43 protein-coding genes, 1 pseudogene and 1 riboswitch (2 of these 45 cut by a window edge) are annotated in these 57,671 nt (G+C 44.5%); of the genes and pseudogenes, 28 read left to right on the top strand and 16 right to left on the bottom strand.

Annotated elements, in window-relative coordinates:
* The 6 genes from BW947_RS07330 to BW947_RS07305 all read left to right on the top strand — a co-directional run.
* Nucleotides 1–158, top strand: partial view of a S9 family peptidase gene (locus BW947_RS07330; RefSeq protein ID WP_076498005.1) — the end only. Its footprint begins 2,323 nt before the window's first position; the window shows 158 of its 2,481 coding nt (coding positions 2,324–2,481); the start codon falls outside the window, past its left edge; the stop codon is at nt 156–158.
* Between the two features lie 204 nt (nt 159–362).
* Entirely contained in the window at nt 363–1,508 is a 1,146-nt protein-coding gene (locus BW947_RS07325) for an HDOD domain-containing protein (protein ID WP_076498003.1), read from the top strand.
* A 798-nt stretch (nt 1,509–2,306) separates the two neighbouring features.
* Nucleotides 2,307–3,524: an aspartate aminotransferase family protein gene (locus BW947_RS07320; RefSeq protein ID WP_076498001.1), complete on the top strand. Its 1,218-nt coding sequence runs from the start codon at nt 2,307–2,309 to the stop codon at nt 3,522–3,524.
* A 126-nt stretch (nt 3,525–3,650) separates the two neighbouring features.
* Entirely contained in the window at nt 3,651–4,670 is a 1,020-nt protein-coding gene (astA, locus tag BW947_RS07315; protein WP_076497999.1) for an arginine N-succinyltransferase, read from the top strand.
* Nucleotides 4,671–4,679: 9 nt separating this feature from the next.
* On the top strand, nt 4,680–6,140 hold the full coding sequence (gene astD / locus BW947_RS07310; RefSeq protein ID WP_076497997.1) for a succinylglutamate-semialdehyde dehydrogenase: 1,461 nt from the start codon (nt 4,680–4,682) through the stop codon (nt 6,138–6,140).
* Between the two features lie 194 nt (nt 6,141–6,334).
* Nucleotides 6,335–7,138 (top strand): DUF1338 domain-containing protein, encoded by an 804-nt coding sequence (locus BW947_RS07305; protein WP_076497995.1) that lies wholly within the window; start codon nt 6,335–6,337, stop codon nt 7,136–7,138.
* Nucleotides 7,139–7,238: 100 nt separating this feature from the next.
* Here the strand turns inward: BW947_RS07305 and BW947_RS07300 are convergent, their stop codons facing one another.
* From BW947_RS07300 to crp, 4 genes are all read right to left on the bottom strand, one after another.
* Nucleotides 7,239–8,567 carry an ATP-binding protein gene (locus tag BW947_RS07300; RefSeq protein WP_076497993.1) on the bottom strand — a complete coding sequence of 443 codons (1,329 nt, stop codon included), beginning with the start codon at nt 8,565–8,567 and terminating at the stop codon, nt 7,239–7,241.
* Entirely contained in the window at nt 8,564–9,238 is a 675-nt protein-coding gene (locus BW947_RS07295; RefSeq protein WP_076497991.1) for a response regulator transcription factor, read from the bottom strand. Before BW947_RS07295 ends, BW947_RS07300 begins: the two co-directional genes overlap by 4 nt.
* A complete protein-coding gene (locus BW947_RS07290) occupies nt 9,219–9,566 on the bottom strand; it encodes a PepSY domain-containing protein (protein ID WP_076497989.1) in 348 nt (115 codons plus the stop codon). The genes BW947_RS07295 and BW947_RS07290 overlap by 20 nt, the downstream gene beginning before the upstream one ends.
* An 82-nt stretch (nt 9,567–9,648) precedes the next feature.
* The gene (crp, locus tag BW947_RS07285; protein WP_076497987.1) at nt 9,649–10,284 is read right to left on the bottom strand and encodes a cAMP-activated global transcriptional regulator CRP; all 636 of its coding nucleotides are present in this window, start codon (nt 10,282–10,284) and stop codon (nt 9,649–9,651) included.
* Nucleotides 10,285–10,714: 430 nt separating this feature from the next.
* Here crp and BW947_RS07280 point away from each other — a divergent pair, with 430 nt between their 5' ends.
* On the top strand, nt 10,715–11,494 hold the full coding sequence (locus tag BW947_RS07280; protein WP_076497985.1) for a tetratricopeptide repeat protein: 780 nt from the start codon (nt 10,715–10,717) through the stop codon (nt 11,492–11,494).
* Nucleotides 11,495–11,631: 137 nt separating this feature from the next.
* On the opposite strand, the gene thpR is transcribed toward BW947_RS07280, so the two are convergent.
* Nucleotides 11,632–12,189, bottom strand: a complete 558-nt coding sequence (gene thpR / locus BW947_RS07275) for an RNA 2',3'-cyclic phosphodiesterase (protein ID WP_076497983.1) — start codon at nt 12,187–12,189, stop codon at nt 11,632–11,634.
* Between the two features lie 289 nt (nt 12,190–12,478).
* Between thpR and hrpB the strand changes: the two are divergent.
* From hrpB to BW947_RS07245, 6 genes and pseudogenes are all read left to right on the top strand, one after another.
* A pseudogene (gene hrpB, locus BW947_RS07270) lies at nt 12,479–15,049 on the top strand (ATP-dependent helicase HrpB).
* Between the two features lie 107 nt (nt 15,050–15,156).
* Entirely contained in the window at nt 15,157–17,463 is a 2,307-nt protein-coding gene (mrcB, locus tag BW947_RS07265) for a penicillin-binding protein 1B (RefSeq protein WP_107884168.1), read from the top strand.
* A gap of 169 nt (nt 17,464–17,632) precedes the next feature.
* Entirely contained in the window at nt 17,633–17,911 is a 279-nt protein-coding gene (locus BW947_RS07260; RefSeq protein ID WP_076497981.1) for a peptidylprolyl isomerase, read from the top strand.
* A 76-nt stretch (nt 17,912–17,987) separates the two neighbouring features.
* Nucleotides 17,988–18,383, top strand: coding sequence for a DUF2391 family protein (locus tag BW947_RS07255; RefSeq protein ID WP_076497980.1), 396 nt, complete (start codon nt 17,988–17,990; stop codon nt 18,381–18,383).
* A gap of 150 nt (nt 18,384–18,533) precedes the next feature.
* Nucleotides 18,534–18,764, top strand: coding sequence for a hypothetical protein (locus BW947_RS07250; protein ID WP_076497978.1), 231 nt, complete (start codon nt 18,534–18,536; stop codon nt 18,762–18,764).
* Nucleotides 18,765–18,973: 209 nt separating this feature from the next.
* The gene (locus BW947_RS07245; protein WP_076497976.1) at nt 18,974–19,675 is read left to right on the top strand and encodes a DUF3581 domain-containing protein; all 702 of its coding nucleotides are present in this window, start codon (nt 18,974–18,976) and stop codon (nt 19,673–19,675) included.
* A gap of 104 nt (nt 19,676–19,779) precedes the next feature.
* Here the strand turns inward: BW947_RS07245 and BW947_RS07240 are convergent, their stop codons facing one another.
* Genes BW947_RS07240 through dsrO form a run of 3 tightly spaced genes read right to left on the bottom strand, consistent with a single transcriptional unit; the run spans nt 19,780 to nt 24,811 of the window.
* Entirely contained in the window at nt 19,780–22,887 is a 3,108-nt protein-coding gene (locus BW947_RS07240) for a tetrathionate reductase subunit A (RefSeq protein ID WP_076497975.1), read from the bottom strand.
* A 51-nt stretch (nt 22,888–22,938) separates the two neighbouring features.
* On the bottom strand, nt 22,939–24,021 hold the full coding sequence (gene nrfD, locus BW947_RS07235) for an NrfD/PsrC family molybdoenzyme membrane anchor subunit (protein WP_076497973.1): 1,083 nt from the start codon (nt 24,019–24,021) through the stop codon (nt 22,939–22,941).
* Nucleotides 24,011–24,811, bottom strand: coding sequence for a sulfate reduction electron transfer complex DsrMKJOP subunit DsrO (gene dsrO / locus BW947_RS07230; RefSeq protein WP_076497971.1), 801 nt, complete (start codon nt 24,809–24,811; stop codon nt 24,011–24,013). The genes nrfD and dsrO overlap by 11 nt, the downstream gene beginning before the upstream one ends.
* A 374-nt stretch (nt 24,812–25,185) precedes the next feature.
* Here dsrO and BW947_RS07225 point away from each other — a divergent pair, with 374 nt between their 5' ends.
* The 8 genes from BW947_RS07225 (at nt 25,186) to BW947_RS07190 (ending at nt 38,285) form a co-directional block, all read left to right on the top strand.
* Nucleotides 25,186–27,237 carry a sensor histidine kinase gene (locus BW947_RS07225; RefSeq protein WP_083948154.1) on the top strand — a complete coding sequence of 684 codons (2,052 nt, stop codon included), beginning with the start codon at nt 25,186–25,188 and terminating at the stop codon, nt 27,235–27,237.
* A complete protein-coding gene (locus tag BW947_RS07220) occupies nt 27,237–27,848 on the top strand; it encodes a response regulator transcription factor (RefSeq protein ID WP_076497969.1) in 612 nt (203 codons plus the stop codon). Before BW947_RS07225 ends, BW947_RS07220 begins: the two co-directional genes overlap by 1 nt.
* 300 nt (nt 27,849–28,148) lie before the next feature.
* The gene (locus BW947_RS07215; RefSeq protein WP_076497967.1) at nt 28,149–31,823 is read left to right on the top strand and encodes an ATP-binding protein; all 3,675 of its coding nucleotides are present in this window, start codon (nt 28,149–28,151) and stop codon (nt 31,821–31,823) included.
* Between the two features lie 11 nt (nt 31,824–31,834).
* Nucleotides 31,835–32,488 carry a hypothetical protein gene (locus BW947_RS07210; RefSeq protein ID WP_076498052.1) on the top strand — a complete coding sequence of 218 codons (654 nt, stop codon included), beginning with the start codon at nt 31,835–31,837 and terminating at the stop codon, nt 32,486–32,488.
* Nucleotides 32,489–32,536: 48 nt separating this feature from the next.
* Nucleotides 32,537–33,757, top strand: a complete 1,221-nt coding sequence (locus BW947_RS07205; RefSeq protein WP_076497965.1) for a phosphoenolpyruvate carboxylase — start codon at nt 32,537–32,539, stop codon at nt 33,755–33,757.
* Nucleotides 33,745–34,617 (top strand): DUF7281 domain-containing protein, encoded by an 873-nt coding sequence (locus BW947_RS07200; RefSeq protein ID WP_076497963.1) that lies wholly within the window; start codon nt 33,745–33,747, stop codon nt 34,615–34,617. Before BW947_RS07205 ends, BW947_RS07200 begins: the two co-directional genes overlap by 13 nt.
* 401 nt (nt 34,618–35,018) lie before the next feature.
* On the top strand, nt 35,019–36,263 hold the full coding sequence (locus tag BW947_RS07195; protein WP_076497961.1) for a dicarboxylate/amino acid:cation symporter: 1,245 nt from the start codon (nt 35,019–35,021) through the stop codon (nt 36,261–36,263).
* A 315-nt stretch (nt 36,264–36,578) separates the two neighbouring features.
* Complete coding sequence (locus BW947_RS07190) at nt 36,579–38,285, top strand: methyl-accepting chemotaxis protein (RefSeq protein WP_076497959.1); 1,707 nt, start codon at nt 36,579–36,581, stop codon at nt 38,283–38,285.
* Nucleotides 38,286–38,620: 335 nt separating this feature from the next.
* Here BW947_RS07190 and BW947_RS07185 read toward each other — a convergent pair whose 3' ends face one another.
* On the bottom strand, nt 38,621–39,109 hold the full coding sequence (locus tag BW947_RS07185) for a TIGR00645 family protein (protein WP_011790746.1): 489 nt from the start codon (nt 39,107–39,109) through the stop codon (nt 38,621–38,623).
* A gap of 279 nt (nt 39,110–39,388) precedes the next feature.
* On the opposite strand from BW947_RS07185, the gene BW947_RS07180 reads away from it, so the two are divergent.
* A complete protein-coding gene (locus BW947_RS07180; protein WP_014609828.1) occupies nt 39,389–39,736 on the top strand; it encodes a BON domain-containing protein in 348 nt (115 codons plus the stop codon).
* A 749-nt stretch (nt 39,737–40,485) separates the two neighbouring features.
* On the opposite strand, the gene BW947_RS07175 is transcribed toward BW947_RS07180, so the two are convergent.
* The 3 genes from BW947_RS07175 to BW947_RS07165 form a co-directional block, all read right to left on the bottom strand.
* Entirely contained in the window at nt 40,486–43,122 is a 2,637-nt protein-coding gene (locus BW947_RS07175) for a S1 family peptidase (protein WP_076497957.1), read from the bottom strand.
* On the bottom strand, nt 43,115–43,420 hold the full coding sequence (locus BW947_RS07170) for a CU044_2847 family protein (protein ID WP_143562216.1): 306 nt from the start codon (nt 43,418–43,420) through the stop codon (nt 43,115–43,117). The genes BW947_RS07175 and BW947_RS07170 overlap by 8 nt, the downstream gene beginning before the upstream one ends.
* Before the next feature lie 561 nt (nt 43,421–43,981).
* The gene (locus tag BW947_RS07165) at nt 43,982–44,974 is read right to left on the bottom strand and encodes a class 1 fructose-bisphosphatase (protein WP_076497953.1); all 993 of its coding nucleotides are present in this window, start codon (nt 44,972–44,974) and stop codon (nt 43,982–43,984) included.
* 182 nt (nt 44,975–45,156) lie between these two features.
* Here BW947_RS07165 and BW947_RS07160 point away from each other — a divergent pair, with 182 nt between their 5' ends.
* Nucleotides 45,157–47,484: a S9 family peptidase gene (locus tag BW947_RS07160; protein ID WP_076497951.1), complete on the top strand. Its 2,328-nt coding sequence runs from the start codon at nt 45,157–45,159 to the stop codon at nt 47,482–47,484.
* Between the two features lie 103 nt (nt 47,485–47,587).
* Here BW947_RS07160 and arcA read toward each other — a convergent pair whose 3' ends face one another.
* Complete coding sequence (gene arcA / locus BW947_RS07155) at nt 47,588–48,304, bottom strand: two-component system response regulator ArcA (protein WP_076497949.1); 717 nt, start codon at nt 48,302–48,304, stop codon at nt 47,588–47,590.
* 590 nt (nt 48,305–48,894) lie between these two features.
* On the opposite strand from arcA, the gene BW947_RS07150 reads away from it, so the two are divergent.
* From BW947_RS07150 to BW947_RS07140, 3 genes are all read left to right on the top strand, one after another.
* Complete coding sequence (locus BW947_RS07150; RefSeq protein ID WP_076497947.1) at nt 48,895–49,332, top strand: DUF3293 domain-containing protein; 438 nt, start codon at nt 48,895–48,897, stop codon at nt 49,330–49,332.
* 103 nt (nt 49,333–49,435) lie between these two features.
* Nucleotides 49,436–49,610, top strand: a riboswitch (Lysine riboswitch).
* Between the two features lie 149 nt (nt 49,611–49,759).
* A complete protein-coding gene (gene lysC / locus BW947_RS07145; RefSeq protein ID WP_076497945.1) occupies nt 49,760–51,115 on the top strand; it encodes a lysine-sensitive aspartokinase 3 in 1,356 nt (451 codons plus the stop codon).
* A gap of 1 nt (nt 51,116) precedes the next feature.
* Complete coding sequence (locus tag BW947_RS07140) at nt 51,117–52,238, top strand: succinylglutamate desuccinylase/aspartoacylase family protein (protein ID WP_076497943.1); 1,122 nt, start codon at nt 51,117–51,119, stop codon at nt 52,236–52,238.
* Nucleotides 52,239–52,300: 62 nt separating this feature from the next.
* On the opposite strand, the gene BW947_RS07135 is transcribed toward BW947_RS07140, so the two are convergent.
* Entirely contained in the window at nt 52,301–53,266 is a 966-nt protein-coding gene (locus BW947_RS07135) for a zinc transporter ZntB (protein WP_076497941.1), read from the bottom strand.
* A 186-nt stretch (nt 53,267–53,452) separates the two neighbouring features.
* On the opposite strand from BW947_RS07135, the gene BW947_RS07130 reads away from it, so the two are divergent.
* Nucleotides 53,453–53,827 (top strand): YacL family protein, encoded by a 375-nt coding sequence (locus tag BW947_RS07130; RefSeq protein ID WP_076497939.1) that lies wholly within the window; start codon nt 53,453–53,455, stop codon nt 53,825–53,827.
* A gap of 101 nt (nt 53,828–53,928) precedes the next feature.
* Here BW947_RS07130 and BW947_RS07125 read toward each other — a convergent pair whose 3' ends face one another.
* Entirely contained in the window at nt 53,929–54,558 is a 630-nt protein-coding gene (locus BW947_RS07125; protein ID WP_076497937.1) for a response regulator, read from the bottom strand.
* Nucleotides 54,551–56,368, bottom strand: coding sequence for a nitrate/nitrite two-component system sensor histidine kinase NarQ (narQ, locus tag BW947_RS07120; RefSeq protein ID WP_143562215.1), 1,818 nt, complete (start codon nt 56,366–56,368; stop codon nt 54,551–54,553). Before narQ ends, BW947_RS07125 begins: the two co-directional genes overlap by 8 nt.
* A gap of 240 nt (nt 56,369–56,608) precedes the next feature.
* Between narQ and nrfA the strand changes: the two genes are divergently transcribed.
* Nucleotides 56,609–57,671: the 5' portion of an ammonia-forming nitrite reductase cytochrome c552 subunit gene (nrfA, locus tag BW947_RS07115; RefSeq protein ID WP_076497933.1), read on the top strand. The gene runs 341 nt beyond the window's last position; only the first 1,063 of its 1,404 coding nucleotides appear in the window; the start codon lies at nt 56,609–56,611; its stop codon lies off the right edge, out of view.

Below are 57,671 nucleotides of genomic sequence, written 5' to 3'. Positions count from 1 at the left end.
AAGATAGCGTGCGTATGGTGCAGCATCTTATTGAGTTAGAAAAGCCAACCTTTGAAATGGCTATTTATCCAGTAGAGCCCCACGGTTTTCGTCAGCCTTCTAGTTGGCTAGATGAATATCGCCGTATCTATAAGTTATTTGAGCAAGAGCTTAAATAATTCAGTAATTCTCTCTTTGAAGGCCTCTATGTGAGGCTTTTTTATTGGGCAACTGAGTAAGAAATATTCGATGTAATAATATGTTTGTGTTCTGCGACTTTGCATTATTGCTAAGATTAAGTGTATGTGCTGAAATTGAAATAGTTTCGAGCAGTTGATTGTATTGGCGTCACTCATGTTTTAGTTATAAAGGAAAGATTGATAGTGGCGATTTCGGTAGCGGGTGGTGTTAGGCCCGGAAAGATTATAGAGATAGAGCACAGACTCTACCAGCAATTGATCCTCGGCTCGCAAAAAGCAAGTCCGACTCTTTTGGATGACCTCGATCTAGAGTTAGAGGCCGATGCCCATAAATTGGATGTCGAACGCGAAGCTATTTTGGCGCGGTTAATGAAACAAATTCAAGCCAAAGAAGTGTTTGACGCGGTATCAAGCCAACTGCACGAAACGGTAAATAACGCGATTGAACATCAACTCGCGTCACCTGAATTAGTACTAGCTAAAGCAGATATCAATGAATCACAAATTCTATTGTTAGAATTACTGCTGGCGCCAAATCTCGATGCAACGCGTTTAAGGCCGCTGATTAATAATTTAAGCTGGCTATGCCGCGACTTGACCAACATGGTCAACAGTCCCTCTTTTCGCGCACGTCGCCCCCAGAGTTCTGATGTACGTGTTACTGATATCAAATTAGTGATGAATTTTATCGGTATTGAAAACCTGCGGACAATTATCCCTTATTTTTGCCTGCGTAATTGGCTGCCTAGTGCTAATGCCAAGTTGTTGTGGACTACCCGTAAATTATGGCGCTACAGCATAGTTAGTGGGATAGCGGCCAATGCATTAGCGCATCTGCATAATACTGATTCTGCATTGGTTTACAGCAGTGCTTTGCTTAATCAGTTAGGGACATCTGTTGTGCTAAGTTTAAGTGCTCGATTATTTGATCACACATGGGGTACTTGGATTCGGGAGGCTGGCATTAGCCGTGATAAGGAAGTACATGATGCTGTCATCGCCACAGAGTTTCCAGCTAAGGCCGTGTATGAGCAAGTGCTAACTCACGGACATAAACTTAATTGGCAGCTATTAGAGCTACTTAAGTTTGAAACAAGTCCGTTAACATTGTTACTTAAAGAGCTAGATCAAACATTAACCTATCGAGAATTGTCTCCTCAGGCGGCAATTGTCGCGCGGGCGAATTGCTATGCAAAGGTAGTTTTACTCGAAGAAATGCGCCAAATTGATCCACAAGAAAGGCGTTTAATGTTTGATTATTATGAGTTAACAGAACAAGAAGTGCTGCGTTTGAAAGCGCAAAATTATCGACGCTTAGATCTGCTGTAATGGGCTTTTTATGATGGGTTAGCTCACCGCAGTTTGCCTATGATAGAGTCAATATCGAATAGCTGGTATGCTCTATGATATGCCAGCAGTCGGTATTGTTTGTCTATAACGCGAGTGACAAATTTGCGTTAACCTCTCCTAATAATAACCTGTCAGAAGCCCAAACTTACCTTTCTGCTTGATACCTTGCCAAATCCTCTGAATGTGTATTGACGGTAAATTACGCCGTTTATGCAACATTTATAGCGGGTATTTGTCATTACTTTAACCTCATTTTGCTGAGCAGCTGTGAGTTTACGAAGAGCAGATACGAGATGTCAAAATAGCATGTTTCTAAGCCGACGTTTATCCAAGTAAGCCGCTCAAAAAGCAGGCCATTAGGGCGTTTACCCTCAAATGTGCGCTCTGCTTTTCCTCTGGATGGTGATTAGTCGAAGTCATTGAGATTAGAGTGAAAAATAGTCATTTTATGCTTTAATGGTCGATTCGTTAAAATGCTGTAATTATTCATATTCAGTGAATAACTAGCAAAACGAGGCGTAAATAACTTTTTTATGACTAATTATGCTTAGAGTCACGGTATTAAGTGCTTGTATAGTTCCTAAACCGCAATCTTTATGCATTTAGAACCCAAGTTAGGCGGAAGGTGTTTGTGAAAAACTGGTGTTTTGATCACATTTTCGCTAATAATAGTTATTAATAGACACAAGTTATCCCAGTATCACTAACTCTAGATAAAGATACTTATGGGACCCTGATGGCGCTAGTCGCTATTAAGTAAAGACAAAGGATGAAGAAATGAGCGTTGATATAAAGTTAGACCGTGCCCAGTTTGATGTCGTTATGGTACCAAATTATGCGCCAGCAGCAGTGATCCCCGTTCGTGGTGAAGGTAGCCGAGTGTGGGACCAAGAAGGTAACGAGTTTATCGATTTTGCTGGCGGTATCGCGGTCAATTGCTTAGGTCACTGCCATCCCGCTCTTGTCAATGCGCTAAAGACTCAAGGCGAAAAGTTATGGCATCTATCCAACGTGATGACTAACGAGCCAGCGTTAGAATTAGCGACTAAGTTAGTTAACAGTACTTTTGCTGAAAAAGTATATTTTGCTAACTCCGGCGCTGAAGCTAACGAAGCCGCATTAAAACTCGCTCGTCGTTACGCTTTAGAAAAACACGGTGCTGAGAAAGATGAAATTATCGCTTTTGATAAAGCCTTCCATGGTCGCACCTTTTTTACCGTTAGCGTGGGTGGTCAAGCCGCCTATTCAGATGGTTTCGGTCCTAAGCCGCAGAGCATTACTCACTTACCTTTTAACGATATTGCTGCATTAGAAGCCGCAGTGACGGATAGAACCTGTGCCATCATGCTTGAGCCGCTGCAAGGTGAGGGCGGTATTATTGATGCTGATCCAGCATTCTTGAAAGCGGTACGCGAGCTTGCTAATAAGCGCAACGCGCTAGTCATTTTTGATGAAGTACAAACTGGTGTGGGTCGTACAGGTGAACTGTACGCTTATATGGGTACTTGCATAGTGCCGGATATTTTAACTACAGCAAAAGCACTCGGTGGTGGTTTCCCTATCGCAGCGATGCTCACAACGGCTGAAATTGCTGAACATTTAAAAGTGGGTACTCATGGTTCTACTTACGGTGGTAACCCATTGGCTTGTGCTATCGGCAATGCAGTATTAGACGTGGTGAACACGGCAGAAGTGCTTAATGGCGTAAAACATCGTGAGCAGTTATTGCGTGATGGCCTCAATAAAATCAATGAAAAGTATCATGTTTTTTCAGAAGTTCGCGGTAAAGGTTTACTCCTAGGTGCAGTGCTTAGTGAACAATATCAAGGTCGTTCACGCGATTTCTTAGTGGCTTCTGTCGCTGAAGGCTTAATGAGCCTAATGGCAGGTGCTAACGTAGTACGTTTCGCTCCTTCTCTGGTAATCCCCGAGGCAGATATTGCTGAAGGTCTAGCTCGTTTTGAACGTGCTGTGGCGAGTATAGCTGCCGCCTAAATGACCAAAGGAGTGCTGAATTTATTCGCACTCCTTTTTTGTCAGGGAATACTTGCGTGCACCACTACCTATCTTTTAAAGAGGGGAAGATTGCTGCACGGCAAGCTAAAGTGAGGAGACACTAAGATGTTAATCATACGTCCTATTCAGGCTGGCGATTTTGAGGCTTTATATCAAATTGCTGAAGAGTCTGGTCATGGTTTTACGTCATTACCCGTGAATGCTGATTTACTCAGACACAAAATCACCCGAGCCGAGGCTTCATTCGTTAAATCGGTAGAAACTCCCTTTGATGAAGGGTATTTGATGGTGCTAGAAGATACCGACACGGGTGAAGTTGTGGGCACCTGCGCCATTGAGGCCGCGGTAGGTATGGAGGATGCGTTTTACCATTATCGTCTCGGTACCGAAGTGTATTATTCTGAACAAATTGATGTGCGTAACGAGGTCGAAACCCTCACACTTTGTCATGACTACACTGGCGCGGCTGAAATGTGCACGCTGTTTTTGCGTGAAGCGTACCGCAAGGGCAATAATGGTCGGATGTTATCCCGCAGCCGCTTTTTGTTTTTAGCTCAACATGCAAAACGTTTTGGCGAAACTGTGATTGCTGAAATGCGTGGCGTAAGTGATGAAGATGGTCATTCACCTTTTTACGGTTGGCTGCAAAAGCATTTTTTAGGCATTGATTTTATTCAGGCAGACTATCTTTCTGGATTAGGTAAAAAGGCGTTTATGGCCGAAATGATGCCACGAAATCCTGTTTATGTTTGTCTGTTACCTGAAGAAGCGCAAAAAGTGATTGGCGAAGTACATACCAATACACGTCCGGCCTTAAGCCTGCTGCAGGCTGAAGGCTTTAGGTGCCGCGGCTATGTGGATATTTTTGATGGTGGCCCAACGGTAGAGTGTCGTTTATCGGATATTCGCGGCGTACGCGAAAGCCGTTTATTGACCGTTGATATTGGTGACATGCTTGAGGCCGACAGCCAATTTATTATCTCAAATACTCAATTAGCTCATTACCGAGCGACGTCTGCCGCACTGGCAGTAGACGATAAATCCGAACACATCACCATTAGCCCTGAACTGGCGGCGGGTTTATTACTCGCTAAAGGCGATCAAATCCGTATTTTGGCAATGTAGGAATAACCAATGACACATTATATTCAAGGCCAGTGGCATACTGGTAACGGTCATGCAGTGACCTCAATCAACCCAGCCACTGCACAAACTATCTGGAAAGGTAAAACGGCCACCGCAGAGCAAGTTAATGCCGCTGTTGATGCAGCACGCAGCGCGCAGTTTGATTGGTTTATGTTAGGTTTCGATGCGCGTTTAACCATAGTCGAAGCGTATCGTAGCCAGCTCGAAGCGAATAAAGCAGAACTAGCAGAAACGATCGCTCAAGAAACCGGTAAGCCTCAATGGGAAACCGCGACCGAAGTTGGTGCGATGATAGGCAAGATTGCACTGTCGGCCGCAGCTTATAATAAACGAACTGGCACTGAAGCTAACGATACGCCAGCGGGACGCGCGGTAATCCGCCACAAACCCCACGGTGTAGTGGCAGTTTTCGGCCCTTATAACTTCCCTGGTCATTTACCGAACGGTCACATAGTTCCAGCCTTATTGGCGGGTAATACAGTGATTTTTAAACCGTCAGAATTAACGCCTAAAGTCGCCGAGTTGATGGTCAGCCTATGGGATAAAGCGGGTCTGCCTGCTGGCGTGCTCAACTTAGTCCAAGGCGAGGTTGATACGGGTAAAGCACTGGCTTCTCACCCGCAGATTGATGGCTTATTTTTTACGGGTAGTTCACGTACCGGTCATCTACTGCATCAGCAATATTCAGGTCACCCAGGCAAAATTTTAGCGCTTGAGATGGGTGGCAACAATCCTCTTATTATCAAAGATGTGCAGGATATTAAAGCTGCCGTGCACGATATTTTGCAATCGGCTTATATCTCATCGGGTCAACGTTGTACTTGTGCGCGCCGTTTATACGTAGAGCAAGGCGAACAGGGCGATGCCTTGATTGCCATGTTAATTAATGCGGTAAAACAAATTAAAGTTGGACCTTGGAACGCGCAGCCACAGCCTTTTATGGGTTCAATGATTTCTGAGGCGGCCGCTAAAGGTATGGTTGCAGCGCAGACGAATCTACTTAATTTGGGCGGTGTGTCGTTAGTCGAGTTAACCCATTTAGAAGCGGGGACGGGTTTAGTCTCTCCTGGTCTTATCGATGTGACAGCTATTGATGTCTTGCCTGATGAAGAATACTTTGGGCCGCTACTGCAATTGGTACGTTATAACGATTTCGATCAGGCTATCAAACTGGCCAACCAAACACGTTATGGTTTGTCTGCGGGTTTACTGGCCGATAGCCGTGAAGATTATGACTATTTTCTGGCGCGTATTCGTGCCGGTATTGTTAACTGGAACAAACAAATCACCGGTGCATCAGGCGCGGCGCCTTTTGGTGGCATAGGTGCATCGGGTAACCATAGAGCGAGTGCTTTCTATGCTGCTGATTACTGTGCTTATCCGGTCGCATCCGTCGAGGCTGATGCAGTAAGCTTGCCTGCAACCTTAAGCCCTGGTTTGAGCTTATAAGCGTTGAGTGAGTAAATATTTTGTATGGCAATAGAGGAAGAACTCAAGTTCTTCCTTTTTAATAATAAGCAGTAACGTAACTTGAACCTCTACAGTGGGTATGTGTGATTCTGCAACAGTGGCATTTAAGTCGTTACATAGAGTGTTTGCGGCAAAATAACAGCAATAACCGCAGCACAATAAAAGGAGTTTTTATGCATACCGATATTAACGCGTTATTTGCCGATTTATGGCAAGACTACATTAAAATGACTCCATCAGCGGCCAAAGTGCATGCGTTGCTAGGTCATGGTGAGCCTATCATCAACGATCATATCGCTCTGCGCACTTTTAATATCGACAAGGTGAATTTAGATGTGCTGGCTAAGCATTTCACTTCGTTAGGTTATGTCGCTTGCGGTGATTATAAGTTCGAGCAAAAAAAACTTATTGCTAAACATTTTGAGCACCCAAACTCGACTCAGCCTAAAGTTTTTATTTCTGAGCTGTTAGTTGAGGAATTTAGCCCTGCACTACAAGAAACCATTCAAGACTTAATCGCTCAAGTAAATGTAATCGCAACAACGGCTGATAATTTTATCTACTCAGGTCGTCACTGGTCTTTAGATGCTCAAACCTATGAGGATTTATTAGCCGAGAGTGAATATGCGGCTTGGGTGGCGGCATTTGGTTATCGTGCTAACCATTTCACAGTCTCTATCAATCATCTCGATGGTTTTGAAACCTTAGAGGCTGTGAATGATAAGTTAAAACAAGCGGGTTTTGTGCTCAATGGCTCAGGCGGTGAGATTAAAGGCTCTCCTGAAGTTTTATTAGAGCAGTCATCAACAATGGCCGACAAAATGGCGGTTGAATTTAACGATGCCACGGTTGAAATTCCCAGCTGTTTCTATGAGTTTGCCCTACGTTATCCAATGGCCAATGGCGAATTGTATACCGGTTTTGTGGCGGCTTCTGCCGATAAGATTTTTGAAAGTACCAATGTGAATAAAGCTTAGTTTAATTAAGAGGCCTATAGCTTTGGTAAAAAATGCCATCAATTTGATGGCATTTTTATATTCTAAACAAGGCTGGGCAAGCCAAATAGATTAAATGAAGTTAGTTGAAGCTCAGTTCAATTCTCAGCCCACCTAAACGGTCGCTGTGACTAAACTTAAGTTCAATTTCGTACTGCTCGGCAATCTCCTTCACTATCGACAATCCTAAACCGTGCCCCATTACTGACTCATCTAATCTAGTGCCGCGTTGGGTGAGCTTATTAAGTTCATCATCGGCAACCCCTGTGCCATCATCATCGATACAAAGGCACAGTCGTTCCTGCTGGCGCGATAGCTGAATACTGACTCGGTTCTGGGCCCACTTAAAGGCGTTATCGAGTAGATTACCAAGTAGCTCCATACCATCTTCTCTGTGGATGGGTAAACGCAAAATAGTCGCATCGAGGTCAAAATCGCATTCTATGTTCTTGTGGCGATGAACCTTGTTTAAGGTATTAACCAGACTCTGTAAATCCCTTGGGATCACCAATTGCGCAGCGGGAAGCATATCACCGGTGATCCGCGCTGCTGCAAGTTTACGCTCGACCATCTTATGGATAACATCAAGTTGTTGCTGCAAAGCAATGGCAGTTTCGGGATCTTTAAGACCAAGCGCTTCAACCTGTTGCTGCATCACGGCCAGCGGGGTTTTAAGGCCATGGCTTAAGTTGCCTAAGTTATTGCGGCTACGTTCAATTTGCTTGGCAGTGTACTCGAGTAACTCGTTGTAGGTCTTAGCCAGTGGCTGCACTTCAGGGGGAATATTATTCAGTTCTAGCGCGGTAATTTCGCCTTCTCTTAGCCGAGAAAGTGCGTGCTGAACATGGTTAACTGGCTTAAAAGATTGACGCAAAATAATAAAAATCCCCGCAATCATGGCAAATAACATAGCGAGGTTTATTCCAAGTTTAGTGCCATAAACCTCACTAAATACTCGCCTGCCAATACTTAAATCTTGGGCAACGGTCAATGTGGCGCTGACATTAGCACTGCTCGACGTTAAGCCCAGTGACAACAGCTGCATATCGTTATTTTTAGGGCCTTTAGCCTGCCAAACACGCGTTTGATTAGGGGCTAGCGGTTCAATATCTAACTGCATATCCCATAGAGATCGCGAGCGAATGACTTCATTGGGCAAGTTAAGTTGAAAATAACGGCCTGAATAGGCGGGTTTATAAAAACTGGAAAGTTGGCTCTGATCTATGCTGATATCCCCATCGTGGATATGGGTTGCCAGCATAATGTGTTCGAGATCTTCTTCTAAGCGATTGATAATAGAGTCATGGAAGGCTTGTCGTAGCATGGACTCAAATAATATGAGTCCTACGACCGTACCTAACACTAATAAGCCCGTTAACCATAAACTGAGCTTAGTACGGATTGAAATCATTCAACGATGCCGTGGAAGATATAACCTTGGCCGCGACGAGTTTCGATCGCGGTTTTGCCTAATTTTTTACGCAAATGAGTGACATACACCTCCACCACATTACTCTCTTTTTCATCGTCAAACTGATAGAGCTTATCGGTAAGCTGTGTCTTAGAGAGTAGTTTTTTAGGCGACATAAGGAAGATTTTTAACAGTCTGAATTCCATTGCGGTGAGTTCATACAACTGCTCAGCCACTTTTACTGTTTGCTCGGCTTCATCTAAGGTAACGCCGCCATAGCTTAACTGTTTACTGGAGGTATTTAAGCGGCCATGTGCACGGTGGATTAATGCTTGAATACGAGCCAATAATTCCTGTGTATGGAAGGGCTTGCCTAAGTAATCATCGGCACCGGCATTAAAGCCTTCTACTTTTTCATGCCATTGACTGCGGGCGGTTAGCATAATTACAGGCGTGCTAATCCCTTGAGCGCGCCAGCCTTCGAGTAATTCAAGGCCGTTGCCATCGGGTAAACCGATATCTAAAATAACGCAATCATATTGGGTTTCTTTGATCAGGTAATCGGCCTCCAGCGCCTTATCAGTAATATCAGTAACATAGCCTGCTATTTTGAGCTGTTTTGAGAGCTCACTGACCAACATAGGGTTATCTTCAACGAGTAACAGTTTCATGTGTTCGACATTCGCTCGGTAATGCTATTGAGTGATCAGCTTGACCATTGGTTGCATCAATACTGAGATTGACGATTTGGCCCCGCTGAACTTTGATTTGTAAATCATAGCGCCATTTGTGATCTTCTTGATAGAGATGAGCATCAATTAGTTCGCCTTGGCAAAATTGATTAACCACGGCGAGTGTACCGTTTAAGGACAGTATTTGCCCAGAGTTGACGAGTGCTTTAGCTTGATAGTGTTCTAACTCAATCGGTTCGGCATGCATTTTTTTTGAATGCGTAAGCATTAATAGACTGAAAAAAAACATTAAAAACAGCCGTTTCATTTGGGCTCTCCAATAAAAAGTGGCCTAGAATTAATCCTAGGCCACTGTAATAAGGTCGGCTTAAATCAAGCTGAAGACTAACTTAACGGGTACCGTATACGACGATTGTTTTACCGTGAGCTTGAATCAAATTCTGTTCTTCTAACATCTTCAAAATACGGCCGACAGTTTCCCGTGAACAGCCAACGATTTGACCAATCTCTTGACGAGTGATTTTGATCTGCATGCTATCAGGATGTGTCATCGCATCAGGTAGTTTTGCTAGATGTAATAGAGTTTGAGCAATACGGCCTGCTACGTCTAGGAATGCAAGATCGCCCACTTTTTGGCTAGTGCTTTGTAGGCGATAGGCCATTTGTGCAGATAGCTTCATGAGAATTTCAGGGTTAACTTGAATCAGCTGTCTGAATTTTTTGTAAGAAATTTCAGCGATTTCACAAGCTTGTTTAGCTCGAACCCAAGCAGTACGTTCCGCTTGTTCTTCAAACAAACCTAACTCGCCGATAAAATCACCTTGGTTCAGATAAGAGAGAATCATCTCTTTACCTTCTTCATCCTTAATCAATACAGCAACACCACCTTTTACGATGTAATAAAGCGTATCAGAGTCTTCACCAGCATGAATAAGAGTGCTCTTCGCTGGATATTTATGAATGTGACAGTGTGATAAAAACCATTCCAAAGTTGGATCAGGTTTTGGCTTACCAATCAGAGCCATGTTGATATTCCTCGATTGATTAAAACGAAAGTAAGATAATTCTAAATAAGCATATTACGTCAATTAGACACATAAAAACTTGATGGAAGTCTTAGTTTAGAAAAAGTGAATAAATGTAATTAAGCATATAAAATTATGACTTATTTTGCTGACTTAGTGATTTAAGTCAACTAAATCAGTTTGAAACTTGCGAGATTCACTTAACTCTGTCGAGTTAATCACATCTTCCCCGTGCTTTGAAGCCGTTTTATTATAGATAATGGATTAAAGACGCGCCTAAATTACATTTAATTTGTATTCGTTTTGTAAAAGCGAGCGCCCATAGTGCTCTTTTCAGCCTTTTCCTGAGTTCTGGCTAGATTTAGACTCGACTTATAAGGCTAATTCTGGCTAACTTTGAGGGCCGTCATTTTTAAGAGAGGTTAATTCAGTGAAATACAGATTATGGGTTTTAGGCGTAAGTTTAAGCCTAACATTAGGGCTAAGCTCTGCGGCGCAGGCGTTTTCTATCCCACAACCTGCCACTGAACTCGCCGCCAGTAAGTTTGTACATATTCAGATTACAGCGGAACAAGGTGATGCCGATGCACAGTTTTTACTGGGGCTAATGTACCTATCGGGACGTTTTGTGGTGCAAGAAGTACCCTCTGGCTTGCATTGGATATCACTTGCCGCTGAACAGCAGCATGAAAAAGCGCAACAAACGCTAGCTGATCTGTCATTTGAGGGGCAACTGGTGAAGCGCGATTTAGCCGTGGCTGAACATTGGTATAAAGCACTGGGCGAGCAAGGGAGCCGCTGGGCTCAGTTTCGTTTAGGCTTTATTTACGCCTCTGGTGGCGATGGTGTTGAGCGTAACTGTGGTAAAGCGGTCGAGCAATTTTCCCATGTGGGTGATGATATTGCCTTAGGAAATGTTGCGTGGATTTTAGCGACTTGTCCTGAAGCTCAATATCGCGACGGTAATAAAGCGGTCGAATTATCTTTAAAATTACTTAAAACTAACGAGAACGATCCTACTAATTTAGATAATCTTGCAGCGGGCTATGCTGAGTTGGGTAATTTTACTGCAGCGATTTCGACGCAACAAAAAGCCATTGAAGCATTAAAAGCGAGCGCGGTAATGGCTAAGACTGATGAGTTTATACAAAGGTTACAAACCTACGAACAAAAGCGTGCCTATCGCGAAACCCTACGTTTATTAGAATAAGCATTTTTAATTAGGGGTTTGTTGTAAAAACAAGCTATCTCAAGTCAATTTTATCCTTATAAAGATGATTTATTTAGGCTGGTTTATATAAATAAACAGCTTAAATAAAACTTGGGATGCTATAGGATTTAAACCATTTATGTGAGCGCCCAAGTGTATAGCGTTTGATATTTCACTCCGCTTGGGGTGTTTGTGGAATGGTATAACTGCAAATAGTCTGGCATTAAGGTTAATTCACTCTTATCTAAACCTTCAAATATCGTTAAAGCTGGGCTGTTATTACCTTGCCTCCATTCTTTTGCCTTTCTGAATAAGCTGATATGCGGGCAAAAGCTGTGTCCACTTTGATATAATTTTAACTGCTCAGCGATTTGATGCGTTTGCCGAACTAATCGTGCTAACGATGGCTCAATGTTATTGCCCTTCAAACAACATACTTGTGCATTGGGCCATAAATCGAACCTGTTGAGACGAATGTTAAAAGTGGGTTTAGTTAAATCATTGACTGCATCAATTAAGCTAATCTTTTGCGCCTCATCGACTAAACCAAGAAAAGCGAGGGTTAAGTGTAAGTTGTCAGTGTCAACGGGTTTTGCCTCAGGGAGTAGATGAGTACTCAGCGTTTGTTGCAATGCGATGAGATATTTCTTTTGTGTATTTGTCGGGGCGAAGCCCAGAAATAATTTCTGCTGCATATGTTGGTTAGTCCTAATGCTCTACGCGGATATATTAAGCAACCATTTTGGTGTTAAGTGTCATGTTAACTTTGGCCTAATGGTTGGGTTTATCGACAAGTTAACGCTTTTAAACGTGCCATTTTTGGTGGTGCGTTTATACATTAGTTAGCAATATCTTCTCACTTAAATCTTCTCAATTCGATAGGTTCCTAGTGTTGATGCTGGCTAGCTCCGTCTGGGGAGAACTCTCTCAATGGACAAGACTGTTTTAAAGACGAGGGTGTTAAAGGGACAGTATTAACCAGCTATGTTAAACTGCCGAATAATTTATCCTTTGTATATTTGTGCATTGAACCATCTACCCATTCATTCTTTACTTGCACCGCTGCGCGCGGCATTTTCTCGTCACGCTCAAGTGATCCTCGAGGCGCCCACAGGTGCTGGAAAATCGACGGCGTTACCTTTGGCTATGCTGGATTGGCCAGAAATTAGCGGCCGTATTTTAATGCTCGAGCCTAGGCGCGTCGCGGCGCGCAGTGTAGCGCATTATATTGCCAGTTGCCGTCAGCAAAAGGTGGGGCAAGAGGTAGGGTATCGCGTTCGTGGTGAATCAAAAATCAGTGCCAATACTCGTTTAGAAATTGTTACCGAAGGCATACTCACGCGCATGATCCAGCAAGATCCCGAATTAACGGGGATTGAAATGATCATCTTCGATGAGATCCATGAACGGCATCTCACCACCGATTTAGGCCTCGCTTTGGCGCTCGAAGTACAAGCCTCATTGCGGGACGATTTAAAGATATTAGCCATGTCAGCGACCTTATCTGGCCTTGCCTTGGGCGAATTGATGCCAGAAGCCGTGACTTTACACAGTGAAGGTCGCAGTTTTCCCGTTGAGATTGAATATCGCCCTGTGCCAACGCAGCAGCATTGGCTTGATTATCTTGGCCGCTGCGTGCTCGATTTGGTCTCGGCTAGTAGCGCTAGTGTCGATAAAATGGCTACCAATAATGCTGTGCTGGTGTTTTTACCCGGGAAAGGCGAAATCTCACGATTACAACAATTTTTGCGTGAGCGTTTAAGTCATGATGCTTTTTTGATTTGCCCCCTCTATGGCGAGCTTTCAGGGGCGGAGCAAGACAGCGCAATAGCGGCAACGACAGACGGCAGGCGCAAAATCGTGTTAGCCACTAACGTCGCAGAATCAAGCTTAACCATTGAGGGCATAGGTTTTGTCATCGACAGTGGCTATAAGCGCCAAGCCAGTTTTAATCCCAAGACTGGCGTTACCCGTTTAGGCTTAAAGCGTATTAGCCAAGCTTCTGCAACTCAGCGCAGCGGCCGCGCCGGACGTTTATCGGCAGGTGTGTGTGTACGCCTGTGGAGCCAAGAAGAACATGGGCGGATGCTAAGGGCGGATGAACCCGAAATAAGCCAAGCAGATCTGGTGTCTATGGCCCACAATTGTGCCTATTGGGGGGCTAAATCCTTCAGTGATTTAATGCTATTAACGCCGCCGCCTAGTGTGAATGAGGCGCTGGCGTGGCAATTATTACAGCGTTTAGGCATGGTCGATAGCCACAATAAACTCACTTCCCACGGCAAAGCAGCCTACGAACTAGGATGCCACCCAAGGCTTGCTCATATGCTATTGGGTGCCAAAAGCTTGGGCGCAAAAATCAGCGGGCAAGCAGCGCAATTAGGTAGCTTAGCTTGTTTGCTATCGGGAATTTTAGAGGCGTGAGGGCTACCTAAAAAAGGTGCCGATATCATGAATTACTTGCACTTTGCCAGCCAAGGACAAGCGGGACTGCAAGCCAAACAGTGGCAGAAAAAACTCGCATTAACCGCTGATTTATCTCAAGTCGCAACCCATGCCCATCACAGCGATGTGGGGTTGTTATTGGCGCTCGCTTATCCAGATCGCATCGCCAAAGCGCGCGGTGTTGAGGGCTATCAATTAGCTAATGGCACAGGCGTGGTGCTGGCTGGTGATGATGCATTGTCGCAAACCCCATGGATGGTGGTAGCCGATTTTCAAGAAACCGAAGGCAGAAACGCTGGTCGAATTTACTTGGCAAGTCAGTTTCAGCCAAGTTTATTTGATAGTGAGTTAAAAGACTTGCTGGAAACCCATGAGTTGTGTGGCTGGGATGAAAGTAAAGGCCGTGTCATTGAACAGCGCCAACACAAGGTCGGACAAATTTTAGTAAAAACTGAGATGATAGCTAAGCCTGAGCGTAAACAAATTGTCTCGGCCTTACTGGCTTACATACGCCAGCAAGGATTACAAATCCTCAATTGGAACGCTAACTTAGAACAATTTCAATACAGGCTTAAACTCGCTACTAAGTTTGATATTGCTAGTGACTGGCCCCAAGTTGATGATGAGACATTATTGACCAACCTTGAAACTTGGCTGGCGCCTTACCTTGAAAATGTGAATAATCTGCCGCAATTAGTTAAGCTCGATTGTTTTGCTTTTGTGGCAAACTGTTTGAGCTGGCAGCAGAAACAGCGACTCGACGAGTTATTGCCCACTTCGTGGCCATTAGTCACCGGAACCTCAGCGCCGATTATATACGATGAGTCAGGACGCGCGCTGCTGCGGGTGCGGTTACAGGAAACCTTTGGCATGGCACAAAGTCCAATGCTCGCGCAGGGCAAGTTAAAGGTGACGATGGAGTTACTTTCTCCGGCGCAGCGGCCATTAGCGCTGACGGCAGATCTCGCCAGCTTTTGGCAAGGGCCTTATGTAGATGTGAAAAAGGAAATGCGCGGCCGATATCCTAAGCATCTGTGGCCCGACGATCCTGTGAATACATTACCGACAAAATTTACCAAGAAAAAAACCTTGGGTTTAGCTCAGCCATAGTTTAGTCAGCCTGTTATAACACTATTTTATTACAGGTTTTAATACACAGCATGCTCAGCGTTGTGTCTATGGCTGATGTCCTTAAATGCAATAATAATGAAGTAGATATGACAACTAAGACAACAAAAAAAACACCCGCATCTCGCAGGTCTAAAAATAGCCGTGGTGTGTTTCGACGAATTTGGTCAATTGCTTGGAAACTCGGTTTGGCGGGATTGGCCGTGGTCACTTTATATAGCATTTATCTTGACCAAATTATTGCGCAAAAATTTGAAGGGCAAAAATGGCACCTGCCAGCGCAGGTATTTAGTCGTTCTATGGCACTCTATCCTGGCGCTGCCGTTAGCCATCCGCAAATTATGGCCGAGCTTAAGTTGCTCGGTTATCGCAAGGTGGCTAATCCACGCCAGATAGGTGAGTTTTCGGCCTCAAGCACGCGTATCGAATTATGGCGTCGACCTTTTTTGCACCCTGAAGGCGACCAAGTCGAACAAAGAGTTATGATAAGTTTTGACAGTAATGGCGTCAGCTCGGTGAGTCGGATGTCAGACAAGCGTCAACTTGCCGTGTTCCATCTTGAACCAGTATTGCTCGATCGTATTATTACTGGTGATGGTGAAGACAGACTTTTTGTACCGACCGAAGAAATGCCTCCGTCGATTGTGCAGGCATTGCTGCTGGTGGAAGATCGCAGTTTTTACGAACATCATGGGGTGAATCCTTTCGCGATTGCGCGCGCGGCTTTTGTGAACATTAGCGCCGGTCGCACTGTGCAAGGTGGCTCGACGTTAACCCAGCAGTTAGCGAAAAACTTTTTCCTATCGAGTGAGCGTTCGTTGCTGCGTAAGGTGCGCGAAGCCTTGATGGCAGTGATTATCGATTTTCGTTACAGCAAGGACGAAATCCTTGAAGCCTATCTTAACGAAGTGTATATGGGGCAGGATAAATCCCGCGCCGTGCATGGGGTCGGTTTAGCATCACGCTTCTATTTTGGTCGCCCCATCACGGAGTTGACGATTTCTCAACAGGCTTTTTTAGTAGCTACGATTAAGGGGCCATCTTATTACAACCCTTGGAAATACCCCGAGCGCATTCAAGAGCGCCGCGATCTTGTATTGCGTTTACTCATGGATGCGGGTCATTTAAATACGGCCGAATACAAGGCGGCTGTGGAGTCGCCATTAGGTATTCGTAATTTCAATAAACCTGCACATCAAAAATTACCTTCATTCTTCGCCCTCGTAAAACAAGAAGTTAATGAGCGTTATGGCGATGCACTGTTGAAACAATCTGGGGTGAAAATCTATACCACGCTTGATCCTATGGCTCAAGAAGCCGCAGAAATTGCGGTCACTCGAACGCTTAAAAGCTTAGATAAAAGCAATAAGTCATTACAGATAGGCATGGTTGTCACTGATAAATATACCGGCGGCATCGCGGCAATGGTCGGTGATAAGACCCCAGGATTTGACGGTTTTAACCGCGCGGTAGAAATTCGTCGCCCTATCGGTTCGTTAATTAAGCCCTTTGTGTATGCCACAGCACTAGCACCTAATAGCCAATTTACGTTAGCAACACCGCTAAAAGATCAACCTATTACCTTAAAAAGTGAGCAAGGTAAAACTTGGTCGCCACAAAACTTTGATAAAAAGTTTACTGGCCAAGTACCACTGTTAACCGCGCTGAAAAAGTCGATGAACGTACCTACAGTTAACCTCGGCATTGCAGTTGGCGTTGACGCAGTAGCAACCACTTTGGCTAAATCTGGCTGGCATGAACCACTAAATCAGTACCCTTCAATGTTACTGGGGGCGGTCAATGGTTCGCCATTAATGGTGGCGCAGGTGTATCAAACCTTAGCCGATAGTGGTGTTTATCGTAAGTTAACCACAGTGACGGCGGTACTCGATTCTGAAAAGAATCCACTGCCCGTAACGCGACTACCTAAAGAGCAAGCCATATCGCCTGAAACGGACTTTTTAATTCAGTATGCTATGCAACAAGTGGTCAATACCGGAACTGCGACGCGCTTGGGTAATGCATTCCCCGGCGTGGGACTAGCGGGTAAAACCGGTACCAGTAACGATAGCCGCGACTCTTGGTTTGCCGGTTTTGATGAGCGTAACGTGGCGGCCATTTGGGTGGGGCGTGACGATAACGGTAAAACCAGCTTATATGGTAGTAGTGGCGCCATGGCCGTATATCTTGCCTTCTTAAAGGAACGACCTCCGATAAGCCTGCGTTCGATTCAGGTTAATGGGGTGGTAAGGGGCTTTTTTGACCGAGATACTGGTGTCGCCAAAGAATCTACCTGCAGCAATGTTGATGCACTGCCCGCATTAACCGCGACCTATCGTCCAATAAACAACTGTGGCGAGCCGTTGCAGTGGTGGCAAAAAATTCTTGGTCGATAGTTGATATTTGAGTTAATCATTGAGTTGAGCGTCGCTCAATAGTGCCCTGTATTGGGCATATACTGTTTAAGTTAAAACCGTCGTTGCAGAGTATCAATGGCGTTGTTGTGTTTATGCGATAACGCCAATTTAACCTTGTATCGTTGGTGAATTCCAAGTGAGAAATGACATGTATAAAACCGCTGCCGCCGTGCATATTTTAGTGAAACACAAAGAGCAAGCTGAGGATATTATTAAGCAGCTGAATAACGGTGCTAACTTTGCGATGCTCGCTAAACGTTTTTCCTCTTGCCCATCGGCTAAAAAAGGCGGTGATTTAGGCGAGTTTAAAAAAGGCCAAATGGTGCCACAGTTCGATAAGGTTGCTTTCAGTGGTGAGTTATTAGTGCCGCATATTGTGAAAACAAAGTTTGGTTTTCATGTGGTTAAAGTGCTTTATCGGACTTAATGCCGCTGAGTGAGGTTGGCATACATGGGGATATTTTTGACTTATTAAAGGAAGGTAACATTAAGGAGCGATGCGCATGATCTTTAGTTTTAATAGCGAAGATGCCAGCCAAGTCTGTGTTGGCGCCTTTGCACTTGCTGTGCCCGTCGCATTTTCTGAGGAAGCGTGGCAGCTCGGTGAAACCTTACCCGTGTTTAATCTTGCTATGTTGTTTAGCTTATCCTTACTATTTTTGGGTGTTTTTACCTACCACAGTGTGTTTCAGCAAAATATTCGTACCCGAGTTCCAGTATTTATTTTTCGTATTGTAGTGGCGTATTTACTCACAGCTTGTGTGGTGTTCTTGGTGCTGCTTTGTCTTGATAAAGTGCCATTTTTTGAGGATCCGCTGACCTCAATTAAACGAATTATCGTGATCTCTATGCCCGCATCCATGGGGGCGATTGTGGTGGATAGCTTCGATAAGGAATGATGCGGGTTAGCTAAATTTGGCCTCTGGTGAATTGCGGTTATCTTGCGCATACTTATTGGCATGTTTTGATGTTGGCTTTATTTAAAGCCAACATCAAATCGAGATTTTAAGCTCGATATTTTAGCCAAATAAAAATGAAAGGAAATCATCATGAACACTAGCAGCCTCGCTTTGCTTATCCCAATATTCGCCATTGTGGGTGGATATGTGGTCGCGATTATGAAAATACGCAATAAATCAGTTGGTTTGAGCCGTGAACAAGAAGCTGAAAATCAAGAGCTGCGGGCTGAGTTAGCCAGTTTGCGTCAGCGTATTGAAGTGCTCGAGCAGTTAGTTACAGACGATGATTATCAGTTAAAGCGTGAATTTAAAAGAGTTTAATGTGTTATTTAATTTCTATTGACGCTCATTACTTATTCATTAATGTTATGACTCCAGCGTTTTGTTTGGCTTTACAAGTGTGAATATGCTGTTACTTTGTACGTATTCCTTGGGGCTAAGTCATCGGGTGAGTTAAATGCCTAATGTAAGGTAAACTCTTGATAATTTTGTTATCCATCCTTATTTGAGTCATTTAAAATAGAGTTTATATGTTTCTAGCGCCGTATTTTTTAAAGCAAAATCAAACTATTTCCGTTTCCGCACAACAAGCCAGTGACTTCGCCAAAAAAATTGCGCAGGACTTCAATCCTATACACGACGTGGGTGCTAAGCGTTTTTGTGTGCCAGGTGATTTGTTGTTTGCCTTAGTATTAACCCAGTATGGTTTAAGCCAGCAGATGAAATTTAGCTTTGCAGGCATGGTGGGTGATGGCACCGAATTGCAGTTTCCGGCGCAGGTGAATGACAGTTTCTCGATTTGTGATAGCCGTGAAAAAGTCTACCTTAATGTCAGCCGTCAAGGTGATGTCAGCCGTTGTGACGCGCAAACAGAATCCTTTATTCGTCAATATGTGGCGTTCTCTGGGCATAACTTTATTGATATTTTGATCCCTTTGATGAAGCAGCATCAAGTGATGATAAACCCAGAACGACCCTTAGTTATTTACGAAAGTATGTCGTTTGATTTAACCACTTTAGATTTTATTGAAGTGACACTCTCGCTTGTTGGACAAGATTTAAAAATCAACGGTAAACGCGGTGACGTCACGCTGCATTTTGAGCTGCATAGTGGTGATATTGTCGTTGGAACTGGGATTAAAACGTTAGTGATGAGTGGATTACGTCCCTATGAAGAGGCATCGGTGCAGCAAATGCGCGCCACCTATGAAGGCCGTAAAACGGATTTCTAATTGTTGATATTGTTACTCAAATACAACACATAAAAAAACGAGCTGCCATTGGTAGCTCGTTTTTTATGCGCTAAATGCGCTTTACAACATCACATGTGCCGAGATTAGGCTATTTTTTCAATCTTAGCCGGCAGGCCTTGTCTGGCCGATGCGCCGCTCGCCCAATCCACTAGCGGATAACGCCCATTACGGCTTGGATCAAACAAGTTTAAGTCGTTCATATTAATCCCCACACGGATCAACGGATTGGCAGCGATGCTAATATTGTCAATCACAGTGTCACGCGCGCCGAGTTCTTTATGACCATAGCCATGCTCGATAGCGATACAGTCAGCTTGCACGCCAGCAACACATTCCACTAGGGCAATCACGCTGCCATTAGGCGTGCTGATTTTAACGGTATCACCGGTGCTAATCCCAAAACGTGCTGCGGTTTTCTCATTAAGTCGCACTGGGTTATTGGGGTGAACTTGGCGCAAGCGGTCTGAACCAATACTCATCGAACTCATAGTGTGGGACTTATAGCTGCTGATAAGTAATGGCCATTGTGATTTATCAAACGCTTTGTCGAGTGGCGTACCATCGGCCAAGGCGGGTTGATATAAGCGTGGGCAACCACTCATAAACTCCCCTGTTAAACTATTGCGACGACTGCCCACCTCTGGGTTCCACAGCATCATAGGTTTAGGCCACACTTTGCTAGGATTACCCACTTCATCTCGGCCATTACGCATATTTTCAAAGCGACCACCACGGGCAAATAAATAGCTGACTTTTTTGACCTCTTCAGGTTTTAACCTAGTGTTTAGCTCCGCTTGAATCCGGCTAACGCCGCTAAGGTACATATCTTCGGCATTGATATCGGCGACCGCTGTGCCTAAATAAGCCACGTTCGCTGCGCCATAAAGTGAATAGTCGGCAGCGCGAGTTAACGGATGCAAACTGCCATCGGCGGCGGTTATGGCATCTTCTCCAAAGCCGGGTAGGGCTAATTTGATTGCCACTTGGCTGAGGAAAGATTCCATACACACCACATCACCTGTGGCCGTTTTAGCGACGCGAGGCTCGACAATTGGCCAGCGGCCAGTAACCACTTTGGTCATAGTGCCTTGCCATGCTGAGGTCCAGCCCCACGACTCATAGGTTAAGGTGTCGGGTACAATGTAATCTGACAGCGCCGAGGTTTCGTTAATAAAACTGTCGATACTGATAAACAGCGGCAACACTTTAGGATCTTTTAATTGCTCGCCTATGGCTTCACCTAAACCTGCTTGGCCATAAACAGGGTTACCCATGTGGTTAATCCATGCTTTGAGCGTATAAGGATAACCGTGTACTGCCGCGGTTAAATGTTCACCCAATAATGGCGATGAAATAGGATACCAAGGTTCCTTAGACGGATAGGGCGACTCGCCTGCTTCGACCTTACGGCGGTATTCTGAGGTTTTCTCATAGGGGAATTTAGAGCGTGATAAAAATACTCCCTTAGGTTCGAGCATGCCGTCAAACTCTTGCAGATTGTATCGTGGTCCTTTACCAAAGGCAGGGAAAGAACCGCCAGAGGCTAACGCTCCGCCTTTTAAGTTTATGTTACCTATCATGGCATTAAGCATCATGATCGCCCATGCACTGTAAAAACCATTGGCGCTCATGGTGCCGCCATGTGAAATCACCGCGGCTTTAGTGCCGTGGCTGGTAAATTTATCGGCAAGGTCGATAATTTTCGCTTCGCTGATATCACATTCCTTGGCATATTCCGCCATGCTAAAGCTAAGAGCGGCGTCGCTTAATAGCTGGAAGCTAGATTTAACGGCAATTATGCCTTTGGGCGTTTCAACGCTGTGAATAACCGCGAGCTTGGCTTTTTGGCTCATGCTTGCCAGTGTGACTGCTCCGCTTGCCTCATCGATAACTAAAGGCGAATCTTGTTCACCATAGGCTTTGCCCTCAAAGGGTAAGCCCAGATCGCTGGCAAATAAATACTGACCAAATCTTGGTAGCGTTGGGTCGCTGACGATAAGATAACTCGCATTACTAAAACCGCGATATCCGGCCGCTTTAGCCGCTTCGACATTCGGCGCTGTGAGGAAATTGACCGCATAACGTTGCTGCTCAATTATCCAACGTAACATGCCCATCGCTAATGCTGAGTCGGTTGCTGGCCTAATAGGTAGCCAAGTATTGTTGCCTGCACAGGGTTGGTTAGATGTGTTGGGCAACATGGGTGATACCACTACATAACTGAAGTTGGTGTTATTGACCCGCGCATTGGCTAACTGTCTGGCTTGGCGCTTAAATGGGTTACCCGATTGCTGGGGTGAGGTGCCGATAAATAGTAAAAACTCGCTGTTATCCCAATCTGGTTTTAAGTGAGCATATTTTTTTAAATCATCGAGTAACGCACCCGCACCCGCGCGGTAAGTAAAGCCGCAATAGGCGCCGTGGTTCGCAAAGTTACGCGTACCAAAGCTATTAAAGGTAAAGCGCTTGATCAGTGCATCGCGACCTTCATCAGAGGCATTTGATACTAATAGCTGGTTGGCTTTAGGGCCGTATTCTGGGTTATTGGCATCCAATGGCGTACTAACATCGCGGATTGCGCGCAGCCCTTCAACATGGCCTTCACCAAATAAGTCACCGCCTTCAACGGTTTCATTTAACAATTGCTCAAAGCTAATACTTTGCCATTGACCACTGCCACGCTTACCCACTCGTTTAAGGCATTGGGTAACACGATGTGGGCTATCCAATTGCTCCAACATGGCATTACCACGGGCACAGGCTGTTGAACGGCCCTGTAAACCTTGCTCTTGAAACGCGCTAAGGCCAACAAATGCGGCTTTAATTGGCGTGTCAAAATCGATATGTTCTCTAGCCGATAATGGGTGGTAAGGGTTACCGCTAATACGGATAATTTTATCGGTTTTTTGATCGATACGTGCCCGTACACCGCATTTCGTCCAGCAGCCTAAACACATAGTATTGACGACGCGCTGCTCATCATTACTGATAAGTTGACCGGTTTTTAAATCGACTTTGTATTCAGGTGTTAACGAATTGCCATGCAGGGGATCATGGGTCGGTTTACCCGAAGTACCATTAACAACGCCTTTGCCCATTTGCGTTAAAGTATGGCTATAACCTGCGGCAAAGAGCCCTACGCCACCCGTTACAGCAGCCCCTTTGATAAAACGACGTTTACTTTTGTCCATAGTGGACTCCTCAATTCTGTCTACGTTAATTCTGTAGGTTCAATGGGCTGCTCAACGTGAAAGCGTTGCCTTGGGTGTGTGGCGAATTAATTCAGAGACGAGCGCGATTAATGCTAACCACAGGCCGAAGGTTCCGGCTATGCCTAATAGTCCTTCAGGTCCCCAAGGTAATTGGTAAAGGTAAGTACCTGCGCCATATTTAGGGTCGGTTTGCGCTTGAATTAGCACTATCCAGCGAAAGCCCCATGCCAGATGAATACTGGTTAAGCTCACAATCAACATCACGCTATTAGGGAGATGACGCAGTGCCAGCATCAAGGCGAGTAGCGCTAGTGTAATCAGTACCCAAATCGCCGCTAGTTGCCAGCTTGGGCTGGTTTCTAGTAAAAGCGCAGCTTCTGGCGCTGAGCCGTTATCAAATAAAGCCCAACCGATAAGGCACAGTGCAAATAGGCCAAAGCTTGCGCGGATCCACAGTAATAGGCTGTCTTGAGTCGCCTGCTGATAACCGTGCAATAGACGATTTAATACCGCTAAGGTGCCACAGGCTGCCAATAAGGCGCTGGTGGCCATTAACGGTGGCAGCCAGTAGGTGTGCCACAATGGACGAGCTTTGATAGCCATGGTTTCCATGCCGGTGTAAAGCGCGATGCTACAAGCACTTAAGGTGGTTAATATGGCGATGATTTTAATCAGTTTTTCACTTTCCCAGTCGCCAAATCGGAGTAAGCTCGCAATACGTTGTACCCAGTCTTGATTAGGCTGATTTGAACGGTTGGGGAGGTATTGACGCAGTAATAACCAGGCAAATACAGCACTGGTGCCTGAAAATACCGGCAGTAAAAATGCGCCGAACCACATCCAAGAATCAGGACGCACTTGGGCATAAAAGTGCCACGCGCGCAGCGGTTGATGTAAGTCAGCGAGTAATGCAATCGGCGCCACAATACCCGCGGTTAGCATTAAGCTGGCGCAGAGTTTCAGTAATCTGTCATCACGTTTGCCTTTGCTGAATAAATGGATAGTGGCAACCCATACGCTGGCATAGGCTAAACCCATCATAAAAAAGTATTGCACTGCCCAAGGCAGCCAAGTAATGGCGATATCTGGGGTAAAGATTTCTTTAATGACCATGGTGGATCTCCTCGCCAGTGTCAGTGAGTAAAGTGCGAACAGGGGCTTGGCCGCTAATGCGATCTTCAAAGGCACTGCTCATTCCAATATAAAAGACCCGAGGTGCCGTGTTTGCATCAGGTTTTAACACTTTAATGTCGCTGCTATTAGCTGCGAGTAACTGGCTAATCTGGCTGTTAGGATCGTTAAGATCGCCAATCACTCGTGCTTCGCCAACACAGGTTTCAACACAGGCGGGCAGTAATCCCACATCTAATCTATGGGCACAGAAAGTACATTTGTCGGCGGTGTTAGTATCGTGGTTGATAAAGCGCGCATCGTAGGGACAGGCATGCACACAGTAGCCACAACCCACGCACCATTCATTATTCACGACAACGATACCGTCTTTACGCTGGAAGGTGGCGCCCGTTGGACATACAGGAATACAGGGTGGATTTTCACAGTGGTTACACAATCTTGGCAGCATTAAGAATGCTGGGCTGGACGCCTCATCTTGCTGTGACACTTCGTACTGTTGTACTGTGGTGCGAAATTGCCCTAGCGGTGGTTGGTTTTCAATAGTACAAGCTACCGTACAGGCTTGGCAGCCAACGCAGCGACGTAAATCAATCACCATGCCGTAACGTTTGCCGACTTGGCCTTCGCTCGCATTATAGGTTTGACTACAGCTACCAGCGTTACCGCTTTGTGGATTATCTTGCGCATATACTTGCACTACGGGGATCAATGCGGCGCCAACGCTCACACTGGCCATTTTGCCGAGAAACTGACGTTTACTCTTGTCCATACCGATTTCCTTCACTCTTGCAGATCGCTAAAAACTGGCTCATAGACCTCAGATTTATAGGTTTATGGCGAGGTATGTAGAACATTCTGTTAAAGGGGAGGGACTATAACTATAGTGGTATTCCACATATCAATTGTGGACTTGATCTAGCGCAATAAAAATCCGTTAGAATGGCCATTAAGTGTGAACTCAAACTGTATTTTAAAGGATGTGAGGGAGTGTATTTTAGATTGTATTGCAGCCCATTATCGGCCATAAAAAACCACATAATGCATCGTCTCCCAAGGTGGGATCTACTTGCCCAATACGGGTTTTATGCGTTTTGCTCGATAGCGGTTTTAGCCTTGCAGAGTGTCTTATTTACTGGCGATGCGATGGCAAAACCACAAGATCACACTGAACCGTCGGTATCTGCCACCCCAACGCTACTTGTCGCAAAGGGTTCTGTAGTCGCCGAGCCTAGCGAACAGCCTAATAATGAGCTTATCGTTCAGTCTAATAATGAATCTTATGCAGTGGTAGATGTGGGCGTGTTGGCGATACGGGGCTATAAGGCGACAATTACGCGTTGGCAACCCCTAATGCGTTGGCTTGAAACACAAATTCCTAACAGTTACTTTAGGTTACACCCGTTATCCTTAGATGAATTGGCTAAGGGCGTTGAAACCCAAGAGCTGGATTTTGTCATCACCAACCCCGGACAATCGGTATTATTGGCGCGGCAATATTCTCTGTCTTGGCTGGCAACGCTGCGCAGTCCGCTTAATCATGGCGCGGCGATGCAAGTGGGCTCAGCACTGGTTGTACGGGCCGATTCTGCCTATCACACGTTAAGTGACTTAAAGGGGCGCAGGTTGGGTATTGTGTCGACCAGTGCCTTTGGCGGTTACTTAACCTTAGTGTATGAAGCTCAATTAAAAGGCATTGATTTACCGCGTTTTGTGGGCGATATCGTGCCATTAGGCTTTCCGTTAGATAACTTACTCTATCAGCTCGGTGGCCGCCGCTTTACTGCCCATGCATCACCTAATATTGCCCCCAATGTTGAACAAGCAACTACTGATACTAGCCCTGATGTTAGCTCCAGTATTAGCGCTAATCCCGATTCGACTCTTGATTCTGATCTTGATCTGAATACTCATCATCAAGTGTCACAAGCTGATACGTTAGATGCCGTTGTGGTGCCAGTGTGTCAGCTTGAGCAAATGCAGCGCGAAGGCCTAATAGACATAGCGGATTATCGGGTGCTGGATAATCAGGCCCCCGCGGGGTTTCATTGCCAAGTCTCGACTCGTTTGTATCCAAACTGGTCTATGGCGAAAACCAATCGTGCCTCGCAATCTTTAGCCAAAAGTGTCACGCAGGCGTTATTGGCCCTCCCTGAAGATCATTTAGCCGCTAAGGCCGCTGATTCAGCTGGTTGGACGACAGCGGTAAGCCAATTGGCGATCGATCAGTTGCTTAAAGATCTCGACATGCACCCTTTACAAACACCTTGGTGGCACAATGCATGGCTGTGGGTAAAGTCTCATCAACAATGGGCTTGGTTTGTACTGGGTATTTTGGTGCTGCTCAATGTGTATCATTTTTGGTTGGAATACCGTTTTAGTCGTCGGGGTCGAGAGCTACTTAATACCCAGCGTCAACTCAGTGAAAACCGCATGTTATTGGAGCACGCCCAACGAATTGCGATTGTTGGCGAGCTAGGTGCCAGCCTCTCCCATGAGCTCAATCAACCTTTGGCGGCAATTGGCCATTATTGTCACGGCGCCGAAGTACGTTTACAGCGGGGCAGCACGCCAGAGGAACTGCAATCGGTGTTGACGCTTATTCAGCAGGAAGTCACGCGAGCTGACAGTATTATCAGCCGCTTACGTAATTTAATGAAGAAGCGACCTATCTCTAAAGTGCCGTGCTTTTTACATGAACTTATCCAAGACACTACGCCACTATTGGCCTATGAGTTTGAACGACACCAGATCAACATTGGCATCCATATCACGGGTACGCCCTATTTACAGCCCCTTGATGAAGTTGGTATGCAGCAGTTATTACTTAATTTATTAAAAAATGCTGCCGATGCCTGCGTGCAACAACGGGAGTTAATGCAAAGTGAAGCTCAAGGCACTGGCCAAGATAGTGCGACTCAGCAGCAACGCTATACACCCACAATCGATATTGAGCTTGATTACCAACAGAGCCAAATATTGCTGAGCATTACTGACAATGGCGTAGGGTTAAGCTCAGAGGCCAGTCAGTTAATGCAGGCATTTTACTCGACTAAATTAGAGGGATTAGGTTTAGGACTGGTCATTTGCCGCGATATTGTTGACAGCCATAGTGGTCATTTTAAGTTAGATAGCGCCGTTAATGGCGGTTGCCAAGTACAAGTATCTTTACCCCGTAAAGCCGATGGAGTGTTGTGATGAGCCTTGAATTACCCGTGTATTTAATTGATGACGATGATTCTGTGCGCCGTTCATTGCGTTTTATGCTCGAAAGTTACGGCCTTAATATTATAGATTTTGATAGCGCCGAAGCTTTTTTTTCCGCAGTAGACTTAACGCAGCCAGGCTGCGCGTTAGTCGATGTGCGCATGCCGGGCTTGAGTGGTTCCCAGCTGCACGCTGAACTTATCGCTAAAAATAGTCCCTTAGCGGTCATTTATCTTACTGGCCATGGCGATGTGCCAATGGCGGTTGAAGCCCTTAAATTAGGCGCGGTAGATTTTTTCCAAAAACCGGCCGACGGTGCTAAGTTAGCCGAAGCGGTAGTTAAAGCACTCGAGCATGCCAAAACGCATTATCAAGACAATCAATATCTCGAAACTTATCAAGCGCTAACGCCAAGGGAGCGGGAGATACTCAAGTTGATAGCCCAAGGGCTTAAAAACCAAGAAATTGCCGATAACCTCTGTATTGCCATGCGCACGGTTGAAATTCACCGCGCTAATTTGATGAAAGGCATGCAAGTGGCATCGTTGGCAGAAATGATGTTGATCTACGGTCGTATCGCTGAGCGGCTACCGCTGGAATAAATTCGTTAAAATTTACCTTTTACTGCGCTAATTGCCGCTTTGTTAGCCGCGTATTTTTGCTAAGTTATCGTATCATTGGCATCGTTATACCCAAGCTACCTTAAAATACTGAAACTTATATTTTCAGATAGCTTGGGTATATATGTGAGCCAAGGCATTAGCGGTGCGCCGCTGAATTGCCAATACACCGCGATTGCCTTATTTTAGGGGCACGATTTTTAAGGCCAAGCATAGTGGCCCTGTTGGATAGTCTTATTTTTACGTATAGATAAGACTTATCCCGTTTGGATAAGGAATAAAATGGCAAGCTTGATTCGTATTGTGCTAATTGATACGCACCTTCCGGGCGTTGTGGAACTCGCCCTCAATGGCCATACCAATATTTGTGGGACTAACGCCTCGGGTAAAACTACGCTGCAACGCTTAGTGCCGGTTTTTTATGGCGAATACCCAAGCCGCGTGGTGCCTTCGACCCGCGACAGTTTCGAGCGTTGGTACTTGCCACACGATTCAAGCTACATCATTTATGAATATCAAAAGGCCGATGGTTTACTGTACCAAGCCGTGCTGGCCTCGGCGGGTGATGGTAAGGGCGTTAACTACCGTTTTATCGCTAAAGGTTTTGAGCTAAGCGATTATATTAAATCGCAAAACGGCGACACTATTTTATGCCATACCATGGCGGAACTAGGCCGAGACTTAAAACGTGCCAACATCGCCACCACTAATTTGCTCAATACCCGCGAATATCGCGCCATTATCCAAAACGATCGCACGTTATTAAGTACGGGCAGCAACCGCAGCGAGCTGCGCGGCTATGCGCGCCAATTTGCCCTGTGTGAAGGCGAACATTCCCTGCGTCACATCGAAAAACTCGCTAAAGCGGTGCACTCCAAAGAGGGCAAGATGGAGACGGTCAAATCGATGATCGCCGCTATTTTAGAAGAAGACGGCGTTAATCCGCCCAGCTCGCGCTTAAATCCGCAGCGTGTTGAGGCGTGGATCCGTGAAAGCCAACTTATCCAGGGCTTTGAAGTGATTCGCCCTGAGTTTGAAAAGCTCGAGCAAGAATTTAATCAACTGCTTAGCGCCGAGCTGCGTTTATCTAGTCTGTCGCGCGGTTATCGTAATGACGAAACCTTAGAAGCCGACCGCCAAGATATTCAACAAACCTTATCTAAAGAACTGAATTTAAAACTGCGCTTGTTAGACGATGAATGGAAAGAGCAGCGCGATGAGCTCAACCTCGATTTATCTGCCGCTAAGGGTGATGTGGCCAAGTGTGAATATGAACTCGATGCGATTGAAGATCAGCACAGTGCCTTTTTAGATGCCAATATAGAGCAAGCTAAGGCCGACTTAGAGATGCTGCCAAACTGGCGCACTGATGTTGAAAACCTAAGTGAGCGCCATAAGCTGCAAACCGAAAAGCACCAAGATATTGAGGCGGCCTACAATGCCCGTCGCGGTAAAATTGGCGAGCAGTTAAACCGCGAGCTAGAAGGTTTGCATAGCGACCAAGACAAGCAGCGTGAAGCCCGTGATAAGCAGCGTGAAGTCGCGCGCACCGATATTGATGCTTTAGAGGCGCAATGGCGCAGCCAAATGGATGCGGGCAAGGCCAGCTTTAGCGAACAAGAATTCCAATTTAAACTCAATGCCGCCGAGCTTAAATTACGTGTTGATGGCGTGACCTATACCGAAGAAGAAAAGTTAAGCCTAGCCATTTTTGATGAGCGTATTCATCGCGCTGATGAAGAGCAAGAAAGCTGTAATGCTAAGGTCGAGCGCTTAAGCAGCGACGAACGTAAAGTGCGAGCTAAACGCGACCAAGCTAACGAAGCCCTGCGTATTGCCACCTTAAGGGTGAATGAGCGCCAAACAGCGCTCGATGAACTGCACCACATGCTGTTTCCGCAATCCCACACTTTACTCGAATTTTTGCGTAAAGAAGCCCAAGGTTGGGAGCAAAGTTTAGGTAAAGTGATTGCGCCTGAATTACTGCATCGTACTGATTTACATCCAAGCTTAGTGACTGAATCGAGCGAGGCTTTCTTTGGGGTACATTTAGATCTCAAAGCCATCGATGTGCCTGAGTATGCGGCGTCCGAGCAAGAGCTGCGTATCCGGTTAAGCAAAGCTGAAGAAGCCCACACTAGCGCCCAAGAATTGCAAATCGAAGCTGAATCGCAGCTAGTAGCCATTAATGGCGAGCTGGATAATTTAAGCCGTGAGCTTACCTTTGCCCGCACTGCCTACAAAAATAGCCGTGACGATCTGCGCCGCCTATTTGATGAAAAACGCAGTGAACAAGAAAAAATTAATAAAGCATTAAGTGAGCGTAAAGCCCATGCAGGACAAAGGCTTATCCAACTCGATGGCGAGCTAAAACAGCTTAAGCATCAACACGAACTTTGGCTTGAAGAGCAAAAAGAGCAAGCGCTTGAAGCGCGCATGGAGAAAAACGCCTATTGGCAGGAAGTCATCGGCGCGCTCGATAATCAACTCGGCCAAATTAAAGCGACCATAGAAGGGCGCCGTGAAAGTGCTAAAGCTGAACTTAAAGCCTGTGAAACCTGGTACAAAAACGAGCTTAAATCCCGTGGAGTGGATGAGGGCGATATCCTCAAGCTCAAGCAACAAATTCGCGAATTAGAGGCCAAAATTAGCAACGCAGAGCAGCGTCGTAGCGACGTACTGCGCTTTGACGATTGGTATCAACACACTTGGCTTATGCGCAAACCTAAATTGCAAACTCAGCTGAGTGATGTGAAACGCGCAGTATCGGAAATCGATCAACAGCTTAAGGCGAAAACTCAAGAGGTTAAAACCCGCCGCCAACAGCTAGAAACCGAACGTAAAGCCTCGGATATGGCGCAGGTTGACGCCTCTGAAAACTTAACCAAGTTACGTGCAGTGATGCGAAAACTCGCCGAGCTTAAGCTACCCAATAATAACGAAGAGGCCCAAGGCAGCCTAGGTGAGCGTTTGCGCCAAGGTGAGGATTTACTACTAAAGCGCGATTATTTAATGGGGTCGGTTAAGCAATATGTGGAGCATTTTGACTCCGTTATCGCCAGTAAATCGGGTTCTGGTTTAGCTGAGACTTGGGAGCGTGCCCGCGAAGAATCGAGCTTTATTAACGACAAAGGTATTCGTTTGCTAGATTACCGTAAGTTAGTACCACAGCTTGAGCAATTGCTGAACGTGATTGTGCCGCAATCGATTACTGCGCTACGTGAGCAAGGCCGAATTTTCGGCGTCGACTTAACGGCGTTTTATGATGTATTAGCCGATATTGACCGCCGCATTGCATCACAAAGTGCGCGTATTACCCGTGAAGTCGGCGAAGAGTTATTCCTCGATGGCGTGTCTGAATCGGCGGTACGTATTCGCTCACGCATTAGTGAGTTAGAGTTTTGGCCCGAGCTTGAACAGTTCGTCAAAGCCTTTAAACATTGGAAAGCCGATGGTTTTAATGGCCTGCCAGATGAGGATTACACCAACAGCATGCGCCGCGCCTTAGACATTATCGGCCGCGCTGCGCTAACGGGTGGTATCTCTAAGTTATTGGAAATTGAGCTGCGCCTTAAAGAAGGTAACAGCGACTTAATCATCCGCACCGACAGACAACTTAACGAATCCTCAAGCCACGGTATGGCGTATCTGATTTTGTGTAAGTTCTTATTGGCTTTCACTCGCTTATTACGTGGACGCGCCGATGTGACCATTCACTGGCCGATTGATGAGCTGGGCACCTTGCACCATACCAACGTGAAGAAGATTTTCGATGCCTGCGAAAACAACAATATTTGTGTGCTGGGCGCCTTCCCGAACCCTGAGTCTGAGGTGCTGAACTTGTTCGCCAACCGTTATATTATCAACAAACAAACTAAGAAGTTGCAGGTGGTGAAGCCCAAAGCCAATCCGATTGCGGATATGTTGAATAAGCGTCTGTCGAAGGAGGCCATCTAATGAGCGCACTCATGGATCAGTCAACCCAAACCGTATTAGTCGGCACCGGCGCGTTAATTGAATTGTTACTCAAGGGCGAATTTATTTGCCGCACTACTAATGAAGAAGGCTGGCGCGCCCTTAAAAATAACAGCACCCGTGAGCGGGTCGAAGCCTATTTAAACCAGATCAATCGTACCGTGGCGTCTGCCGCCGAAGGTGATGTGTTTTTTTGTGGCTATCTGCAATTGGGCGATAGTGAACGCAAAGTTATTTCATCGCAGTTTAAAGATATTTGTCAGTCACTTATCCCGCTGGTGGAATGGTTAGTATTAGTGCAAGAGGCCAGTGGTCAAGATGCGCCGCTAAACGAAGGTGCACCCGTGCGCTTAACTGAGTTGCAAAGCCGTATCGAAGATACGCCGGCGTTTCGCGAACAGTTAGCCAAACTGAGCCAATATCGTCTATTTGGCTCGACAAGCTCCAATAGCGATGCGCAAATCAAATTAGTCTTTAAACGCTTGGTCGAACTGGGTTATTTAGTGCGACCGAACGTCGAGAAGCAAATCTATATCGCCACGGGTAAGCTTGATTATCTGTATGAAGTGATTCGCTTTATTGATGAAACCGAAGGTTTAAGCCTAGAAGCGCAGGCAGAAACGGCAACCCAGCGGGATCTAATATAATGTTGGCACTGTTAAACCTAGGTAAAAGCTGTGACCAAGGAGGCCATGATGAGCAGTAACTTACATCAAGCAGGTGTAAAGCTACTCAAGCAGTTAGGTCGCCATGCTGACATCATTATGGACACCTATTTGGCGGGTTCCTTAAATGAGGATGCGCACGACCCGAGTGTGGTTGAAAAACTTAAACAGGCGGGCATTTTGTGGCGCCCAGAGCCAGATCAAGAACTGCGCCTTAAGCGTTCTGTGCGCGCCTTGCTCGAAGAAGGCTTGAGTGATGAGCGTAATCGCCAAATCGACTCTAACGTCGGCTCGGCCTTAGCCACCATTAAAACCTTGGCTGACCACTATAAAGAGGCGCGCCATAGCTCAGACTACAGCGCCGCCGAGGCCTATTTGTCGGATTTGAGTGAGCATGTCTACAGCTTTGCCGACAGCCTGCGTTATTCGATTCGAGTATTGTGGGGTCGCATTAATAACGAGTTCGGTTATGTTGGCACTATTAACGCAAAAATCCGTGAAAACGAACTCGCCCAAAGCCAAGTGTCTGAATTACTGAATGGCTTAGAGATGTTCCAGTTTAGTGAGTTGGGCGAAATCGCGGGTGATATCCGTGAGTTACGTAAGCTGATAGTGACCACCTTGCAGGAAACCATGAGCGACTGCGCCCAAGAGCTCAGCGTAGTTCAGGGGCGATTACTGGAGCTTTTAGGCCGTTTCAGGCAAATTCGTGGCCGTACTCGTTTGCTAAAAGGCTGGTTACTCTATACCGATTTGCATCCAGATTATCGTCCTGCAGACCATGTGTCGCACAAGGAAATTCCGAGTCTTTTTAATCGCGCTGAAGCTTTGCTCGCTCCAGCTGCGGTAGACGTACACAACGCCAGCCAAGAGCTGGAGCTAATGGGTATAGTGGCGCACATTAAAGCCATTAGCCGTCATCCTGTGGTCGCTGCGGTGCGTGAGCGCGATGCGCCCGTGTCACTCACTCAAAGTGAAGATTTTGATGTGCCGGATAATCCGCTCAAACAAGCGGTCGATGAGTATTTTGTCGATGTGATTGAGTCTGGCCTGCGCCAATCTGCGCTGGAATATTTGGCAGATAAAGCGCTGCCTTGGAATGCTGAAAGCTGGATTTACCAAGTGATTGGGGGTTATGAGGGCTTGCCCGATGAGCACAAAGCCTATTTTGAGCTTGAGCCATTAGGCGAACCGCATCCGATTTATAACGGTAACTTTATCATTCGTGATGTGGAATTATGGCTCGCCTAGGCCAGCAACAGTTGCAGTTATTGGAGAGCGCTTTTATTAAGCGCGCTCCCAAGGTTAAGCTTACGGCTAACTGGCGCGCGATTTACCGCGAGTTAGAAGTGGGCGAGTTAGATGAGTCTGAAAAGCATTTGTGCTTCGCACCGCGTGATTTTGAACTGTTAAGGCAAGGCGTTTTAGCGCTAATGGGGCTTGATTTACGGGAATTGGATTTCAATGTTGACCGTATGACGATGTCCGCCAAAAGTCACGATGAAAAACTCGCTAATATTCGCCCAGAAGCAGAATACCTGTTGCTCAAATTTCTGGGTTTTACATCACCGCCACTTGCTATATCCGCCTTAACCTCGCTGCGGGTGCCTATCGATGAAGCACAAGATTATTGTCGTACACTTAAGGTCTCGGCCATTTTAGTGGTTGAAAACTTAGATGTGTTTGATGTTATTCAGCAAGCACGTTTACCCGCAGATTTAACCAACCTCATGGTTGTTTACCGTGGTAGCGGTCATCATTCACCGATTGGGGTGCAACATTTCTTGCAGGTAATGGCAGGCAAAACCCCGATTATCGCTTTTACTGACTTTGATCCAGCAGGGCTGCAAATTGCGCACACATTAACGGGTGTGACGCATTGTGTTGTGCCGCAACTTGCGCTGAGTGCACCAGCGCAGTTATTAGCGATAGCACAAATTAATTCGAGCAGTGATTTCGACAAGCAAGCTAAACAGGCTAAGTATTTACAGCATGCTGATTTACATAATTGGCAGAAATTTGCTTGTTGGATCAGTCAACATCGGCTCAGCATCAAACAGCAACACCTGCTGGCTCACGAGCTTGAATTAGTGTTAGTGCCATATATTTAGCCCATATTTATTTCATCCCTCTACTTATTCATCGCTTTAATAGCGTTTAATGCTTTTATAGTCGATAAATTAGTCATTAAATCTTAGGTCGATTATCTTTTAGTTGTTTAGATGTTTAATTTGATCTTTTTTTGACAATACTTTGTTGTTAAAAATATCTTAAATAAGTGTGCTGACGGCTGGCGTATTATTTTTGTATTTTAATTAGCTTTAATTATCAGTGGCATGCAAAATTAACGTGATATTTGCAGTTTTATTGAACATTAAAAAATGAAATAAACTCATTGAATTAACCTGCAGCATGTTTCACTATCCCCCGCCTAGGCCAAAAATGGATTGGCCATTGCGCTCATTATGGACAATGAATCACTAGATATAACATCTTTGCGGAAACCACAAACATGATGAAATCACTTTCGACGCGGATCTTTATTGGTCTGTTTGCGGGCCTTATTTTCGGCACTATAGTGCAGTATTTTTTAAACGATATCGGCCTATTCTCGAATAATTTAGTCGAGCTTGCCGACGGCGTTGGCACTATGTTCGTTAATATGATCATGATGCTGGTGGTGCCATTAGTGTTTGTGAGTATTGTTTGTGGCGTGTGCGAGCTACAAGACCTTAAAAGTTTTGGCCGCTTAGGCGGTAAAACCTTTGGTTTTTATATTATTAATACAGTGGTCGCTATCGCGACTGCGTTATTGCTGGTGTTATTACTTGAACCCGGAAAGGGTGTGGACATGGGCAGCACTGAGGGCGTGGCGATTACCGCAACTGAGCTACCAAACTTAATGGCATTGGTGATTGATATCGTCCCGCGTAATCCTGTGGCAGCCTTTATGTCGGGCAATATGCTGCAAGTGATCTTTATGGCGCTCATGCTTGGTGGCGTGATTAAGTCACTCGGTGAGCATGTTGCTGGCGCGATACAAGGCTTTCAAACCGCTAACAAAATTATGATGAAGCTGATTTCTGTGGTGATGAATCTTGCGCCCTATGGTGTATTTGCCCTGATGTTTAAACTCGGCGCGACCTTAGATGCTGGCGTGTTTATGAGTGTGGTTGAGTATATGGTGCTGATCCTCGCGCTGCTGCTACTGTGGATTTTTGTGGTTTATCCTATGGCTGTGGGATTCTTTACTCCCATTTCAGCCAAAACCTTCCGCGAGAAGACCCAAGAGCAAGTGTTATTTTCACTCTCGACCGCAAGCTCAAATGCGACTATTCCTGTGACTATGCGTACTTTAACGGACAAGTTAGGCGTGAACCGTGCTGTTGCTGGTTTTGGTGTGCCGCTGGGTGCGACCATGAACATGGGCGGTGTGGCGATTTATATCACAGTCGCGATTTTCTTTGTCGCCAACGCCTTTGGTATGCCAATAACCACTGAGCAATTGCCTTCGCTGCTGTTTAGTATCTTTTTATTATCCGTTGGGGCGGGCGGTGTGCCCGGTGGCGGTATGGTGATGATAGGTGTGTTAATCCATCAAATGGGTTTACCGATAGAAGCCTTTGCCATTGTGGCAGCGCTGGATCGTATTATCGATATGGTGCTGACATCCTGTAACGTGGTCGGTGATACTGCGGTGTTGACCATAGTGGATCAAACCGAGAAAGTGCATCAGCTTGAGTTAGCGAAGAGCTAACGCCACTCATTTATACGCTATAAAATGATATGCAAAAAGCCACTGATATCAGTGGCTTTTTTGTTAGGGGAATTGAAGGTTGTATGGATTTATTTAGCTGTCTTTGGCTTTTATGATGAGGGTGAATCTTGTGCTTAAGGTGAGCTTGTTTGGTTCTAATGTTTCAATACGGCCTTTATCGTGCCTAAAAATCCGATATTTCCAAGCTGAGTCAGATGCATGGAGTATTTTTATCAAATTAAAAGTGGTTAAATAAATGTAACTTAAACCATACTGGTTTATAACCTTGAATCATTTGAAAAATTAGGGGGCACCATGACTGGATTTTGGCAGACAGTAGGGGGGCGATTACTCAGCATTCCGTTACTGGCATTGCTGGGTTTCGTGGTGCTGGGCATCATGGAGCTAAACGCACTTAACCAGAGTTTGACTAAGGGGAGGGAAGATCGCGTTGTGGCGATTATTGATAGCAGCCTGAGTATCGTTAAACATTATCAGACACTGGAGCAAAGCGGTGCATTAAGCACTGAGCAAGCGCAGCAGCAGGCCATGTCGACCATTAAGGCCATTCGTTATGATGGTACTGAATATATTTGGATTAACGATACCGGTCGGCCTATCCCCAAAATGGTTATGCATCCAACAGTATCCACTTTAGACGGCACTGTACTGGACAAACCCAACTTTCATCACGCGACCTTAATGCGTAACCGTGATGGCAGCCAACAACAAACACTGAGCAACGCCAACTTGTTTGTCAGTTTTGTTGACGTTATCGACCGTTATGGCGATGGTTTTGTTGAGTACCAATGGCCTAAACCCTTAAAAGGTGGGGGAGTGACGCAGGAGCGTTATACCAAGTTGTCCTATGTGGCAAAAGATGACAAATGGGGCTGGGTGCTCGGTTCTGGAATTTATATTGATGATGTTAAAGCGGCCTTCTGGGAAGTCGCTATGCGAGTTGGGTTGGTCGTCGTGGTTATTATGGCCCTGACAGTTGGTGTGTCTTTGTATATCCGCCGCTGGTTATTGCAGGCACTAGGTGGGGAACTGGCGACAACCAAAGCACTGGTGCAGCAGGTTGCGGCGGGTGATTTCTCAGTGAACTTTGGGTTAAAGCCGGGTGATAATGACAGCTTGTTGGCGGCATTAAGTGGCCTTATCAGCCAGTTGCGCAGTATTATCGGCCAGCAATCGGCAATGGCTGAGCAATTGGTCAAGCAATCAGAGGTACTTGAGGACACCAGCCAACAGACGCAGCATATTTTACAAAGTGTGATGGACCAAACTGCTCAAGTAGCTACCGCGGTCAATGAAATGACCTCGACTTGTGAGGATATGGCTCGCAGCGCGACTCTGGCCGCTAAAGCGACCAGAGATGCTGACACTGAAGCCAAAAACGGCGTGACATCCGTAGGCCAAACGATAACGGCCATTGATGCGCTTAAAATAAAACTGGAGCAAGTCTCTGATGTGATAGGGCAGTTGTCTAAACGTGGCGATGAAATTGGTGCGGTCACCGATGTTATCGGTGCGATTGCGGAGCAGACCAATCTATTGGCATTAAATGCGGCGATAGAAGCGGCGCGTGCTGGAGAAATGGGGCGCGGATTTGCTGTTGTGGCCGATGAAGTGCGTACCCTTGCTAGCCGCTCTCAGGCGTCAACTCAGGATATCAATAGGCGTATTCAAGGCATTCAGCAAGACTCTGCCAACGCCGTGCAATCGATGGCGCAAAGTCGAACCGAAACGGAGCAAACTATAGTCTGTTCTCAGCAGGCCAGCGAGGCGCTAACCCGCATTAACACTGCCGTGTCGAGCATTACCGATGTCAACGATCAATTGGCCAGCGCCACAGAACAACTGGCCGTTGTGTCGGGTACGATTAATCAAAATATGGAGAATATTGCGCAGGCGGTGGAAAACACCAATGCAAAATCTTCAGAACTATCGACTGCCAGCCATCAACTACGGAACATGGCTAGTGATATGAAAAAGTCACTGAGTGGCTTTAGGTTATAAGCGGTAGATAACCATAGATGTTGATAACCATAGATATTGATGCCGAGCTAAGGCTTGGCATCAATATCTATGCGGGAGTGAGATGATGGCGAGAGTATTCCCGCCTTCGACCCCGGCACCAGACTGATTATGGAATACCATTTTGTGTTAATTTAGCCGCGGCAGTGGTAAAACCTGCCGCGGCTAAGTCTGAAGGAATAGCTCTGAACGGGGCTCTTACTTAAATGGGATAATGTCTAGATATAACGCGGGGGATTGGAGCTTATATTTTCCCCGCAGTCCGTCTTTTTTCACTCTGAAATTCATAATCTTACAGGTGCACCCATCTAGCGTACTTATTTACGGGTTATTTTATCTAAATATCCCATAGCAAAGGCAGATAAGACAAAAGTGATATGGATCAGCAAGTACCACATAATCTTGTCATTGGAAATGTTCTCAACATTCATAAATATTTTGAGCAAATGAATGGACGAAATAGCCACAATAGAGGCAGCGACTTTGTTTTTCAGCGAGCCGGAATCCAGTTTGCCAAGCCAGCTTAATTTTTCGCTATCTTCACCTACATCTAATTGTGAGACGAAATTCTCATAGCCAGAAAACATCACCATCACAATAAGCCCGCCCACAAGCGTGATATCAATCAGTGACAGCGTGACTAGCACTAAGTCCACTTCGCGCATCTCAAAAATGATAGGCAAAACATGAAAGATTTCTTGAAAGAATTTAATGCCTAAACCTAATAAGACGAGGCTTAATCCCAAATAAATCGGCGCCATAATCCAGCGCGATGCATACATTAGCCTTTCAAATATTTTTTCCATCAAAAATTTAACCCTTTATATAAGATACAGTAGAAGTCAATCGAATCATTTAAGCTAAAACAATAGCATAATGCACTTTCGGTTCGCCATTATACAATAGCAGAGGGGATGAAATGCCATCTATTATGGAGCTCTCATTTGTCGCACGACTACGCTGTACTTACCGCTTACTTAATGTCACCCCATAACTTGGTATGTCTGTCAGCGCACAGAGCCAGAGCTATCGTTATTGCATTATGGTTATTACCCTGCACTTTTTGCAGTGTGAAGGAGCTTATAATGCAAACACTAAAACTTACGTTCGTAACTGCTGGTATAGTGCTAGCTGGTAGTCTGTTGCTTAGCGGCTGTGACCGTGGAGATGTTAATGCTCAAAGCGGTTCACCGGATTTAACCGTGACAACCGAGGATGGCACTGGTGATGATGTGAAAATAACCACCGCAGTTAATACCGCGCTGATGGCCGATGCGCAGTTAAAAGATTTTGATATTCAGATAGAAACTCGCAAGGGCGATGTCATGCTCTCCGGTAAGGTAGACACCCAAGCTCAAAAAGACCAGGCTAAACTGGTTACTGCAGCAACCTCAGGTGTGCATTCAGTAAACAATCAACTGAAAGTAAAGTAAACAATGTCAGTAAAGCTGCAGGTTTAATTCGCTGAATAGAAAGGCGACAAACCAGATAGGTAGATCTTTCTGATCTAAATCCACCACTAATGCCACGCAATACCAATCCCCGCCGACCTTGCTGCGGGGCGTTGGCCCTCTTGATTTATAAAATGTGTAAGCCCAGCCATGGTCACTCACGCAGGCCTTGCGGCTGCTGTGGCAGATTTGTGCTTTGGAGTTTGTACCTGTCGTGACTTTCTTTGCGCCACATTTCGCACTTGCTACGTAGCTTTTGGCTTTGTGGCCTTACGGCCGAGGTGAATCAAGGGGCTTCACCCCACACCCGATAATAGTGCTGGTTTGTTTGGTGTTGAATTGGCAAGGTTATCGCTGTGAGTATGTTAGCAATTGCGGCCTTACGTCCGAGGTAAGTCAAAGTCGTGGGGCTTCACCCCACACCCGACCAAGGAGGACTGCTCGTCCTATCCTCCTTGGATTCTCCAAGACGCCCCCAACGGAGTTGAAAGCCCCTTGGGCATTTAGCGTCCTTATGCTATCACGTCAGACGCTCGTCCCTGATTCGACTGACGCTATCTCGGCATCCATGCCTCGCTCACGCAACGAACGCAAATGCCCCGCGGCAACTCCGATGGTAGGGTGAACTTCTGTAGCCTCGGTGTTGGCTGTTAATCTAAAACGAGTAGCGCCTGCGCTATCTTTCGCTAATTTAGCATGATAGATATTATGATTTTCTACGTCCGCATTAACTAAACATGTCTCTTGGGGAGAAAGTTGTCAGATAAGCTTTTTGCTTTTTCAACACTGGGTTTTTTAAGTATAAGGCGATGTTTTCCTGCGCATAGTTTTATTAAATTTCCAATCTTATAAAGATTTGCTTCGGAAGTATAACTGTATTTATATTCAGCTTTTAATGAGTTAATTGTGTCTAATAGATAAAATGAATTTTTGTCAACGGATAATATATATTTTGCAATTGTTTCTTCCCAGTTTTTTGGTCTTTTTGCAATTAGCATAAGATTTATAATGTGTATTTTGTAATTATCTTTTTCTTGGGATGATCTATTATTTGCAAGTGTTCCCATCTTTTTTGTAAATAACTCGTCAACATACCAGTCAATCATATTTGAAGGTAGGCAGCTTATGATTTCATTAAGTTTTACATCTAACTTCTCACTAAATGTACCGCAGAGCTGGAAATGTGCTCCTTCAACTTTCGCATAGTTATTACTTGCTAGGATGGGAGATAAAGCAACTAAAACATTTGTCAGTTGTTTTATTCCCTGTAAAACTGCGTCTAATAATTGATGCTTAAGTTTTGTATCTGCAAAGTCGCTATTTCTTAAAGCTAAAGACGCAGCTTTGATTGATTGCATCAACCTAAGAAGAGAATACTCTTCGAGAATGTGAGTCAAATTTTGAGTTAAAGGTGTTAATCTATTATAACTTCTGTCAGCATATTCATCCTTAACTTCTTCTGGTAAACTAGATGCCGCAACACTTTCTGAAACTTCCTTTTCTATTCTTTCTAATTGACTTTCATTTGGAAGCCATTTTGCAAATTGGTAAATGTCAAAGTCTTCAGGTAAGTTGCACTTCTTGTTTACAATTCTCTCTATAGTGTTTAGATCATTGAATATAATGGTTAGAGCATCATTTCTTCTTCTGTCTATTCCTGTGTAAAATTCAATTATTTCCGGATAATTAACATAATTTAGATTATTTAAGATGTAATCAGAGAAATCATTGTCATGCAACATTCTGTGTGCTGAAAAATAATATACCCAATAAGTGAATTTAAAGCAAAAACCTTCATTTCTAAAGGTTATGATGTTGTTTTGAAACAAGATGTCAAAAATAATATTGACTTCAAGATCTATTTCGTTATCACTGCAGAAGTTAGTTAGTTCATCAATGAAATAGTTTCTTGTGAAAAATATTTTTCTACTTCTAATTATTTTTTCACAAAAGAATCCTAATGTAAACTCAGTGTCTTTTAAATCAGGTCTTGTTTTGTAATGTGGTATGTCATCAATATTAAAGAGTAAGTGCAATACACGACCGATCATTTCAGCTCTGTTTACTGGGCTGTCATCAAAATCACGTTCTGATATTTTTAATATAGTTAAACAGTTTTGTGGTGTTCTTGGTATATTTAATGCCTCTAAATCACTAACAACTTTATTTAAGACTCTTGAATCATCTCCAACTGCTCCATTAGAATTGTAGTTCGTAACTAGTGTTCTAACTCCTTTTCGGTCAAGAGACCATAGATAGAGGGGGGTAAATTTTCTTGGGAACAGAACTTTTTCTTCAAACAATGGATTATCATCCATTGAATACATGAGTATTATTGGTTTGTTATGAAAAATATCGTTTACTTCATTGAGTATTTTATTCCCATTTTTCAGTGAAGATGAAAACTCATCCAATATCACGCATTCAATATCTTCAATAGTTAATTCAAAATTATCAATTGTTTTGTTAATTTCTTTTTCTATTTCTTTTTTGTTTGGTTTTAAAGTGCTTGCGTCTAAATAAAGCCATAATGATGGGTTTTCATTACTCCAAGCTTCTTTAATAAGGTAGTGTGCTAGAGAGGTTGCACCGTACTGCTGTCTAGATTTTATCACAACTGAATTTGGATTTTTAATTAAAGATAAAACATCAAACTTATCACTTTCGCCTGATTTTTCTTCAGAGTTTCTATCTACATTTGGTGTTACCCATATGTCTTTTTTTGTAGAAAATGACGCTAAAGCATTATCGAATTTTTCTTTGAGCTTTGACTTTATGATCCCCTTTTGCACCTCACTGAGTTGAGTTTTAAGTCTGATTTTTTTGCTTTCACAGGCTGAGTGTAAAGTGACACTTACAAGTTCTGCTAAATGCTCAGAGCTTATGGCATAATTTTCTTGTCCTGATTTAATGTTTACAATGCCAATGACGTTATTTGTTAGTTCACAAATTACAGGGGAACCACTATAACCTTCACAAATATTCTCTGGAGGATATAGCTTTATTGATTTTATATAGTTTATTTCAATATCTTTTTTTACGGATATGTTGGGTATTGTCTCTTTTTTATTAATTCCAATAATTTTAGAGTAACCAATGACTTTGGCCTGTGTATTACCTGCTAAAGCTAAATTAAAAGGTTGTAATTTCAAGCCTTTTACGTATAGGATAGCCAAGTCAAGCCCATCTCCATATTTATTGCATATAATTTCTGATGGTTTTTCATTTACTAATATTTCATCACTGCAGCTGTTTACAACATGGCCACATGTAGCTATAAATACACCATTATCATCCAGTTTTATCACAAATCCAGTACCTAAAGCACTTCCTTTTCTATTAGTTATTTCTAGTACGGAGTTATTCATGTGATTTCCTCATCACCATTTCAACTTGAATGTGTGCTTCAGCTGTACTTTTAGCTAAAATGAAACCACCTTCTATGCCAAACTTTATCCCAATAATAACTTTAGTTTCTGAAATATTCACAGATTTATTTAATTCTTTATAAGTGTTTGAAATTGGATTTATAACTTTAGATAAAAAAATACCAATATCTTCTATTGATGTATTTATTTTATTCTCGAATGAAATCTGTCTGGCCTGTGTTTCATCAATTTCAATTTCGACATCCAAGCCATCATTGAGCTTAATTATTTTATTCATAAATCCCTCTATAAATTTGACATACCAAGCCATCATAAATAAATGTGGCGCAACTTTATCCTTAGAATGTCACAAAAATGCATCATAATGTATCGAAATATTGGACCGGAATGAGTCTCTGTGGATTAACAGTCAACATCGAGGCTACAGAAGTTCACCTTCCCCTGCGAAGTTGCTGAAGGGCGTTGAAGTAAATCGCGTGAGCGAGGCATGGATGCCGATTTAGCTTTCGGGGTACAGGATGTACCATCGGAAGCGTTAGCGATTTTCGAATAAGCACGAAGCCACTAACCAATGCATGTAACTTCGCTAGGGGCGGCAAGGGAGATCCAAGAGGGAATTGCTGTTGATCCCCCCTTGGTCGGGTGTGGGTTGAAGACCCACGACTTTGATTCACCTCGGCCGTTAGGCCGCATAAACTCCGAATGTGAAACCCATCGCTAAAACTTTACAGATCCCTGATTTCGCAATCACAACTCAAAATGTCGCATTACGCGACAACAAAAAAGCCACTGTGGTCAGTGGCTTTTATCCTAAAAATCAGAATCTAAGCGATTCGGCTTAGTCCAGGTTTGGCTCTTCACTGTAGTCTAAACCATGATAGCTCAGGCAAGCGTCGACTTCATTGCTGCTGCCGAGGATAACGGCTACACGTTGGTGAATTTGTGTTGGGATAATGTCTAAAATGGTTTCATAACCCGTTGAGGCTTTACCGCCTGCTTGTTCAACTAAGAAGGCCATGGGATTGGCTTCGTACATTAAGCGCAGTTTGTACGGTTTTTTAGCGTCTTTATTGTCGGTGGGGTAAGTGAAAATACCACCGCGTGATAGTACGCGGTGCACGTCGCCGACCATGGCGGCAATCCAGCGCATGTTGAATGACTTTTCGCGAGGGCCAATTTTGCCGAGCAGTAAATCGGCAATATAGGTTTGCATTGGCGCTTCCCAAAAACGTTGATTTGACATGTTAATGGCAAACTCGGCGGTATCAGGGCTAATGCTCATGGCGGCGTCAGTCAGTAAAAACTCATTGGTTTCTGGGTGCAATGTAAACAGTTGCACGCCCTGACCTGTGGTTAATGCCAACATGGTCGATGGGCCATAAAGTACATAACCTGCGGCTAATTGCGCGCGGCCAGATTGTAAAAAGCTGGTTTCAGTTAGTTCGCCAGCAGGGGCGGGCAGGACAGAGAATATCGTGCCGACTAACGAGTTAATATCGATATTAGATGAACCATCTAGCGGATCGAAACAGACTAAATACTGACCACCTTTGCTCACTTCAACCACATGATCTTCTTCTTCCGACGCTAAACCACGTACTGTACCGTCAGCTTTTAAGGCATCTTTGAGCATGTCGTTAGTGATGATATCCAGTTTTTTCTGGGTTTCACCTTGGACGTTTTCTTGCTCAGTTGCACCTAAAACGCCCGCAAGTGCACCATGACGAACGGCGTGGCTAATGGCTTTTGAGGTGTCGGCTAAGGTTAAAATTAACTGAGAGAGGGAGTCGTTCACTGCCTGTGAGGTCAGGTGCTGGGTCAGAGTCTGCATGTTATGTCCTTTAGAGGTTCAACAATGAGGTCAATTTCGTTATTTGCCGCGAATGATAACTCAGTTAGTCAACAATTTCAGTGCTGTTATATGCTATTTCTATTTTGAGGTGGCCTCTGGCACAATGTCGGCTTGTTTTTAATCGCTACCTTGTTAGGCGATTATGTATCCAAGGAATAATAATGACTAAAAATGGATTAACTTGGTCCTTCAAGCAAGCGTTTAAGTTAAGCGCTCCTCTACGAATAACTACTCAGGTCGCTATGGTTTCAACTGCAATCGCTTCAACCACTTTGATTTCAACTCTGACGCCCGCTTTTGCTATAGAAGGCGGTAAACAACCACTGACGATTAAGCGCATGAATGCATCGCCTGCATTAGCGGGCAGTAGCCCTCGGGGCTTAAAATTGTCACCCGACGGTCAGCGCGTTACCTATCTTGCTGGTCGTAAAGATAACCAAAATTTTTACGACTTATGGCAAATGGAGGTCAAAACCGGTGAATCGAGTTTGCTATTAAGTGCCGATAAACTTGCTATCAATGAATTATCCGATGAAGAAAAAGCGCGCCGCGAGCGTCAACGCATTTATGGCGAAGGCATTATGGAGTACTTTTGGGCCGATGATAGTAAAGCATTATTAATTCCCGCTTCTGGCAATCTGTATTACTTTTCCCTCGTTGACAACAGCGTGACTCAATTACCGATTGGTGAAGGTTTTGCTACTGACGCACGGCTGTCACCTAAGGGCAACTTTGTTTCTTTTGTGCGCGATCAAAATCTGTATGTGTTAGATCTGGCAAGTAAAAAACTCCAAGCTATGACAACCGATGGCGGTGGGGCGATTAAAAATGCGATGGCTGAGTTTGTTGCTCAAGAAGAAATGGATCGCATGACGGGTTACTGGTGGGCGCCCGATGAATCGGCCATCGCCTTCACCCGTATCGATGAGTCCGGCGTTGAGCAAGTGACGCGTAACGAAATTTATGCCGACGGCATTAAGCTCACCGAGCAGCGTTATCCCTATGCTGGTAAAACTAACGTCGAGATTACCTTAGCTGTGGTCACGTTAAAGGATAAAGCCATTAATTGGGTGACCCTGCGCGAACAGAATAGCGAAGATAACAGCAAAGACATTTATCTGCCGCGCGTTAATTGGCTGCCCGATAGCAGGCATTTGTCGTTTCAGTGGCAGAGCCGCGACCAACATAAATTAGATTTACAGCTAGTAGCTTTAGATGCTTTGACTAAGCCGAAAACCTTAGTTAAAGAGCGCAGTGACGCTTGGGTTAATCTCAATAATGATCTGCATTTTTTAAAGCAGCAAGCAGCTTTTATTTGGGCGTCGGAACGCGACGGCTTTAATCATTTGTATTTGTTTGATTTAAAAGGTCAGCTCAAAACGCAATTGACTAAAGGCGAGTGGGCAGTTGATGAGCTCGAATACATAGATGAAACCGCAGGCTGGGTGTATTTCACGGGGCGTAAAGATACGCCAATCGAGAAACAGCTTTATCGTGTACCTTTAGCGGGCGGAAAAGTTGAGCGCGTCAGCACGCAAGCGGGGATGCATGATCCGGTTTTTGCCGATAATCAAAGTGTCTATCTAGATTATTTCAATAGCTTATCCCAACCTCCGCAAATTAGCTTACACGGTGATAAAGGGCAACAACTAGCATGGGTTGAGCAAAATGCCGTTAAGCAAGGCCACCCTTTGTATAACTATGCGGGGCTGTGGCAAATCCCTGAATTTGCTGAGCTCAAAGCCGAAGATGGCCAAATGCTGCAAACCCGTTTATTTAAACCGATTCCCTTTGACGCGAGTAAGAAATACCCTGTTGTAGTACGGGTTTACGGTGGGCCACACGCACAATTAGTCACTAACAGTTGGAGCGAGCAGGACTACTTTACGCAATACTTAGTGCAGCAAGGTTATGTGGTATTTCAATTAGATAACCGTGGCAGCGCCCATAGAGGTACTCGGTTTGAGCAAGTGATTTACCGTCATTTAGGCGAAGCTGAAGTGAACGATCAAAAAGTGGGTGTGGACTATTTACGTAGTCTAGCTTTTGTTGATGCCGACAATGTGGCGATTTACGGCCACAGTTATGGTGGTTATATGGCGTTGATGAGTTTATTTAAGGCGCCAGATTACTTTAAAGCGGCGATTTCGGGCGCACCAGTGACCGACTGGCGCTTGTATGATACCCATTATACTGAGCGTTATTTAGCTCATCCCGATAGTAATGAAGAGGGATATGAAGCCAGTAGCGTGTTCCCCTACGTGAAAAACTATCAAGCGGGTCTATTGATGTATCACGGTATGGCTGATGATAACGTGTTGTTTGAAAACAGCACTCGGGTTTATAAAGCGCTACAGGATGAAGGGAAATTATTCCAGATGATCGATTATCCGGGATCTAAACATTCAATGCGCGGCGAGAAAGTGCGTAATCATTTATATCATTCACTGGCTGACTTTCTCGATAGGCAGCTGAAAAACACGAAATAGTTGTACTAAAAAACAGCTATAAAAAAACCAGATCCTAGGATCTGGTTTTTTTATGAGTCGATTCTTATCGAATCGACAGTTGTTTCTTGTCGTTTAGAGGCGATTAAGCTTCTAAGTTACCGCAGAAACGATAGCCTTCACCGTGAATAGTCGCGATGATTTCTGGCGTATCCGGCAAGCTTTCAAAATGCTTACGGATACGACGAATCGTCACGTCAACGGTACGGTCGTGTGGCTTAAGCTCACGGCCAGTCATTTTCATCAGTAGATCAGCACGGGTCAGAATTTTGCCTGGGTTCTCAACAAAGTGCAGCATAGCGCGGAATTCGCTACGTGGCAGTTTGTAAGATTCACCCTGTGGGCTGACTAACGAACGGCTGTTGATCTCTAAGCTCCAATCATTGAAGCGATAGTATTCTACTGAGCTCTTCTCTTCTACTTCAGCGCCAGCGCTGTTGACGCGAGTCAGAAGATTGCGAGCACGAATCGTCAATTCACGTGGATTGAACGGCTTGGTAATATAATCGTCCGCGCCAATTTCAAGTCCAAGGATTTTGTCGACTTCGTTATCACGACCAGTCAGGAAAATTAGACCTATATTGTTGATTTCGCGTAGTTCACGCGCTAACAATAGGCCGTTTTTACCTGGTAAGTTAATGTCCATAACAACTAAGTTAATTTTGTTCTCTTGCATAGCCTTATGCATTTCTGCGCCATCATTGGCCTCTGTTACCACATACCCTTCTGCCTCGAAAATACTTCTCAGCGTATTACGGGTAACGGCTTCGTCTTCAACGATCAGAATGTGCGGATTTTGCATATTATTTACCTAAATTTTAACCAGTTTATACTAACCAATAAGAGCAGCTTACTTCGGGCTCTTATATTCATAAAAGCATTGATACTTAGGGATTTCCTTGAACCATTTTAGTGTTCTAAAGAAAATCATTACGACAACACGTTAGGATGCAGACTAAAACACGTATTAAGTGTAATACGAGAAAACGTAATCAGTACCAACTTCGATAAGCAATAGTTAGAATAAGTTCCTTAACTATTGTTTTTTTAAAATGTTGAAATGATAAATTAAATGTAGAACATATTTAGACAGATGCTCGACCAGTTTGTATTATCTGAAACAATATAAGTAACAAACTGTATTAAAGCTAAGCATCTCGCGTAATCTACTTCAACTCATCAGTACGTGTATTGTACTCGTTTTAGTCATTTGTTAACAAATGAAATGTTAACAAATTTTAGACGGGTATTGAATTCTAGCATGATATTTACTTTAGTTATTGATTAGTTTAACTAATGCAGCATGTGTTCCTGTGAGCTTGGTCACGCCACTTTGGATTTTATATTCTGTCTGCTACACTAATTTGGGTTAAATTTTTGATTAGACGACTAATGGACAACACAACTCAACATTTGTTATGGCAATGCTATCAAACACCGTTATTTTTGCTAACTCAAGCATTATCCTGTAATTTTTCGTTTGCTATTATTACCGCTCATAATCCCGCTGCAATGCTCCTTAGCCCCAGTCAAAATCGTTTACTCGATCGCCAGTTACTGCGTGAAATTGAATTACTCGGTAGTCCCTATCGTGCGCTAGTGGGCGCCGCACCGGATTTATCCCATATGGAAAAAAGCTGGGCGGTGTTTATTGATAGAACTATGGCACTGCAATTAGGTAAAAAATTTAATCAATATGCGATTTATGTTGTTGAACAAGGTGATGTGAGCTTAGTGCCTTGTCTGTTAAATGGGCATGATGAAGTGTGTTTGGGAAAATTTAGCGAGCGGGTCAGATTGGTGTCTGAACTACCCGATATGCGTAATTAACCCCGCTTTTTTTAAAGATTTCATATGATTTTTGATTTGCGATGAAATTAGCATTGACTTCATTAGGGGTTTATTGCTACTTTTTTCGTCCCTTTCTTCGGAAAGGAACAGAAGAGGAGCGTTAACTAGGTAGTCGGTTAGAGGAGCACAAACTCCAGTGATGACCGATGAGGGAGATTAACGCCGAGGCATAGATATGGTTGTTGCATGTTTATGTCGGTCGCTCGGGCTGAATCCTGACGATTGTCACCTGTAATTGGTGGAGAGCTTCTGGTGACGATTGCTGTTTCCCTCATTTGGGGTGCGTTATCATTGAGCACCAGGCTCTTCGAACGAAGTTAGTTCGGAGTGTAATCATGTTAGTTAATCAATATCTTGTTCAATCTGCTGTTATTTCTCGCCCTACGTGTTTTGCGGAGGTGAGCTAATGTCCCTTGTTGTCGCAAAATTTGGTGGCACTTCCGTCGCCGATTATAGTGCTATGAATCGTTGTGCTGACATAGTGTTAGCCAATCCCAACTGTCGTTTAGTCGTGGTTAGTGCTTCAAGCGGCGTCACAAATTTGTTAGTCGAATTGACCCAAGAGTCGATGAATGATGACGGACGCTTACAACGATTAAAACAAATTGCCCAAATCCAATATGCTATTTTAGATAAGTTAGGCCGTCCTAGTGATGTGGCTGCAACATTAGATAAATTACTGAGCCGTATGGCAATATTAAGCGAGGTGCTTGCCACACAACGCAGCAAAGCAACCGTAGATGAACTGTTATCTCTTGGTGAGCAATGTTCTTCGGTACTCTTTTCTGCAGTGTTTCGTGAGAAAGGTGCTAACTCGAGTGCATTTGATGTACGCCAAGTGTTGCGTACTGACAGCAATTTTGGCCGTGCTGAACCACAAATAGAACACATAGCGACGCTATCTCGGGATTATTTACAGCCATTATTGGCGGAGCAAGTAATTGTGACCCAAGGTTTTATCGGTGCCGATGAAGCCGGTCAAACGACGACGTTAGGCCGTGGTGGTAGTGATTATTCTGCTGCATTATTGGCTGAAGCTCTGCGTGCATCTGCGGTCGAAATTTGGACTGACGTTGCGGGGATTTACACCACAGATCCTCGCCTTGCGCCCAATGCATTTCCGATTGCCGAAATAAGCTTCAATGAAGCCGCCGAGATGGCGACCTTTGGTGCCAAGGTATTACATCCTGCGACCATTCTTCCTGCTGTCCGTCAACAAATTCAAGTGTTTGTGGGTTCAAGTAAAGAGCCTGAAAAAGGCGGCACTTGGATACGTCACCAAGTTGAAGATGCACCTATTTTTCGCGCAGTAGCATTGCGCCGCGATCAAACGTTATTAAACCTCCACAGCTTGCAAATGCTGCATGCACAGGGCTTTTTAGCCGAAACCTTTGCGACATTGGCGCGGCATAAGATCAGTGTGGATTTAATTACTACCTCAGAAGTTAACGTGGCGCTGACGCTGGATAAAACTGGTTCAGATTCAAGCGGCCAAGGTCTATTGAGTGAGGCATTGCTGCAGGAGTTATCCCAACATTGTCGCGTACGTGTTGAAGATGGCTTGGCTTTAGTGGCGATTATTGGTAACCGTATTGCAACTACGCCAGGTATTTGTCGACGTGTATTTGAAGTGTTAGAACCCCACAATGTACGAATGATTTGCCAAGGCGCCAGCCCGCATAATCTGTGTGTGTTAGTCGCAGAAGCAGAAGCGGCGCAAGTGGTTAAATCGCTGCACCAAAATTTGTTCGAAGGCATTTAATATGTTGCCGACAACATCGTCTGTGCAAATCGGGGAGCTTGCTGCAGGGCAAGCGCTCACTATCCCTATTTACCATTTTAAGCCGAACGCCGATAAGGCAACCGGCCCAAAAGTGTATATTCAGGCCAATGTGCATGGCGCAGAGGTGCAAGGTAATGCGGTGATTTATCAGCTGATGAAGCAGCTAGAACACTGTGATATTCGCGGCGAAATTATGTTAGTGCCACTGGCTAATCCTCTGGGGATTAATCAAAAAAGTGGTGAGTTTACCCTAGGTAGGTTTGACCCAATTACAGGGACAAACTGGAATCGCGAGTATTTGAATCACGTTATCGACTTGCCGACTTGGTATCGCGAACATGCCAATTTAAGTGACAGTGAGCTGATTCAAGCCTATCGCAGTACGTTAATTGAAGCATGCCAGCAAAAATTACAGTATGAATGGGGTATTACCACCGGCCATAGGCTTGCGGTCAACTTGCAGATTATGGCTCATGGCGCCGATATTGTGCTTGATTTACACACAGGCCCTAAGTCTTGTAAGCATTTGTATTGTCCTGAATATGACCTAGCCGCCGCGCAATTTTTATCGATTCCTTACACGCTAATTATCCCCAATAGTTTTGGCGGTGCGATGGACGAAGCGGCATTTTGTCCTTGGTGGCAATTAAGTGATATGGCAAAGTCACAGGGGCGAAATTTAGCCGTTGCTGTGTCGGCACTCACCTTGGAATTAGCAAGCCAAGAGCGAGTGTGTCTTGAGGATGCGCGGGTGGATGCCCAAGGTATTTTGGCGTATTTGAGCCATCGAGGTGTGATTGCGCAAACGGTTGCACCGGCCAAAATGCCGCGTTTTGGTTGTTACCTTAAAGATTATAAAAAGTATCATGCACCAAGTGCCGGTTTAGTGGAATATCTTGCGCCTGTAGGTGAGCCATTAACGGCGGGACAACCGTTAGTTAATCTATTGCGAATGGATTTATACGGCACGGCGGATGAACTCAAAACCTTAAGTTTACCGCAAGATTGCGTGCCTATCTTACACTTTGCCTCGGCATCTGTGCACCAAGGGACTGAGCTCTACAAAGTCATGACCCAAGTGTTCGAGTTACCGACAACATAATGGCTAACATCAGTAATAACAACGCCAATCCTAATCGATTGACGTTGTTTTTATTGATGTGGCTATAACCATTTAAATCGATAGAACAGCGCCATTTGTAGTCCAACGAGTGAGATTAATATGCCGCAGAAGGTGGCAAAGGCCCAAGTGTTGTCCGCGCCCGGTATGCCACCAATATTGACCCCAAGTAAACCTGTTAAAAAGCCCAGCGGTAAAAAGATTGCCGACACTAAAGATAAGAAATATAAGCGTTTATTAAGCTGTTCTGATTGTTGGCTGAGTAATTCTTCTTGAGTCACATTAGCCCTATCGCGCAGGGCATCAAGATCTTCTATCGTGCGAATAAGCTTATCGTTTGTTTCCCTGAGTTTGAGTCTTTCTGAGTCGGTAAACAGACTGAATTGTTCTGCAATCATTTTTGAGAATGCTTCGCGCTGCGGGGCTAAATAGCGGCGAATAGCCACAGTTTGACGACGTAACTCCGCGATGTCGGTACGCAAATCCTTTACATTACCCGAGACAACTAGCTCTTCTAAATCAGATAGTTGTTCTTCGAGTTTATCGATAAACTCGACTTTTCGATTGGTGAGCCGTTCACACACAGCAACAATAAAATCGCCAGTTGTAGTTGGGCCTGAGCCTTCAATGATTAATTCCGCTACATCTTTAACTGATTGTAACTCGCGATCGCAGGTCGAAATTATCCGCTGCTTATCGGCGAAGATACGCACCGCTATCATGTCTTCGGGAGCTGAATTGGGGTTAAGGTTAACCCCGCGTAACGCAAGTAATATACCTTCGCCAGCGATGACGGCGCGGGGGCGAGTATCTTGCGCCAGTAAAGCATCACTTTCGACTTTAGGTAGGCCGCTATTGAGTATCCAGTGGCGCGCTTTTTTATTGCGATAGCGAAGATGCAGCCAGAGTAAACCATCCTTGGGATCCCATTGTTCAATTTGTTCTAAGCTTAAAGTTGAACCCGCTTGAGCACCACTAAGCACTAAACTATAGATAAATCCATCGTGCATATCACATTCCATTTAACGTCCAGAATCATGTAAACAAGCTAACTGATTTTACAAAGAAAATGAAGTCGGTACTTAGCACTGTGATAGGAGATCTGCATTAATAAACATAACAGACTGAAGCTAAGCAACTTCGCTGCAGATAGGTTAAAATTAGTCTGAGTAGGCTTAGCACAAAGAGACCATAAAATGGAATTCGAATTTCGGCGTAATAGTTTAACGGGCACTTTTTTGGCCAATTTCAGCATGGATCATGAAGTGCTTGGGCAATGGTTTACGGAGGAATTAGGGCCAGATTTAGTCCAAATCCAGCAAGTATTGGATACGATTAACGCAATTCAAAACGATAAATTGGGAGCATGGCGCCTTGTTGGTAATGATTTTACCTTAGAATTAGAGCGTGAGCAGGCGCGAGTTTTTGCCAACACTTTAGGCTTTGAACAAGAATATGAATTAGAAGAAGCAATGTCGCTTTACGATGCTGAGTCTGAAGCCTATTGTGGCCTAGAGGATTTTGAGCAAGCGTTGTTGAGCTGGCGACAGTTTGTAGAGAAGGGCCTGTAACCATCTGTCGAAATGATATATTAAATTCTGATCCAAAAAACGAAAGGCAATCAGATGATTGCCTTTCGTGTATCTGCTATAACGAGTGATTACTCAGCATATTATTGATTCAGGTAGCGCACTGCCATTTCGGTTCTCGACTTGGCATTAGCTTTACGCAGTAGGTTTTTCACGTGTACTTTGACCGTGCCTTCACTAATGTGTAAATGCTCCGAAATCATTCGGTTACTTAATCCCTCTGCCAGTTGCTCCAATATTTGCAACTCCCTTGGGGTTAAGGTTGCTATCCATTCTTGCTCATCGGTGGCATCTTTTAGTTCGTAAAGATATTCCTCAACCTCTTCACTTATTACCCTGTGGCCAAGCATGGCGTTTTTGAGTTTTTCAAGGAGTAAGTCAGGCTCAGTATCTTTGAGTAAGTAGCCATCGGCACCAGCGCGTAATAAACGAATAACATCCTGTTTGGCATCGGATACTGTCAGTATCACTATGCGCGAGGTCACACCTTCTTGGCGCATGGCGTTAAGGGTATCAAGGCCCGTCATACCTTTCATATTCAGGTCGAGCAAGATGATGTCTGGCTCATCGGTGGCAACGGCAGTTAATGCATCTAAACCGCTGCCCGCTTCACCAAACAAGTTGAAATCAGTATCTGAAGCGATGAGTTGGCAAATGCCTTTACGCAAAAGAGGATGGTCATCGACCACCAGAACAGAATAAGGTTTACCCATTTAAAGGCTCCTGTTGAGAGGGAAAAATAAGCGTCACTCTAGTGCCTATTGAGCCGTTGGCATACTGCGCTGGGCCTAATGGATTATTGGAGCTGACTGTATCTGCTTGTTTACTGCATCCTTGCTCAATTATTGTTGTATCGGTATCAAAGTGAGTAGGTGTGTTATCACTAAAAATAACCCTGCCTGAAAGTTTACTCGCTCGTTCGTGCATGATCCCTATGCCAAAGTGTTGATCGCGTTCTTTTAAATATTTAACACCGATGCCGTTATCACACACATTAATATTGACCATACCATATTCATCTTTATAACAATGTATGTTAATCAAACTCGCTTTGGCATGTTTAATGGCATTAAGTGTGGCTTCTCGAGTGATTTGCAATATATGAATATGTTGTTTTGCTTCAAGCCATTGTGGTGCCAGTTTATAGTGTAGAGTGATCTTCACCTCCGTTTTTGTTCTAAGCTGTTCGAGCATAGCTTCTAAGGCACTTTTCAGATCAGGTTCTTTGATGGTTAATCTAAAAGTGGAGAGTAACTCCCTGAGCTGCACATAAGCTGTACTCACCCCTTCGTTGATTTCAGTGAGTTGATTTTCAACCGATGGGCTACGGCAACTGTAGTCTAAGTTTTTACGCAGCAAACTAATTTGAATTTTTAAAAAAGACAGCACTTGTCCAAGTGAATCATGTAATTCCCGCGCAATCACGCCGCGCTCCTCCATCAGTGCTAGTTGCTGTCTCTGCTCAGTTGCATTGTGGATCACGATAGAGCGGTTGAGCATAATAGCGAAATTACTAAACAGTGCAATATTGGGCGTTTGGTCAGAGATTAACTCTAAATAACCTAGGTTAGCGTGCTCAAATTGTAGCGGAAAACGTGTGGTTTCTGATGGTGAATCTGGCCAGCCGCCATCGGCTTCAATGATCTCAATTTCTTGTTCTGGATACTGGATGATAAGTCGTAAATGGTTGAGTGATTCATAATTTTTTAGCTGGTTTAGCGCTGACTTTAGTGCCTTGTAATCAAGTTTATTAGCATTTAATGTCATGAGATTATCATACAAGAATGTCAGCTCATTGTTTGCCCTTGTTAGTGCTAAAGTTTTTTCAGTCACTTGAGACTCTAAATCACCATACAAGGTCGCGAGTTCTTTGGCTGTTTTTTGTAGCGCATTTTTCAATGCGGTAAGTTCGATATATTCAGTTTCGGGCATTTCGATTTCAAAATTACCCTTTGAAATCGTATTCGCCGACTCCATTAACTTTTGTAACGGGATCACCACTTTTTTGCGGGTAAAACGTACAACAACAAAAGCGATAATCAGCATTATACCTAGGCCTAATATTTGGCTAACGGCAAGTAACTTAAGCTTAAAGGCGGCGTGTTGCTCCATTTCGAGTACCAATAAATCGATGGTATCGACAAAATCCTTCAAAGACGTCACATAATCGCGAGAGTTTTCCTGCTCAATATAGTGCTTCATCACTAACCATTTATCGACCACGAGTTGGTATTGGTTAATAATTTTTGGCTGGCTTAGCCAGCCTTTAGTCGGTTGCAGGGCTTCAGAGTGGAGGGTATTTTCAAATTCCATTATTTTCTTGTGGGCATTGTCGCTACCTGAATTAGCATAGAACATCAGTCGATAACTTTGCATGCGTAGCGAACCTGAAGCGTTAATGGCTTTAGCATCGCCTAAACTGTAAGACAAATTGATGATAGCAAAGGTCGACAAACTACTCGAAAGTAGAATAAGTATTAACATTACCCCTAATATTTTAGAGGTAAGACTGCCTCGTTTCATTATTCCGCTATCCATCTTGGTGGCCATTGTCGTTGCGTTTTGCAGTGTTTTTTACATTAGAAAATAATGTAATACATTAACAAAAATACAGAAGTGTGAACAACAACACGATTACATTTTGATCTAGCGCAAACTTCGCACACTATACTCACTAAGAGGTATGTCTTTGGAGGGGGTAAGCTATTAAGTTCGACCATGGAGATGTCGTAATTAATAACAATAATGCAACACGGAGATGAGATGATGAAGAAGATGACAGGTAAGTCCCTTGCATTAAGTGCATTGGTTGCCGCCAGCTTCATGGCAACGAGTGCAATGGCGAGTGATAAGACCGAACCTCGTAATGAAGTTTATAAAGATAAGTTTGCTAACCAATATAATAGCTGGCACGACACGGATAAAAGTGAAGAGATGGTTGATGCGCTTGCCCAAGACCCTAATATGGTGATCTTATGGGCGGGCTATGGTTTTGCTAAAGATTATAATGCGCCTCGTGGTCACATGTATGCCATAACCGATATGCGTAATACTCTACGTACCGGTGCTCCTGTGGATGCAGAAGATGGTCCAATGCCTATGGCGTGCTGGAGCTGTAAGAGCCCAGATGTACCTCGTTTGATTGAAGAGCAAGGCGAGGACGGTTATTTCAAAGGTAAGTGGTCAAAGGGCGGCCCTGAAGTGACTAATGTCATTGGTTGTGGTGATTGCCATGAAAAAGGTTCTCCAAAGTTACGTATTTCACGCCCTTATGCAGATCGTGCTTTTGAAGTGATAGGTACACCCTTTAGTAAAGCTTCAAAACAAGATAAAGAGTCAATGGTTTGTGGTCAGTGCCACGTTGAATATTATTTTGAGAAAACCGAAGATAGAAAGAATTTTGTTAAATTCCCATGGGATATGGGCATGAATGTTGACAAAATGGAAGTCTATTATGACTCAATCCAATTTTCAGATTGGACACATGCTCTTTCTAAAACACCTATGCTAAAAGCTCAGCACCCTGAGTATGAAACGTGGAAAATGGGCATTCACGGTATGAATAACGTCAGTTGTGTTGATTGTCACATGCCAAAAGTGACCAATGCAGCAGGTAAGAAGTTTACTGATCATAAAGTGGGCAATCCATTTGACCGTTTTGAAGAAACATGTGCCACTTGCCACAACCAAACTAAAGAGTTTTTGGTCGGTGTGACGAATGAGCGTAAAGCTAAAGTTAAAGAGATGAAGTTGAAAGCGGAAGAACAATTAGTTAAAGCACACTTTGAAGCTGCCGCGGCTTGGAAAGCTGGTGCAACTGAAGCTG

It is taken from the genome of Shewanella morhuae (genome assembly GCF_900156405.1).
GTDB classification, from domain to species: Bacteria; Pseudomonadota; Gammaproteobacteria; order Enterobacterales; family Shewanellaceae; genus Shewanella; species Shewanella morhuae.
Note: the sequence above shows the minus strand (reverse complement) of the source record. Positions and strands in the feature narration are given on the sequence as shown.

Coding starts and splice junctions, on each gene's coding strand:
- arcA (WP_076497949.1), bottom strand. CDS start 48,304: ATGCAAAATCCGCACATTCTGATCGTTGAAGACGAAGCCGTTACCCGT.
- BW947_RS07150 (WP_076497947.1), top strand. CDS start 48,895: ATGGACAACACAACTCAACATTTGTTATGGCAATGCTATCAAACACCG.
- BW947_RS07305 (WP_076497995.1), top strand. CDS start 6,335: ATGCATACCGATATTAACGCGTTATTTGCCGATTTATGGCAAGACTAC.
- BW947_RS07240 (WP_076497975.1), bottom strand. CDS start 22,887: ATGGACAAAAGTAAACGTCGTTTTATCAAAGGGGCTGCTGTAACGGGT.
- lysC (WP_076497945.1), top strand. CDS start 49,760: ATGTCCCTTGTTGTCGCAAAATTTGGTGGCACTTCCGTCGCCGATTAT.
- BW947_RS07220 (WP_076497969.1), top strand. CDS start 27,237: ATGAGCCTTGAATTACCCGTGTATTTAATTGATGACGATGATTCTGTG.
- BW947_RS07320 (WP_076498001.1), top strand. CDS start 2,307: ATGAGCGTTGATATAAAGTTAGACCGTGCCCAGTTTGATGTCGTTATG.
- narQ (WP_143562215.1), bottom strand. CDS start 56,368: ATGAAACGAGGCAGTCTTACCTCTAAAATATTAGGGGTAATGTTAATA.
- BW947_RS07170 (WP_143562216.1), bottom strand. CDS start 43,420: ATGAATAAAATAATTAAGCTCAATGATGGCTTGGATGTCGAAATTGAA.
- BW947_RS07295 (WP_076497991.1), bottom strand. CDS start 9,238: ATGAAACTGTTACTCGTTGAAGATAACCCTATGTTGGTCAGTGAGCTC.
- BW947_RS07205 (WP_076497965.1), top strand. CDS start 32,537: ATGAGCAGTAACTTACATCAAGCAGGTGTAAAGCTACTCAAGCAGTTA.
- dsrO (WP_076497971.1), bottom strand. CDS start 24,811: ATGGACAAGAGTAAACGTCAGTTTCTCGGCAAAATGGCCAGTGTGAGC.
- BW947_RS07225 (WP_083948154.1), top strand. CDS start 25,186: ATGGCAAAACCACAAGATCACACTGAACCGTCGGTATCTGCCACCCCA.
- BW947_RS07190 (WP_076497959.1), top strand. CDS start 36,579: ATGACTGGATTTTGGCAGACAGTAGGGGGGCGATTACTCAGCATTCCG.
- BW947_RS07250 (WP_076497978.1), top strand. CDS start 18,534: ATGAACACTAGCAGCCTCGCTTTGCTTATCCCAATATTCGCCATTGTG.
- nrfD (WP_076497973.1), bottom strand. CDS start 24,021: ATGGTCATTAAAGAAATCTTTACCCCAGATATCGCCATTACTTGGCTG.
- BW947_RS07300 (WP_076497993.1), bottom strand. CDS start 8,567: ATGATTTCAATCCGTACTAAGCTCAGTTTATGGTTAACGGGCTTATTA.
- BW947_RS07195 (WP_076497961.1), top strand. CDS start 35,019: ATGATGAAATCACTTTCGACGCGGATCTTTATTGGTCTGTTTGCGGGC.
- BW947_RS07165 (WP_076497953.1), bottom strand. CDS start 44,974: ATGCAGACTCTGACCCAGCACCTGACCTCACAGGCAGTGAACGACTCC.
- thpR (WP_076497983.1), bottom strand. CDS start 12,189: ATGCAGCAGAAATTATTTCTGGGCTTCGCCCCGACAAATACACAAAAG.
- BW947_RS07215 (WP_076497967.1), top strand. CDS start 28,149: ATGGCAAGCTTGATTCGTATTGTGCTAATTGATACGCACCTTCCGGGC.
- BW947_RS07185 (WP_011790746.1), bottom strand. CDS start 39,109: ATGGAAAAAATATTTGAAAGGCTAATGTATGCATCGCGCTGGATTATG.
- BW947_RS07135 (WP_076497941.1), bottom strand. CDS start 53,266: ATGCACGATGGATTTATCTATAGTTTAGTGCTTAGTGGTGCTCAAGCG.
- BW947_RS07210 (WP_076498052.1), top strand. CDS start 31,835: ATGGATCAGTCAACCCAAACCGTATTAGTCGGCACCGGCGCGTTAATT.
- BW947_RS07260 (WP_076497981.1), top strand. CDS start 17,633: ATGTATAAAACCGCTGCCGCCGTGCATATTTTAGTGAAACACAAAGAG.
- BW947_RS07130 (WP_076497939.1), top strand. CDS start 53,453: ATGGAATTCGAATTTCGGCGTAATAGTTTAACGGGCACTTTTTTGGCC.
- mrcB (WP_107884168.1), top strand. CDS start 15,157: ATGACAACTAAGACAACAAAAAAAACACCCGCATCTCGCAGGTCTAAA.
- BW947_RS07175 (WP_076497957.1), bottom strand. CDS start 43,122: ATGAATAACTCCGTACTAGAAATAACTAATAGAAAAGGAAGTGCTTTA.
- BW947_RS07290 (WP_076497989.1), bottom strand. CDS start 9,566: ATGAAACGGCTGTTTTTAATGTTTTTTTTCAGTCTATTAATGCTTACG.
- astA (WP_076497999.1), top strand. CDS start 3,651: ATGTTAATCATACGTCCTATTCAGGCTGGCGATTTTGAGGCTTTATAT.
- BW947_RS07180 (WP_014609828.1), top strand. CDS start 39,389: ATGCAAACACTAAAACTTACGTTCGTAACTGCTGGTATAGTGCTAGCT.
- BW947_RS07140 (WP_076497943.1), top strand. CDS start 51,117: ATGTTGCCGACAACATCGTCTGTGCAAATCGGGGAGCTTGCTGCAGGG.
- BW947_RS07125 (WP_076497937.1), bottom strand. CDS start 54,558: ATGGGTAAACCTTATTCTGTTCTGGTGGTCGATGACCATCCTCTTTTG.
- BW947_RS07245 (WP_076497976.1), top strand. CDS start 18,974: ATGTTTCTAGCGCCGTATTTTTTAAAGCAAAATCAAACTATTTCCGTT.
- crp (WP_076497987.1), bottom strand. CDS start 10,284: ATGGCTCTGATTGGTAAGCCAAAACCTGATCCAACTTTGGAATGGTTT.
- BW947_RS07255 (WP_076497980.1), top strand. CDS start 17,988: ATGATCTTTAGTTTTAATAGCGAAGATGCCAGCCAAGTCTGTGTTGGC.
- BW947_RS07160 (WP_076497951.1), top strand. CDS start 45,157: ATGACTAAAAATGGATTAACTTGGTCCTTCAAGCAAGCGTTTAAGTTA.
- astD (WP_076497997.1), top strand. CDS start 4,680: ATGACACATTATATTCAAGGCCAGTGGCATACTGGTAACGGTCATGCA.
- BW947_RS07200 (WP_076497963.1), top strand. CDS start 33,745: ATGGCTCGCCTAGGCCAGCAACAGTTGCAGTTATTGGAGAGCGCTTTT.